Origin of the sequence: Mucilaginibacter lappiensis (genome assembly GCF_050433765.1) — a bacterium.
GTDB lineage: Bacteria > Bacteroidota > Bacteroidia > Sphingobacteriales > Sphingobacteriaceae > Mucilaginibacter > Mucilaginibacter lappiensis_A.
The window spans coordinates 346,029-403,699 of record NZ_JBNPWP010000006.1 but is presented as its reverse complement, the minus strand read 5'-3'; the positions used below and the strand labels follow the sequence as shown (position 1 = coordinate 403,699).

The window sequence follows — 57,671 nt, the reverse complement described above, 5'->3', positions numbered from 1 at the left end:
GAACCAAAAAAAACCATTCTACGGGCAGGGAACACCCTGACGCAACGGACGATGCGAACCAAAGCCAATACGGTAACCATTCAAATGAATATTGACCATATGGTCAACGGTCAATACGCGGGCCTGACACACTTTTCGACCATCAGTTATAGCACATTGGGTATCAGGCAGGCCGAAGGTAGGCGGTACTTGGTATATGAGTGTAACGGGAAAGATACTGTTGGCGTCAGAATCACCGGGAAAACGATCTGGCTTCGTTCAACCTGGGATTTCAACGGCGAAAACACCTACTCGTTCAGCATTAATGGGCGGGTATTCACCCCCTTTGCCGGAACGTCCCAACTGACCTGGGGCAGTTACCGGGGAGACCGGATCGGCATCTATAATTTCAATACGATTAAGGCTAAAGGCTATATTGATATTAATTGGTTCAGATATGAATTCCAGAAAAACGAATAAAAAATGACCAACGATATATGATGAACTGACCTGCACATTCATGTTTGTTACCGTTGGGCACCTTTTGACATTTTTTGATCGCTTGCTGCGTGTAAAAGAACTAATGTCCTGACGAAAACTTAAGCAGGTAGAGCGAGATATACGTCTTTTACTTGTTTGTTCCGGAAATTGCTTTAATATTTAAAGTAGTCCCTGATAAACCAACTGAACTAACTGTCAATTTTATATCACCGGTACTATGAGTGCTTCTGATTACAACCAAAGCACGTCCGTGCCAGGCTTTGTGCGTATTTCCAACATAGGAGTCCGTATCTTTCATATCCGCATTGGCTACTCCGGCAATTATTCCGGGTCCTTCAATTTTTAGTTGCAGACAGTTTACAGCGTTGGGTTGCGGTATGCCGTTCGCATCTGTTAGTTCTATTGTGACATATGACAAATCTTGTCCATTAGCTGCTATCTCTTTTCGATCAGCAGTTAATTGAATTTTAGCAGCATCGCCTGAAGTTTGCAAAATGGTTGATTCAATTTCATTATCCTTATCTACACCGATTGCTTTAAGCTGACCAGGCGCGTAAGGCACATTGAAATCAGCTTTATATTCCTGTTCTTCTGTCGTTAGCTTTTCGCCAATGAGTTTGTTGTTGAGGTAAAGACGAACCTTAGGATACTTTGAATAAACTTCTACTGTAATAGACTTTCCTACATAATCCGGCCAGGTCCAGCTTTCCCAGGTCGGCCACACAGACCACCATGTAGTTTTAATTTCCAGGGGGGAGGGTTCAGGCTCACGAACGGCCATGTACAGCTTTTCGGTATTATTATATAACAGGCTACGGTAATGCGAAACCGGCTTCCTCCATCCAATCAGATCAATATCGCCACAATAGGCACCGTGCCAGGGAAAAAAATCATGTTCCCAGTGCTCACCGGGCATATCACCCGAATAATACCAACGGCCTATCCCTGATTCTCCAAGATAATCCATAGCTGTCCAAACAAAATCCCCAAGAACATAATTGTTGTTTTTCACCAGTTTCCAGTTGGCAAAAGCATCCTTGGGATACGACTCCGTTTGAACGATCATTCGGGAAGGTACCCGCTGATGATCAGCAGCCGCACTCCATAAATGATAATTATACCCGCCGACATCATGGGCCGCCATCAGGGAATCAAAAGCCGCCCAGTCTTTACCACTTTCTACAATAGCGGATGTAACCGGGCGAACAGTATCTATTTTTTTGATAGCATCTACAAGCATTTTAGCTGTTTCTACAGCTCCGGGGCTACCCCGCTCTACTATTTCATTGCCAATGCTCCACATGATAATTGATGGATGATTACGATCTCGCAAAACCATGGCTTCTAAGTCACGTTTCCACCACTGGTCGAAATATTGGGCATAATCATGTTTGTTTTTGCCTGTTCTCCAACAATCAAACGATTCATCAATAACCAAAAGGCCTAACCTGTCGCAAGCATTTAAAAAAGCCTCAGAGGGGGGATTATGAGAAGTTCTTACAGCATTAAAGCCCGCTTCTTTGAGCAACTCGGCCTTGCGTTCCTCTGCACGGTCAAAAGCAGCGGCACCCAGGCAACCATTATCATGATGTACACATCCACCATTGAGCTTTACTGTTTTACCATTAAGCTGAAATCCGTTTTCAGCAGTAAATTTTATGGTACGTATGCCAAAACTCGTTTCCGTTTTGTCAACTACATTTTTATTTCGGATTATACTTATTTGAGCATTGTATAAACGGGGCGTTTCCGGTGTCCATTGCTGGGGAGTTACCACAATGATAGTTTGGGCGACTTCTTTCTCACTATTTGCAGCCAGTTCAACCTTTATTTGGTTATTTCCTGCATTTTTAGAATTTGCGTCCAGTAATCGTGTGCTAATAACAACACTTTGAGCCAAACCTGTTTCGTTTTTTACCAATGTTTTAATTTGAACAGTTGCTTTTTTGGAAGACACATCAGGGGTTGTTATTGCAATTCCCCAATCGGCTATATGCACAGCATCGGCAACATTCATCCAAACATGGCGATAAATGCCAGAACCACTGTACCACCTGCTGTTCACTTGTTGTGAATTGTCTACCCGCACCGCTATGACATTTTCATTATTAAAATCTAAAAAAGGCGAAAGGTCATAACTAAAGGATGAATAGCCATAAGGGTAAATTCCAAGTGATTTTCCATTAATAAACACTTCGGAATTCATATAAACCCCTTCAAAGTAAATGGAAATCTTTTTACCCTTCCATTCAGCCGGGGCTCTGAACGTTTTCCGGTACCAGCCAGAACTTGCCGGAAAGTATCCACCCGCACCTCCTGTCGGGTTTGTAGGTCTTATTTTACCTTCAATGCTCCAATCATGTGGTAAATCAAGGCTCCGCCAACCCATATCGTTAAAATCCTTTGATTTTGCCGATGCTGTATCTCCCTGAAAAAACTTCCAGTTATTATCAAATAATTGTTTTCGCTCAGTTTTATCAGGGTTCTGAGCCCGACAGGCGATGTTACCGGCTAAAAACAGCAGGGCAGTAGCTATTGCTCTAATATGCCATGTAATTTTGTTCGTAATATTTTGTTTCATAGTGATTTACATTTTTTTTGAAGTAACGGGATCCTACCTCTCCACAGAAAATTTTGTTAAAAACATTTTAAAATCCTGTAAATCAAATGATTACAGGATTATTTTTTGATGCAAAATTCCCATTTTTATACACCAATTAGCAACAAAAAAGTGAGTACTTCGGTGCGTCAATTTTCAGTTATACCCTATGCACCGAATTAAACGTACATAATTGATTGTCAGTTAGTAAGTCGATAAAAATAAACTTGATTCCATTCAACTTTTGGACATTTGGACTTGTCCCATGATGATAACCTTATGTTTCCAAGAAAAATTAACTTATTGCTTCGAGGTACAATATCGCCATGCTGATTTGCGTTTGCTGTGGCTTTTTGACGACCGAAAGGCTCTCTTTGGTAAAAACATTCCCTCGGGCACTTTTACCACCCGGGTTATTTCGGGTGGTAAAAGTGAACCTCAACCGAAATTCGGTTAACTGATGCCTTTAAACCTAATGCCGTTTTTTGATAGCTTTGCGCCCTGCAAACAACCGGGGCTGTAAGCATAATACAGTAAGGTATATTTTTCATTTTTTGCGTTCGTTGATTTAACAGGCTTTATTTTTCCGTGGAAATGGAACTTGTTATATGAAAAAAGTCAAAGTCAGCCGCGCCACCTATATTTTTTGTAGCATAATTAAACAAAGCAAAACGATAGCCCATGAAATGTGGGAAGGTATAGGCCATTTTTAATTGTGTGCCCAATGGGATCCATGTTTTCCCGTCCAGGCTATAAAAAAAATCTGCCACGTCTTTTCTGTTCGTAAAATTGCACTCCGCCTTAAAGTATACTACTTTTTGGCTCAAGGGGATTTTTTGTGCTTCTACGGGTTTCCCAGTGCTTGCATTGATCATCAGGATAGCTTTGCTATCCCCGGTTATTTTTACACCAGCCAACCCGTAATTTTTTTGCAAAAGACCCAAACCCGCAAAATCACCATCTTTCATTTTAGAAACGTCGAGCGAAGCTGTCCCGGAGCACACCGGACCGATAGTGCGTTGTGTCAATGAATTTCGTGCCATCACGAAATCGGTGTCAATCCTGCCGGTAGTGAGCCGTAAATACCCTTTCCGCGCTGTAACAGACCACAAACTATTATCCGGGTTATGATTCCATTGCCAAACCAGTGGTAATGCACGTTCACCTTTTTTACGGGCAAACTCGTCTGAAGCAACTATGCCCGAGATCAAACCTTTACCGGCCGGCAGATCGAGTGTATCGGGCACTTTGCCGTTAATGCCCAAAACAGGCCATCCATCCACCCACTTTACAGGGACTAAATAGGGAATACGGCCCACCGAGCCATAATCACGGAACAAATAAGCATACCAGGCCCCATTTGGCGCTTCGACCAGCCCGCCTTGCGCCACGCCCAGATCCTGGAGGCCAATTCGTCCTTCGTACGGGCCGGTGATCTTATCTGCCCGGTGTATGATAACAGTGCGCATCCTGCCCTTTGGCCATGTAATATTGAAAAGGTAATATTTGCCGTTTATCTTAAACAGCTGAGAGCCCTCTGGACCGAGGCCGGTACCGCCCGAAGGCTCGCCTGCCTTTTTAATGATAATTTTGTCCGTTCCGCCGAGTTTTATACCGGAAAGATCGTCCTTTAATTCAACTAACCTTAAATCTCCGCTCCCGCTAATCATATACGCTTTTCCGTCATCATCAAAAAACAAGGAGTGATCACCCAGGTCGGGGGCAAATGACCTGGCTTTCCACGGACCTTTTTCGATATTTTTAGTACTGTAAATGTGCGTTTTATTGGTATTTGCAGAAAATGTGCTTACATAATAGGTGTCATTATGGAAACGAATAGAACTTGCCCACGAACCAGCCCCATATGCGTTTTTGCCATTTGTGAGATTTAATGCATCAACATTTGCTAAAGTATCATACGCATAATTCACCAACTTCCAGTTCACCAGGTCGTTCGACTTCATAATCGGTACACCTGGACTCATGTGCATCGTTGTGCTGCTCATATAATAGCTATTGCCTACACGTACTATTGATATGTCCGGTACATCTGCATAAATAATGGGATTAGTGGCTTTTTGTGCGTATAAACACGGCACCACAAGGATGATAATTAAGGCCGTTATCCATAACCTGTAAATCGCATTTCTCATAGTCACAATTGTTTTTTTGTCCTGGTATTCTTACCTGGTTTTAATTATTTAGTTAATGTATTTATTTGAAGCACGCTTACTGAATATGGATCGAAAGTCCTTGTAAATTTAGCGCCGGCCACTTTTATTTTGGAGGTAACCGGAACTATTTTTACCGGATCGCTGATCGTGTTCGTATCTTCGGGCTTATCACCTTTTATGACCACGATACTACCCTCGGGAGAAAACTTTCCAGCCCCCTTTAAATCAATATCAACCTGCTGCGGCTTTCCTGTTGCATTTACTACTTTAAGAAACAGTTTTCCCGTTTTGGTGTCCCGGGTAGCTACATAAAACATGGCTGGTATAGGTTGGGGCATTTTGTTCGCCGCGCTGTCCTGCTTGGTGGCAGGCCTAGTTTGGGTAGGGATATTGGCGCCTGCTATAGGCACCACTTTATTCCCGATATAGCTGTTATACATCTTCTGTACATAATACGATGGTGAACCAAAGCTTTTTAAAGCATCGTAACCTATCAGGTCCGAGTCCCATTGCCAGGCTTTTGGCGCAGTTGCTGTGGCTTTATTTATATTTACAAATAATGGCGCATAGCACGACAAGATAACCAGGTCTGAATTTCGTTCCATGCCCGTCATCCAGGCAGCATCGCCCAGGGCAGCATTCAAATTGGTGGTTGGTTCGCCTTCACGCGTTGCCCACTCACCTACAAACACTTTATATCCTTTGCGGTCGTAATTATCATAACGTGCCGCATCCTCTTCCATTTCCCAGGCAGTGCGGTAATAATGTTCATCTACAATTTCGGGCTTGCGAATTGTTAATTTGCCCCTGGTCCCAAGCCAGTCCTTACCGCCGATGGTTGCGATACAGTGAAGGCTAGGATATTTGGCTTTAATGCCATCATAAAACTGGGCAAAACGTCCGTCGTAACTGCCAGACGCGTCAAACCCGTCTTCGTTACCAATCTCCACATAGTTGAGTTTAAAGGGTGCCGGGTGCCCATCTGCCGCACGCTTAGCCCCCCAGTAGGTGTGTACGTCGCCCGTAACATATTCAATTTCATCCAGCGCATCATCTACGTATGGCTTTAAAAGCGGGCCTGCGTCCACATGGTCGCCATCGAGTGAATAGCCGGCATGAACGGCAAGCAGTGGTTCCATCTTCAGGTCTTCGCACCATTCTAAAAATTCAAGTAAGCCCATCCCGTCGGTAGGGCGATAGCCCCATGAGCCGGTATGGCCGGGGCGCCCCTCAAGCGGTCCCAAAGTAGTCTTCCACGGAAATGCATCGGTCAATTTCGGGCCTTCAAGGAAATTACCGCCTGGAAAACGTAAAAAGCGGGGTTTCATATCAGCCAATAATTTCATTATGTCTATCCGGTTCCCATTGGGACGGTTATGATAGGTTGGCGGAAATAAAGAGACGAGGTTAAAATAATAAACCCCGGTACGGTTCGTCGAAATAACAAAACGGGCGGCAGATGTTGGTTTAACATCAGCGCCGGTTGTTAATTTAAGTTCATATTTTTTCCAAAAGGCGCTTTTTATTAAATTAATAGTCCCCGAAGCATATACCGTTTTACCGTCATTGCTTTCTATACTTACGGTTATAGGCCCGGCAGTGTTATCAGCAATTACCGGAACTGCAGTTTTAGGCGCGGGAGCCCATTGCTCGGTCAATGGCTTGCTTTCCATACCTTTAATATAAAAAGAGGCGTTATAAGTTGTATTAGGCAAAACGGGTATGCCCCAATAACCTTCATTTGCAATACCGGCCCGGCCACCGCCGGTATCCACCAATAATCTTAAACAAGTGGTTAACGCGCCATTAATTGCATGGCGCCGCTCATCTGCAGGTATATAGTTGGGGTTTGCGGCAACTAATTGCATTGTAGCCTTCGCGCCACCTTCCTTGATTACGCTCCATGCTTCCGGCGTATTTGGGTTGTCCTTAAATATCCTGTTTTTGATCAGCTCGGCATACAAACCCCCATCGTACGAATGGTTGATCTCTTCGGTCATCAATCCATACAGTTGCGGGCTTACATTTGCTCCGGGCTTGGTTAAATCAAGCGTAAGCTTAGGGTTTTGCGCTTTTAAGCTTGTTGCAGTGAACAGGAACAATCCTGAAATGGCTAATAACTTTTTCATCATGAAATTTAATATTATTTATTGTGTTTTTTACACTTATTTTATAAGGCCAACGAGCCATTCCCATTGAAAATTATTTCTGAGTTTATCGGTATTCCGGATAGCGTGTATGTCCGGTTCACAGATTTCCCATAAACCTCACACGGCTTCCGAAATGAGTTTATTTAACCAAGATTTTTACTGTTTTTGAAATATTACGTGATGAATTACCTAATTGAAGAATAAATTCGCCGGCTTCGGTATTCCATCCTTTTTTTGCTTCGTCATAAAATGCGAGGTCGGCAATTTTCACCTGCATTTCTACTGTTTTCGTTTCGCCTGGCTTTAAAAATATCTTTTTAAAACCTTTAAGCTCTTTTTCAGCGCGTAAAACAGAACAAACCGGGTCGCTTACATATAATTGTACTACTTCGGCCCCATAGCGGGTACCGGTATTTTTAATCACCAATTTCGCATGAATGGTATCGTCTTTTTCATAGTCCTTCTTGTCTGTTGAAAAATTACTGAGTTCAAAACCAGTATAAGAAAGGCCGTATCCAAAAGGAAACTGGGGCTGAATTTTTTTGGTATCAAACCAGCGATAACCTACCAGAATGTCCTCCTCATAATTTACTTTCATACCCCTTCCAGGAAAATTACCTAAAGCATGAGCGGGTGACTGATCCAGCGTTACCGGCATGGTAAAAGGCAATTTGCCCGATGGATTTACCTTGCCGCTTAATATATCTGCAACCGCATTACCTGCTTCCATCCCGCCATACCACGACCATAAAATAGCCGGTACCCGGTTAACAATGCCTGCTAATTTTACTGGAGAACCAGCTATCATAACAACAACAGTGTTCGGATTGGCTTTGGCTACTTCCCGGATCAAAACTTCCTGTCCATAAGGCAGATCCATATTTTGTTTGTCAAAAGATTCGGTATCAAAGTCATGGTTCAGACCTCCGAAAATGAGAACCACGTCCGATTCCCTGGCAACTTTAACAGCCTCCTGAATCAGTTCCCAATTGACTTTATCTGAATTTGCCTGGCCTGCGTTGCTGCCTTCTTTAAATACAGATTGTTTTTGATATCCCTGTGCAAAATTTATTTTTACCGTAGCCCCGAACTTTTGCTTAATTGCCTGTAACGGCGTTATTTCGTATAATGCTTTTATTTCGGAGCTAAGCCCCGCCCCGCAATGTTTCCGGGTAGCATTATCACCAATAATAGCAATCGATTTTATTTTGTTGAAATTAACAGGAAGAATGTTGCCTTTGTTTTGAAGCAGTACCGCTGCTTCGGCAGCAGAATTGTAAGCTGCCTTTTGATGCTCCGGCGTATTCATTTTTCCCTTTTCCCGGTTACTTTCATCAAACATCTTTGTTTTGAACATGACGCGCAGCACATTCGCTACTTTTTCATCAACTACCGATAAAGGTACTTTTCCTTCTTCTACAGGTTTTATTAACGGATTGGCAAAATACCATTCGTTGTAATCTTTTATATCGGTGCCCATTTCCAGATCAAGCCCGCTTAACGCAGCCTTTACCGTAGTATGCGCCGCAGACCAATCGGTCATTAATACCCCTTTAAATCCAAATTCTTTCCGAAGAATTTGCCTGTTAAGATATTCGTTTTCCGAACACCAGTCGCCCCTGAATTTATTGTAAGCAGCCATTACCGTATATGCTCCGCCTTCTGTGACAGCGGCTTTAAAGCCTGGTAGATAGATTTCACGAAAAGCCCTTTCGCTCACCTCGACATCGATAGAGTCGCGATGTGTTTCCTGGTTGTTGGCTATCCAGTGTTTTACGCTCACTGCCACATCTTTTGACTGCAGGGCTTTGATATAGGAAACGGCCATCTTTGAAATAAGAAAGGGATCTTCACTCATATATTCGAAGTTTCGGCCGCAAAGCGGGGAACGAATGATATTGATACCAGGCCCCAGCAAAACATCTTTTTTTCGAAACCGAGCTTCTTCACCCAATACCAGTCCCTGTTTAAAGGCTAATTCAGGATTCCAGGTTGCGGCCAGGGTTGTTCCGGGAGGAAAGCAGGTTGCCGAATCGGTGGTCCACCCTGAATATCCCCAGTCGTGCCTGTTAATTTCAGCACGTACCCCATGCGGTCCGTCACTCAGCGCCCATTCGGGGATACCTAACCGCTTTATTCCGGATACATAAAACTTGGAATTCGCATGCAGCAGGCTGACTTTCTCCTGCAAAGACATCTGGCTGACCAGGGAACGGATTTTTTGTTCCTGATCGCTATTATTCAGGCTCTGCTGCGCGTTCGCCATTCCTGCTGCCAGTGCAAAAAAAAGCACACAGCTGCATGTCCTCTTTATTCTTTTCAATTTTGGTATTAATATATTCATGGGTTAAGATTTTTTAATCAGGTTTATCAGGATAACATCATTTTCACGTATATCAAACTCCGGGGAATACACAGCATTCGGCTTGATTTCGATCTCTTGTTTGGCGACAGGAGAGCCGTTTTCTTGTTTTAACTTTTCAACCTGCTGCCTGTTTAATTGGCCGGGCCTGCCCATATCCACATAGCGTGTATAGGCATCGTTTACCCTATAGCCAACTTTATAAATTTCCATGGTGTATTTTCCGGCAGGTACATGCGATAGATTTATTTTCACTTTCACTTTCGATCTGGCAGGCAAATCCTTTATATAATAAGATTGATTATTAACAGAATCCGGTAAAGTATAGGTATAGTTCCATAATAATGCCTGGATGTCCCCTTTATCATTTTTGCAAACCCATGAACGTTTGTCGGTATTAGCTAACTCGGTTCCTCCAAGCTTATTCATAAATTTATAAGCATAAAAAGCCGGCTTGTTTATGCCTTGAATGTTAAGTAAACCAAAACCTCCATGAAAGGGCGTATAGCGGGGCCCTGGCTCTTCAAAAATATCGGTAAACACCCAGTATGACATGGAGTTGGCCGCATGACCAACTTGTTTTATTTTTTCCAGAATATAGGCTGCTTCCTGATAACTGTCATGCACAGGGTCTGCCGGTGTGTACGATGAACTCCATTCCGTATAATGCAGCTCCAGATTAGGTATCGCGGATTGAGAAATTTGTTTACGGGAATTCAACACGTCGCCACTTACCGCCAGTGAATCTTTACTTAATACCGTGCCCGAATTGCCATACTCATCCAGAAAGCCCTGGTTTACACCATAGGAATGGGTGCTGATGAAGTCAATTGGAACCTTATTTTTGCTGCAATGACTGATCATGTCAGGAACCCACGCCGCGCCTGCAGTGCCTGGCCCGCCTACCTTATATTCGGGGTTTACGCTTTTAACCGCCTTTACAGAATAATCGTACAGTTTGAAATAATCGTCCTGCGTTCCCGTCCAGAATCCAGGAGATAAGTTAGGTTCATTCCATACTTCAAAATACCAGGACTTTACTTCTTCGGCACCGTACCGTTCTGTAAAATGCTGAACAAGGTTATGAATGAGCGCCTGCCATTTGTTATAATCTTTTGGCGGGGTAACATTGCCGCGCCACCAAAAAATTGTCTGTTTTCCGCTTGCCAGAGCATTAGGCATAAAACCTAACTCTACAAAAGGCTTCACGCCAATTTTATGCAGAAAATCAAACAGCGCATCTACATACATATAATTATACTGAGGATTTCCTTTTGCATCTTCGGTATATACGGCCATATCATCGGTGAGTAAGCCATGCATCCGGATATACCGAAAACCACATTGTTTTCTTACATATTCCAGCTGTTGCTGCCAGTCGGCACGCAACCCTTCATTTGCCCGGCCTGCACCCACACAGGCATTAAACATGGTATTAAGCTTGCCCGAAGTCTTGTTAAAATCCACATTGATCGCCCTCTGGCCGTTTACATTTGCCAAAAAAAGGAATTGCAAAACCACCAATGCCCCAATTATTTTTTTCATTTGTTTGTTTATTCTTAATAAGTTATTCTTTCCATATGAGTACTCCCGCAGGTTTCAGTACCTTTTCTCCAATCAAGATCTTTGCAGTATCCGGCAGATTTACCGTGTAATTTTCTGATGAGTAATTCAATGCCGTATAAAAACCATCACGCCAATAAACAAAGACACCGGGAGGATAATCCTCCGTTGTAGCACCGGCCTCTTTATAAATCTTCTGCAATAAATCCTTCTCTAACTTAAAATCATCAGTATCAACACCGATATAGGTTACACTACCCCTGCCGATCTTGTGCACTACAGCAGCAGCTGTTCCTTTATAAAACTGGTTATTATAAGTGACCAATACCGCTGTAGTGGTGTCCGGCAGTAGCAAATCTGCCCAACTATGCCATGAATAATGATTCGAATTCATCAAAACATCGCCTTTTCCATAAGAAGAGAGCATATCAGTCTGATGGATATGTGCCCCGATCAGATTTAAAATCGGCATAGCAGCTTCTCCTTCCCAAAAATGGCCCCTACGGTCTTTGGTAGCGGTACGACAGGTGATGATCAGGTGCCCTCCTTTTGTTACGTAATCGTTCCATTTCTTCACCAAAGCAGCATCAACCATTTCATAAGCCGGAACGATAACTACCTTGTACTTTGACAAATCTGTTGTTTCCTGGATTACATCGACGGGCGCTCCCAATGACTTTGCTGTTTTCAGGAATTTAACCGGGTAGTCCCAGGTATTCCATTGTCCTGTTTGTTTTTGCCTGTCAATGCTCCAGTAATTTTCAACGTTCCAGAGAATCGCCGTTGACCGTGCGGCCAGTTTTGCGAGCATTTTGGTTTCCGGCTTAAATTGTTTCCGCAGATCTGCTATTTCTTTCATAAACTGCATGTAGTCCTTCCCTCCCTGAGAAGGTGTTACACCATCTGTTTGGATTACCCCGGCATGATACTGTTCTGCGCCATATAAGATTTGACGAAAACGGTATGAACAGGCGATCTTTCCTCCCGCCGCAAAACCATGGTACAACCATAGCCTTACGGTTCCTGGCAAAAGCAACGGATTGTAACTACCCCAGTTAACCGGCCCGGGCTGAATTTCCATAACACCGGACACGCCGCCTACCGATTTGTAATATTCTGAAGCAAAAAGAACAACATCGCTGTTACCTAAACGGAAGCCTGATTCACCAATATTATCAGTATCTCCGTTTGGATACGCGGTGTATGCTGCAAAATCCAGTTTCCTGGTACGTCTGGGGTCTGAACCCGTACAAACGGCGGTATAGTTGGTCGTAACAAATTGCGCCTTTGAAATATAATCGCGTAAAATGCCGGCCTGAAAATCAAGGAAATCAGCCTGTGAGTCTGCTGAATATCTTTTAAAATCCAGCAAGGCATGAGGGTTGTTCCCCCACCAGCCTACCAGGTTCGTATTCGGGATGATTACCTGATCAAAGCTATTGAACCACTGGCTCCAGAAAGCAGCTCCCCAGGCGGTATTTAATGCATCAATGGTTTTGTATTTATTTTTCAACCAGGTTCTGAACGCTTCCTGCGACGCGGGGCTATAATCGGGAACAGCACCGGGTTCATTATCTATTTGCCAGCCGATGACATCTTTATTTTGTCCGTAACGCCTGGCCATTTCCGCTACGACTTTTTTCACAAAGTCCCGATATTTCGAATTAACAATTGACTCCAATCCCCGCGTACCATTCTCCGCACGGATATAATGACCGTCCATAACAAACGTCTCCGGGTAGTTTACCCGCATCCAGGTTGGAGTGGTTGCAGAGGGTGTACACAGCAACACTTTGAGATGATACCTGGTGCAAAGGTTCACCACCCTGTCAAGCCAGTTAAAATCAAACCGTGCTTCCTGGGGTTCCATTTTAAACCAGGCAAATTCAGCCAGATGAACAAACTCAAAACCCATCTCAGCTATTTTTTTTATATCCCTTTCCCATTGGGCTTCATCCCAATGTTCAGGGTAGTAATAGATGCCGGTAGTCACCAGATCTTTTTCCTTAAAAAAGCGGCTGGTTTCCTGTGCTTTTGAAGCCGACGGGGAAATTAAAAAGGTTATAATGAATATGGTTATAAATTTTCTCATCTGAAGATGCAGGGTTTATGTATATAATTTTCAGATTTTCTGTTTCAGATTTTAGTTAGCGCCCGTTTTAAGTGCCGTGATCGTACGCTGATCTTTTACCGAATAATTCTGCCTGTCCAAAGCACCACCGGTGTCCCAGAAAAATGGCAGCATTCCGTTAGCTTTCGCCTGTTTGGTAATATATGTTATCCAATAATCCACAGCGTCATTGTGCGTTGCCAGATCTAAAGGCACATGCGCGGTGTTGTTTCGCCTGTATGCTCCGTACTCGCCCAATAGCACAGGAACACCTTTGTCTGCAAATTTTGTCTTCATTTTGTTGAAGGCGGTATTAACATCGCTCTCTTCACCCCAGGTGGCGTTGCGTTCGGGTTCTATTGTAGAATGATGGCCTGCTCCCCAGTAATAGAACATTTTACCCCAATCGGCGTCGTCCTCCAACAGGCAAAATTGAAATGGAGAGTAGTAATGCACCTCCACCATCATTCGGGCGGGTACCTGGTCATGTGGAAGAGCAGTCATCAGGTCATTGGTTTTGTCGATATCTGTTGAAGGCCCCTGAACAACCAACACTCTGTAGCTATTCCTGCCGCCGGTGGCTCGCACAGCATTAATAAAAGTCTGATGATAGGTAGTAAGTATGGCCATTTTTTCTGCATTGTCTGCGGGCGGCTCATTAGCGCTGGCAAACATCAGGTGCTCATCAAAATCGCGCATGGTTGTAGCAATTTGTTCCCACAATGCCTTTTGTCTGGCATTGACAGAATCTTGCATAACCGCGTTAATGTTACCATCTAACCAACCGCCATCCCAGTGAATGTTGAGCAGAACGTACATATCATTTTTCACACAATACCCTACTATTTCTTTTACCCTTTTTAGCCAGTTGAGATCAATTTGTTCCATCGTCTGATTGCTCAAATGTCCCCAGTTCCAGGCGCATGGAAGGCGAATAGCATTAAATCCCTGCTGTTTTACAAATTTTATATAATCCTCAGTGATAGCAGGATTTCCCCAACCTGTTTCACCGCCGGGCGCTTCCAAAGTATTGCCGATGTTCCAGCCTAATTTCATTTTAGCGGCAAGCTGAACGGCATTGCTACTCATTCCCGTTGCATCAGGGGCTTTTGGCGAAGTATTATAGTTGGGAAAGATATTAGATGTTTGAGATACTTTTAAGGTTCTTGCCTGACCATTGGAAGAACTTATAGTTAAGGTACTTGAACGTGATGATCCTGTACCGTTTTCCGATAGGGTTGTTAAATGAATAACCGTATTGCCGCTACTGCCGGATGTGGTATTTAATCGTAGCCAGGAAGAACCAGGATTAACGATGTTCCATGTTGCATTAGAGACAATTGAAAAATCCTGGTTACCGCCATCAGGGGTAAAAACTATAGCAGTTTGACTTAATGTTAGTTCCGGTGCCGCATTACTTGTCTTTTTACAGGAAAAAAAAGATATAATTGTTATTGATATGAATATTTTAAAAAAAAACAGTTTCTTCATTTTTATAATCCTTAGTGATTTAAATTTTTATCGATCAATTTCTACGAAATGTTTTTACTCACGCCAGCCGCCCGCATCGTTATGTGATTTTTAAAAAGTTTTGACCGTAGGCCTGCTTAACAGCCTGATACCGGGTGTACAATAGCTGAGCTACTTTGTTTCGTAAAAAATGCCGGGGCCATCTCAAGCCCCCTGGCACTCACTTATAATCAACTAAAACTCTCTTTATTTAATTTTCACTACCCTGATATTATCAACAGCTATCTCAAAAGCATTGATAAAACTTACGCCATCGTTGATAAATGTAATATTGATAGCACCTGCCCCAGTTGAACCAAGCAAATCCGTAAGCGTTGGTGCAGGAAAACCTTTTTCATTTACAAAATTTGAAAATGGAATTGTAACCGTTTGCCAACCCTTTGTAGTAAATGCAACTGTTGAACCGGTAGCGGTTTTCCAGGGATGATAAACTGCCGAATAAGTCCAGGAGTAATCTTTCACAATCTGGATAGACCCAGCTGTCCATGGCTTGGAAACAGCTATTTCAAACTTTAAAACATAGTGGCTTAATGTGTCTTTTAAGCTGGCCAGAGGCACCCATTGCGCCCCATTCGTATTGATCGACCGGCCATCGTTCCACCATGATCCGTCTCCGGCAGGAATATTAGATCCTTTCAACACCCCATAGAAACCGTTGTTACCAGGATAGGCCGTAGAATTATCGGAAGTTCCGGAGCCCCAGGAAAAATTACTTATGTTATCGTAATTATTCAATACACCAGTTACAAAATTATGTACCGAATAAACGCTGGTAGCTTTACCCGATTTTGTTTCAACGCTTACAATGCCACCTGTTTGTGTAACGCCCGCGGGCACCGCAAGACTGATACTTGTACCATCATTTGATGGTTTATAACTGGTAATATTAATCCCGGCATAGGTAACGCTTTTAATAAAGAAAAAGCTAAGCCCGTTAATTTTAACCGAATCGCCGGGATTGGCGTCTTCGTTAGAAACACCCGAAATGGTAGGTGCCGGTGCAACGATAGGGAACGAAAACGTGGTTTGACCATGATTGGTAACGTATTGTATGGTATTCAGCTTATCTGAGGGGACTGAAGGAAATGCGATAACCGCCGGTATCAGGGCGATTGCACTGGTATCGGAAAACCAGGCATCGTTAAAAGAACCTTTAACGCCGTCAAAATTGATTGCGAGTGCTCCTTTTAAATTCTTACCAGAGATCACGATCCACTGGCCCGTGCCAACGCTGCTTAAAAGCGAATCGCCTGGATGAGCTACATAATTACGTATGGCGGTAATTACCGGAGCGCCTTTTGATGGTGAATTATCCTTTTTACAGCCGGATTGTGAAAATACAGCGGCAGTAAGCAAGGCAAGCAACAAACAGCTTTTAATATATTGATTTGATTTTTTCATAATTTTAAGAATTATCTAATGATTCTGAATACTACTAATAATAAGCTACAGGCTCCTGCAGCAACTTAGGATCTGCTGTCTGATCATTTGCCGGTATAGGCAGGGTAAATGTATTGACGCTTGGCGGGGTTATGATCAGGCTATTAGCCGACGGTGTTTTAACTCCTGTGGCCGGATCATAACTAAATTGTGACCGGGGGACATACCTATTATTGGGATCAGGATCATTGGTAAGGGTTGTCTGTATACGAAGTATAGAAATCGCTTTCTGCGGATCATAATAAGAAAGCCGTACCAGGTCAAACCAGTACTGGCCTTCAAATGCCAGCTCAATCCGTCGTTCGTTCCTGATAATATCAGGAGTAAGGCTGGTAACCTTATCAACCCCGGCCCTTTTACGTATTTCATTAAAATACTGCAATGCTTGTCCATTACTGGTAGAGCCGTTGTTACCCAATAAGGCTTCGGCGTATATTAAATACACATCGGCCAAACGTAACACAGCATTATGCTCAATTGACGACCACAGGTCCATGGTAGGCGAATTATTATCAGCGGCAGTACCAACCACGTGTTTTTTAACATTTACACCTGTGGAGGTATATCCGCCGCCCGCTGCATTAAGCTCAGGATATTTATCGCCGGTAAGCATAAATGTGGCTTTTCGGCGTACAGAGTCCTGCGCGGTATACAAGTTGGCAAGATCTATTGTAGGGCCGATGGCTCCTCCCCAGCCACCTCCTCCGGTAACAAGGCTGCCGCTTGGTGCGAATTGTGCTTGTATGGAATTACCTTGTCCGTATCCAACGCCAGGAGCCCATTGAAATGCGAACAATGATTCGGGATTATCATTATACTGAGTTCTGAAAAGGTTGTAGTAACTCGGTAAAAGCGTTAAACCACTCATGTTGCAAACATTACCAGCAAAATATGCGGCACTGTCCAGATCAGATTGCTTACGGGTACCCTTTTGACCTAAACCGGCCCTTGTTAAATATACCTTTGCCAGCAAACCCTGGGCAGACCACGTGGTTACGCGTCCCGGCTGATCTGTTTTTGGGAGATTAGCAACTGCATATCTTAAATCGTTGATAATAAATTTATAAACATCTTCAAGCTTATGACGCGGCACCAGTGGATTGGCTATCAACTTGTCGTTATCTTCAATAATAGGCACTGCTCCCCATAACTGAGCCAGGTAAAAATAGGATGTCGCGCGTATAAACTTGATTTCACCAAGCGCGCCTGTTTTACCTTTTACTCCTACGCTATCAGGCATTTTGGTATTAATAGCTTTAATATTGATATTACAATGCGCTACTATGTTATAAAAACTCTGCCATGACTGAGCTAAATAGCTATTTTGGGGTGTAATGGAAAAGGAAGTAAATTGAACAAGGTCGGCATTATATGGCTGTAGCATATTGCCGCTCATGATATCTCCAATACCCAGCAACGGAAAATTATTCCAACCGGCCCAGGGCTGGGCATAAAGTGTAGCTGTAGCCAACCTTAAATCTGAGCTGCTTTTATAAAAATTATCGGTAGTAATACCGGTTAAAGGAGGTCGGTTAAGGTAATCTTTTTTGCAGCTGCTTATCATAATAATGATAACCAACATGGCTATATTTATTTTAATGCGTTTCATAATCTTGATTTTAATTATTTAGGGATACGTTAAGACCAACTGTGTAAACCCGTGGCTGTGCGTAATATCCGTTATCAACACCTGCAGCTAACGGGTTCCAGGAACCTATTTCCGGGTCATAGCCGGTATATTTGGTAATGGTGAAAACATTGGTGACGTTAACATACACCTTTAATGACCGTAATTTGATCCTGTTTAAAAAGCTGTTTGAAAAACTATATCCTAAAGCAATGCTCTTACACTTTAAAAAAGAACCGTTTTCGATGTATTTGTCAGAAAAACGCTGATTATCATTACCACTGCTCTGGCTTATCCGGGTAATATTGGTTGATGGGTTTGTAATGTATACATTGTTGATATCAGACGTAGACCCGGTCGGATCTATCAACCCGATTTTGGCATAGTTGAATACAGATGGGAAATAGCCAAAATTTTGATTAGGGTTATCGCCGTTTACCTTTAACTGGTTATAAATTTTATTACCATAATTGCCAGTCATAAAAATATTCAGGTCGAAATTTTTATAGTTGAAGCTATTGTTGATCCCATACTGAAATTTAGGTAAAGGTGAACCCAAAAAGGTTTGATCGTTGGCGTCAATTTTACCATCGCCGTTAATGTCTTTAAAAATAACATCACCTACCCAAACACCGCCGGTGCCAGGTGTTATAGGTATCGCGCCGCTTCCGTTTTGAGGTAGCGCGGGGTATTTCGCAAAATCGGCGGCATTTTTGTAAATACCCAATACCTGATACCCGTAAAATTCGCCGATAGAACGGCCCACAACAGTTTTGGTTACAGGGCCGTAAATTGCCGGAGTACCGTCAACTAAATTGAGTACCTTGTTGATATTCCTGGTGAATGTAACGTTGCTGTTCCAGTTAAAATCTTTCGATTTGATGTTTTGGGTAGACAATGTAAATTCGAAACCCTTGTTGGCCACCGCACCTATATTTACATATGGGGCCTGCACAGCACCAGGTGAATACCCGCCGGAAGCAAATGTGCCCGAGTAATAAGGCATGGTAAGGCTTAGCAACAGATTATTTGTTTTGCGGTAATAGACATCGGCCGAAAAACTGATCCTTCCGTTGAAAACAGCTGCATCGAGGCCAACATTGTATGATTTTGTAGTTTCCCACTTGATGTTCGGGTTTCCCGTAGTGGTAGTTATCTGCGAGTTACCCGACAAGCCGGTAGGTATTGTACTTAAAGTAGAACCATAAGCATACTCTGCAATGTTTTGGTTGTTTACAAGCCCGTAACCAAGCCTGAGCTTAAGATCATCTATAGCTTTTACATTTTTAAGGAAGCTTTCGTGCTTTATCTTCCATGCCAGGGCGCCGGAGTAGGTAGTATTCCAGCGATATGCTTCGGCAAATTTTGATGAGCCGTCGTGCCGTACGGTAGCCGTTAACAAATAACGGTCATCATAGGTAAAGTTTGCCCTGCCGAAGTAAGCTTCTAAAGCACCCTGCCCTTTAACACCGGTATTGGTTGCGGTTGTAGCGTCGCCGCTGCTGATCGTTTGTACATTGTTACTCGCAAAATTGGTGCGGGTAGCCGAAACACCGCTACTTTTAAGCAATTGGGCCTCGTGGCCTGCCACTACGTTTACCCAGTATTTTTTGGCAAACGTATGTTGATAGGTTAAATAATTAGTGATTGAATTATAGAAATTTTGCGCGTTTGTAGCCGTGCCGCTATTGTTGTTCTTGGTATAAGCGCCCATAACATAGCTCGGATTAAAATAATCCTCATTGGCAAAGTCAAAATTTCCGGCTACTTCATTGCGCAGGGTTAAATCCCGGGTAAATTGAATTTCGGCATAAGCATTACTAAATAGCTGGTAACGGCTTTTAAAATCTTTCACAATAGTGGCTATTGCGAATGGGTTGGTCCCTGTAGCACCATAAATGTTCGGGTCATTGCCACCCCAGGTACCGTCGGGGTTTACCACAGCTACATCGGGCGTTTGATTAAGTGCCTGCAAGATCACGCCTGTATTGGAAGTGGCAACATTTTCGGCTACATGCGCCATATTCAGGTTTATGCCAACCTTTAACCAGTCAGTAGTTTTATTATCAACATTTGCTTTTACCGAAGTCCTTTTAAAATCTGATCCTAAAGCGATCCCTTGTTGCGAGAAATATGTACCTGATATATAATACTTGGTCCTGGCATCACCACCGCTAATGGCTAAATTATGGTTTTGCATAGGGGCTGTACGGAACAAAGCTTTTTGCCAGTTGGTACCCAGTCCCAGGTATTGCGGATTGGCAAACTGCGGCCGCATATCATAACCGATGATAGTGCCTTTTTCGTTCATGAAAGTAGCGTACTCACGCAAATCCATTACATCATAATATTTGGGCAACTTTTGCCAGCCCCGGTAGCCATCATAGCTGATGAGCGGAGGTCCGGCACTTCCCTTTTTCGTGGTGATGATAATTACACCATTAGATGCCTGGGAGCCATAAATAGCTGTGGCGGAAGCATCTTTCAACACGTCTATCGAAGCTATATCTGATGGATTGATGCTGGATAATGGATTGGTACCATTGCCTGGAATAGCCGACTGTCCGTTTGGAGGTATCTGCACGCCATCAATAACATATAAAGGGGGTGCACCTGTAAAGCCGCCCAAACCACGGATCTGGACATTCACATCACCACCGGGCTGGCCAGATACTTGCTGCACAACTACACCCGCTACCCTTCCCTGCAGGGCCTGGTCAAATGTCGCAGGCTGTGTCTTTAACAGATCTGCACCTGTAACCGATGATATTGCACCGGTAAGATCGGGTCGCTTCCTTGTACCGTAGCCAATTACCACAACCTCACTCAAATCGTTGGTTGAGGGCTTGAGCGCTACGTTAATAACTGTAGATGAGCCTACATATATTTGCTGAGAGTTATAGCTAATAAAACTAAAAATCAGCACATCTCCATTTTTTGCATTGATCGCGTAACTGCCATCTGCACCGGACAGCGTACCTGTTGGTGAGTCCTTTACTTTAACGGTTACACCAGTTATAGCCTGGGCATTATCCGCACTGGTAATTTTACCCGTAATTTTTATGGTTTGGGCATAACCGGGGAAGCTTTGCCACAGCATCGCCAATAACAGCAATGCATAACGCGTTAATTTTCTTCGTAAATTTTTTTTCATGTTAATAGGGGTTCATAATTGGTAATTGATTTCTTAATTGAATTGTGGTTAGAATTTTAGTGTTACTTTTTTTCCTTCATAATTTATCTGCTGGTTACTGTTCGATTCAAAATTCAGCGGGACGGGATTATTCATGTTAACCCATACCACATTAAACTTTCGGCTGCTAATCATGCCTGCAAAACGGCCTTTCCGGTCATCAATGGACAGGGTTTTATTGGCCTCATTGTAGTTTATTTGAATGGTGCTGAAAGCGCCTTTTTCATAGTTGTAATTAGTTCCTTCGTCTTCGTAAAGAGTAAATTCTGCATCCTTACCTGTGTATACATATAAGGTGATCGGATCGGCTGGCTTTTCACCGGTATATTGTATCTCAGGGCCGAAAGGAATAATCGAACCTTCTTTTACATATACCGGGATGCGGTCATAAGGTGCGGCAGCGGTTATGGTTTGACCCCCTGCTGCGTATTTACCGCTATACAGATCATACCAGCCATTACCCTGGGGCAGGTAAACGTTCCGGCTGGTGGCACCATAGTTATAAACCGGGTTAATGAGTAAAGCCGGGCCAAAAAGATATTCATCAGTGATGTTTTTCACCTTTTCATCTTTCCTGTAATCCATTGTTAGGCCACGCATCAGGGTATAGTCATGGTGATAGGCCATACCTGCCAGACTGTAGATATAAGGCATTAAACGATAGCGCAGCTTATCATAATAAAGCATGCTTTGGTAAGCGGGATGGTTTTCCGGAGCCACGTTATAGATCTCACGGTACGGAAACTGCCCGTGTACACGAAATAGTGGCACGAAAGCACCAAACTGGTACCAGCGTGTTATCTGCTCGCGCCATTCGGCAAGATCTTTTTCGTTTGGTTTCTCGTAGCGGTGCTCTACTGCAAAGCCACCAATGTCCATAGTCCAATAGGGTATACCCGACAACGCAAAATTGATTCCCGCCGGGATCTCGTTTTTCATATCATCCCAACGGGCAGCAATGTCGCCACTCCAGGTAGCTGCAGCGTAGCGCTGCAAGCCTGCATAAGCCGATCGGGTTAACAGGAATACACGCGTATTGGGATTGGTGACACGTTGCCCCTCATAAATACCCTTAGCATTTTGCAGCGGGAAAGCATTAAAATATTGTGTGGACGACCCAAGGTAGGTAGGGTTCATCAGGTCTTTACGGCTCTGAACATTCAGGTTTGACGTAATATCAGGCTCGGAAGCATCCATCCACCAGGCATCCACCCCTTTGGTATATAAATTCTTATTCATCAGGCCCCAGAACGCGTTCCTGGCTTGCGGATTATAGGCATCATAAAAAGTAGAGAAATACCCCTTGCCGATCCAGTCGCGCTGACGCTTTGCTATATTGCGTTTGTACAACCAACCGTTTTTATCAAAATATTGATAGTTCTCAATACCTTCGTAGAACTTGGCCCATACCGATATCATGAAATGAGTATGATACTGATCATGCAAAGCGCTGATCATCCCAGCCGGATCCGGGAAGCGGCTTTCATCAAACTCCTGGCTTCCCCATTGGTTTTCTTTCCAGTATGACCAGTCTTCCACAATATTGTCAAGGGGGATTTTCCTGGAACGAAATTCCTTTACCGTATTCAGAATTTCATCCTGTGTTTTATAGCGCTCACGGCTTTGCCAGAAGCCCATGGCCCATTGCGGCATAATTACCGCTTTACCCGTAATATTGCGGTACCCGCTGATAACCTCATCAGCATTTTTGCCATATACAAAATAATAGTCAAGCTGATTACCTGATTCGGAGTCGAAAGCATATTTTTCTTTTTGTTCCTGATTTAAAGGGCTCAACCACTTCAACGCGATGAACGATTCATCGGCATCGGGTAGCCACTCTATTTTAATGGAATATTTTTTGTTTTTGATCAGGTCTATATCCAATACAGCAGTCCCCGGATTCCAGCCCTGTCTCCAGCGGTCGGCAAGCAATTTACCGTTGATCCATATTTTTACATAACCTGCATACTTAAGCCAAAACTGATGACTGCCGGTGTAAGTTGATGCTATGGAGCCTATCCAGCTTACTTTTCCCTCTCCCAACTTGTAACCCTGGGGGAAATTCTTCATGTCCTCCAAAAAAGAATAATCAATATCAGATTCCGGGCGCTGTACAAAAACATCGGTCGAGTCTGATTTTTTTGCATAGGTAGCCGTTAACCAGCCTTCACTACCATCTGCGGCAAATAATTTCAGCCCCGAAACAGGTTGGTAATCGCGAGTATCACCAAATTTAGTAAGGGAGTAATTGTCCCAAAGAATACCGTAATTCTTACTGGACACCAGGAATGGCACCGCTACCTCGGTATTGTTCTGTAGCAACTCCAGGTGCTGATTTTTAAAGTTTACTATCCCATTCTGGTGTTGACCTAAACCATAAATGGCTTCATCAGTGGGGCTATTAAAAGTTTGTATAATATGATAGGAACCTTCTCCATTATTTGATACAGGAATAAACGTACGGCCTGGTTTTTCACTTAAAATAATATTACCTGCTTTATCAGTAAAACTTACAGTACCCTGTGTTAACGATACACGAGCAGTTACAGATGTAGTCGTTAACATCACCTGGTCATCTCTTTGAGCCACGCTCCAGGTAATAGATGGATTTATCTGCGCTGTAGCCATCAGGCTTTTCGCGATGGAGAATGCATTCTCGGGAGTAGCTGTTACCCGGATAATTTTATCAGAGATCACCTGCAGTCGAAGCAGCCGAGCATTCTGGGTTAATGTTTCAGGCAGATTAATAATAAGCCCATCATTTACTTTTTTATAAACGTTTTGCGCATATACATGAGTAAAAATAAAAGCTAAAAAAAAAGTACAGGCACTAAGGAGTACACGTTTTGGCATAGTCTAATTAAATAGGTTATAATATTAAAATTGGTTATCGTATACGAGCTATGGTTTCAATACCAATAGAAGCATTAGAAATTTCACAGTTCGTCTTTCAATGGGATGAAGTTACGGGCATGTTCGCAATCGATTGTTTATAAATAGGGGCACAAATGTTAATCACAGCCAAGTGCCTGTTATACAGAAACTTAAATCCAATACAGGCGCACTTTTACACCGTGGGACTGAAAATAAAGCGAAAAAGTTTAACAAAATGGGCCTGAGAAGAGCTGGAATATCCGATGGATACTGTATTTAAATGTTTATTCAGGTTGTTCGTTTTTTCTGTTGACATAGGCTGATGGGAGACAATTAAATTCAGCCTTAAAGGAACGCACAAAATACTTCTGACTTTTAAATCCGACTTTATATGATATCTGGGATATGGTTAAGTGTCCGCTTTCTAACAATTGCGCAGCACGTTTTAAACGAATGGATCTAATGAGTTCAACAGGTGACTTCCCGGTTAAAGCCAATGCTCTTTTATACAAAGTAACTCGGCTCACGCATAATTCACTGCTTAGCTCTTCAACAGAGAAATCGGCATTATCAATATTTTTTTCAACAAGGAGCAATGCTTTTTTAATAAAAACTTCATCAAATGATTCGGCAACCACATCTGTTGGCTTGACATCAAGCTGCTTTTGATAGGTTTTGCGCATGTCTTCCTGCATAGCCAGTATGTTCTTCAATTTGGATATCAGTATCTCGAAATTGAAAGGCTTGGTTAGGTAGTCGTTGGCACCGGTTTCAAGCCCCTGCAATTGCTGCTCTTCCCCTGTAACAGCGGTAAGTAATACAACCGGTATATGCGATGTCCGTTTATCATTACGTATTTTCCGGCATAGATCGATGCCATTCATCTCGGGCATACTGATATCGCTGACTACCAGGTTAGGATGCAGGGCCAGGGCCTTTTGCCAACCCTCTTTGCCATTAGCGGCCTCAATGACATTAAAAGTATCATTTAAATTGTCCTTTAAATAAAAGCGAAAATCTTCGTTATCTTCAACCAGTAAAACAGTAAGCTTTTTGACTGTATTACCGCATCCCGCCTGTAGCAAGGCCTGACCATCGGTTATCGCCGGCTCGAGCATATTGGGTTTGTTAGCCGGCACTTGTTCCTCAGCTGTTAAATCAACAGGAAGCAATATGGTAAAACAACTGCCCCTTCCCGCTTCGCTCTCTACTGATATTTCACCATTATGCAGCTTTACAAATTCCTTTGTTATTGATAAACCTATACCACTGCCCTGGTTAACCATAGAGCCGGGTACTTCGTTCTGAAAAAAGCGTTCAAAAATTTTGTCCTGCTTATCAAACGGGATTCCAATGCCTGTATCAATAACCTTTATCTCCAGCAACCGTTTTTCAGATGCTTTTTCAGTTATAGCTAATATAACACTGACATGTCCTTCGTCAGGTGTAAACTTAAATGCATTGGAAAGCAGATTGAAGACGATACGTTCTATTTTATCGTGGTCAAAGTTCATAACCAGGCTTTGAATTTCCGAATCGAATACCAGCCGGATGTGCTTTTTCTCGGCAACATCTGAGAAGGAATAAACCATTTCCTTAATAAAACCTATAATATCCCCGTTCCGTGCATGCAGCCTGAGTTCCTGCACTTCCATTTTTCTGAAATCAAGCAACTGGTTTACCATATTTAGTAACCGTTTGGCATTACGGTTGATCAATTGTAACTGGTGCCTTTGTTCCTCTGCTTCGGTGTGCTTTAAGATCTTATCAACCGGAGCCATGATCAATGATAAGGGGGTTCTGAATTCATGGCTTACATTGGTAAAGAACTTGATTTTCATCATGTCAAGTTCATGCATACGCCTGGCCTCGTGGCGTTCATGCTCAATCAGTAATTTTGCCTCCTGCTTCTCTTTTTCAACTTCAAACTGCCTTCTTATTTTTTGGATTCCGCGCCGACGTATAAAAAACAGGATTCCAAATAAAAGTATTATATAAATAAAATAGGCCATTGTCGACTTCCAAAACGGAGGTAACACCTTAATTTTTAATGTCATATAATCGGGCTCCCATCTTCCCTCCTGACTAATCGCGCGTACCTTAAAAATGTAGTCGCCGCCATCAAGATTTGTGTATGTAGCTTTTCGTATGGTATTATCTGCATCAATCCAATCCTTATCAAAACCCTCCATCATGTACTGATGCTTTACTTTATTTGGATTGAAAAAGTTTAGCGCGGCAAATTCAATGGTAAATACATTTTCACTGTGTGTCAGTGTCAGCTCACGGGTTGCCGAAATAGCCTTTGACAAAACAACATGTCCCTTAACTTCCTCATTAGCCTTGATGCTTTTGTTAAACAGCTGAAAATCCGTAAAAATCAATTTCGGCTTATATGTATTGGCATGTATGGTTAACGGATCGAAAATATTAAAACCATGTCCTCCTCCAAATATCAATTCGCCCTTACTGGTTTTGAGGGCAGCGCGTGTGTTAAACTCCCTGCCTTGCAGGCCATCCGTTTCATCAAAGTTTTCAAATCTGAAAGTGTAAGGCGCTTGCTTTTGGATATAGGTTATCCTGCTCAACCCGTTGGCTGTACTTAACCATATTATCCCCCGGTTATCCTCCAGGATATCCATTATGGTGTTGTCCGGCAATCCGTTTTGCGCTGTTAACGATCTGATAAACCCAGTTTCGGGGTTAACAATGCTTACCCCTTCGCGCGTTGATATCCAGATGAGGCCCCGGCTGTCCTGTATGATACAATTTATGCCATTGCTGATCAAACTGTTTGTACCTTTCTTATCAGCACTGTAATGAATAACCCTGTCCTTATTTTTCAAGATTACATCAACGCCAAAGTATCCCCCTACCCAGATATTACCCTTCCTGTCCTCAAAGAGTGTGGCTATGTAAGGCGACCTGATATCCGTTTGCTTAAGAGGAGAAGAAAATATCTTTTTGTCCCTGTCAAATATTTGAAGCCCCCCGGCAAATGTTCCTATCCATAACCTGTTCGAAGAATCTTCAAGAATACTCCATACCCGGTTATCAGCGATACTGCCGGCTACCTTATCATCATGTTTATAATGAATAAAATTTTCCCCATCAAAACAATCGAGCCCGCCGAAATAGGTTCCTATCCATAATTTCTGATCATGGTCGATACATAAACTGACAACAATATCATTACTGAGGCTATTTGGATTCCCTGGCTCATACTTGTATTGTTTAAAACTGCCGGTTTTACGGTTAAAGTAGATCAGCCCTCCTCCGTTTGTACCTATCCACAGGTTGCCGTTTTTATCTTCAACAAACTTGTTAACATCTTCAAAACTTAAACTTCCCGGATCGGAGGCGAAATGCTTGTAGAGTGGAAACCGGATAATATTTTTATGATAATAACTTACCCCCTCTTTAAATGTGCCGGCCCACATAATACCCGAATCATCTTTATAAAGGATCACGCTGTTTTGACTTAGCGACTTCGCATCATCCTCCCGGTTCAATAAATAGGTGACCGTGAAACTTTTTTTGTTTAACACGTTTATACCGCCGTGATCGGTGGCTATCCATATCAGGCCATCATCGGCCTGTACAATATTAGTGATGATGTTTGACTTTAATTTTGCCCCGGCTGATTCGTCAGTAATATGCCGCAATACTCCGGAGGAAGGATTATAATAATATGCGCCTGAATTAAAATTAGAAGAATATAACCATAAATCATTATCCCTGTCTACAGTAATTGAATAATTCCCTTCCTTATTACTGGCAGCTTTACTAAAAACGTCGGTGCGATAAGCAATTCTATTCTGGTTGATGTCTAATCGCTCAACCACACCGTCGCGATATGCCAGCCATATATTACCAGTTGCATCCCTTGCAATATCTGCAATAAGATTTGAATGTAATAACGCACCGGAGCGATGATGATAGTACCGCCTGGTTGTTTTGTTTAATTCATTATACCTGTAAAGACCGGAATCGGGGCAAACAAACCAAAACTCACCTTTGCCACTACGGATTATTTTAGAGACAAAAGGATACCCGGGAAGTTTTAAAGAGCCGGTCATTAGTGATATATCACTATCAAACTGCTCCGTTTCAGGATCATAAAAACAATATCCGCTCCTCGTTGACACCCATAATTTTTTGCCAGGTCCTTCAAAAATACCGGTTATAAAATCATCGTTAAGAGACTTTTTATTATAAGCATCATGTTTGAATATTTTAAAAGTGTAACCATCGTAACGATTAAGACCCGCTGCAGTGCCAAACCACATAAAACCTTCAGAATCTTTAAAGACACAGTTAACCTGATTGTGAGACAAACCATTGCCTCTATTTAGTTGCGAAAATTGGTATTTGCCGCTTTGCGCAAAAGCAACACGAAGCATCAACAATAAGATAAGAGCGCTTAGCGATAATTTATATCTCATAGCTTAAAGGGTCGGGGTATTTATAAAATTCCATCAATAGATTAGGCTATGTTTCCGGGATGGCTTTCGTAAATATCGAATTTTGAATATATAAATCCAAAAACACTGAAATTATGTGGATGGTAAAACATAAAAAACAACAATACTGTAATCGATCATACTCCTTAACAAAATCAATTGTAGTTTAATAATTGGAATGAGCCTGGCAGCTATTCCCTGAAGGTTAAGCGCGTTGAGCATCTACCCCACTTTTTAAACAGGTGCTTATATCTTTTTTCTCATCATCATAGGTTTAACTTGTTGTTTATTTACTCCTTATTGGGTTTCAATTCTGCTTTATACAGTCGCCAGTAATTATTTTCCAAACCGGCAAAAATCGATTTGCTGGCTATCTGGTAACATCTTTGACTTTAAGCATAAACATCTATGCCGCTGATAGCTTTCACCATCGGTAAAGCCCGCTAATGCGCTGATACTAATGTAGCTGTTTTGAGGTATTGTTCCTTTATATTGGTTAATTCAAACCTACAGTAAACCAACATCTCAAAATTTGTTTGAAATGGACTTTTTTTTGTAAAAAACCGACTTTGCTGTATTTAAATCATTCATATACACCCTGGTATGCCAAAGCAATTTGCATATTTGCAATTCAGATGATTAAAAGAAATTTAAAACATACTTTTTCGCTCCTTAACGTTGACTATGTAAGGCTTAACTCTAAATGGAATTACAGGAATGTGATCAGCCCTTATTACCGTATTTATTATATAGATGATGGAGAAGGTGAGATATCAGATGCAGCCAGTTTGTTAAAGCTTGAACCAGGCTATTTGTACATCATTCCGAGCTTCACCCTATGTAATTTAAACTGCAGTAATTATTTGGGCCAGTATTTTGTTCAGTTTTTTGAGGATTCGACAGATGGAAGCTCCCTTTTTGCTAATAACAGGGCTGTATTGAAAACAAAAGCTACCGAAATGGATATTAACCTTTTTAACAGACTTCTTGAAATTAACCCGGGAAGAGGAATTAATCGGTCCGACAACCCCAAGGTGTATGAAAAAGACATTTACTATAAAGAATACCAGGAACTTAACAATCAGCAAAACACTTCAACATACCTGGAAACCCAGGGTATTCTGATGATGCTAACCGCCAAATTCCTAAACCCCCAATTGTTCAAACATCCGGAACATAAACTTATCCCGGTAAAAATTGCAGAAACCTTAAATTATATCCTTGTTAATTTACACCTGGATCTTTCGGTGCACCTGCTCGCTTCACGGGCAAATCAAAATGTCGATTACTTTTCAAGGCAGTTTAAGCAGCATACGGGAACCAGGCCATTAAATTATATAAATGAAAAACGTGTTGAGCGTGCACAGTATCTGATGGCGACAAGTAGAATGTCTTATTCGGAAATTTGTACTCAAACCGGATTTGATAACCTCTCTTATTTTTCCAAAACCTTCAAAAAGCTGACTGGCATGTCACCCAGCGAATATAAAAAACAGATGTACCAGGTTGGTTTTAATCATTAGTCAATGAGGTATTGTAATGGCAGAGGAAATATAACTGGTATTTTAAAATTAAAGATCAGTAGAGTCTGAAATAACCATTGGCAATGTTTTTATAAGTACCAAACCATAAACTATCAACGTGCAATAACTTGGACAATTTATTGGTTTTATTTCAACATTAACCAGCACTAAATAAACCAGTTAAAATCAAAACCAAAATATAAATTTTAATTTAATAACCTGGATTCTTTTCGCCGATTCGCATTTCCCTATACGCAAAAAGTCGGTTTTTTACAAAAAAAAGTCCCATTAGGTCAATTATTTAGCTATTATTTCAAAGAAATTTGGATGATTATCAATTATTGATAGAATAAAGCGAATTGCTGATCAACCAATTATAGATATAATAACCTATAGAAATTTACTTAAAGCTCCGGCTATTCATTTGTATAGCTGATCAGCATAGTTATTTTTTATCACCAAACCCAATTATGAAAAGAAGAACATTAATAAAAGGTTTAGCCACAGGATTATCTTCCTTATACCTATCCAAACTTTACGGTAACAATTTGTTGCAAGCCAGTTCAAATCCAGGCATTGCCGCCGGCCCATTTCAGCCAACATGGGATTCATTGGCTCAATACCAGGTACCTGATTGGTTTCGCGATGCTAAATTTGGCATGTGGGCGCACTGGGGGCCACAATGTCAGCCGGAACGCGGCGACTGGTATGCCCGTGGTATGTACCAGGAAGGCAGTGACCAGTATAAATACCACGTTCAAAAATATGGACACCCTTCAAAATTTGGTTTTAAAGATGTGATTAACGAATGGAAAGCCGAGAACTGGGATCCAGGTGAATTGGTGGCTTTATACAAAAAAGCAGGAGCCAAATACTTTATGGCTCTGGCTAACCATCATGATAACTTTGATTTGTATGATAGTAAATACCAGAGCTGGAACTCTACCAAGCTTGGCCCCAAAAAAGATCTGATTGGCGGCTGGGCCAAGGCTGCTAAAGAACAGGACCTGCCTTTTGGTGTAACGGTACATGCCTCCCATCCATGGACCTGGTACGAGGTTGCACAGCGCGCTGATAAAACCGGACCATACGCGGGCATACCTTATGATGGTAAGCTTACCAAAGCGGATGGCGCAGGTAAATGGTGGAATGGCTATGATCCGCAGGAATTATATGCACAAAACCATCCCTTGAGCAAGTATAGCTGGGATAACGATCCGGGCAAATTCTGGGATTGGGGTAATGGGGCCAGCGTACCTAATAAAGCCTATTGCGATAAATTTTTGAACCGAACTATAGAATTGATTGACAAGTACGGCCCCGAACTGATTTATTTTGATGATACCGCCTTACCCCTTTGGCCGGTAAGCGATGTGGGCTTAAAAATAGCGGCGCACATGTACAATACCAGTGTTAAAAAGCATGGTAAACTACAAGCGGCACTGTTTGGTAAAGTATTGAATGAACAGCAACGTAAATGCATGATATGGGATATTGAGCGCGGACAAAGCAACTTAATTGAGCCCTTGCCATGGCAAACGGATACCTGTATTGGCGCCTGGCACTATGATCGCCGCATATTTGATAATAAAGGCTACAAGAGCACCAAAACGGTGGTGCATACTTTGGTTGATATTGTAAGTAAAAACGGCAATCTCCTGTTAAATATTCCGGTACGTGGCGATGGCACGATTGACAGTGAAGAACGTGCGGTAGTTGAAGGCATAGGAACCTGGATGCAGGTTAACAGCGAGGCAATTTATGGAACCCGCCCCTGGAAGCTATTTGGCGAAGGCCCGGCAACAGATTCGGCGGCACCTATCAATGCGCAGGGCTTTAACGAAGGCAAAGGAAAGCCATTCGGGGCCCAGGATATCCGGTTTACTGTAAAAGGTAAAACCCTTTACGCTACTATGATGGGTTGGCCCACAGGGAACGAAGCCCTTGTTAAGAAGTTAGCGAAAGGTAATGAGATAGGTAACGTGAGCAGTGTAAGCCTGCTTGGAAACGATAAATTGAGCTTTGAACAAACTGAAGCAGGCCTCAAAGTAAAATTGCCGGAACAGGCTCCGGGTAAGGATGCGTTCGTTTTAAAAATAGAAGGAGCTGTTTAATCCGTTATGAATCTGAAACTTTATTACATTTTAGGTGCTGTCAGTTTACTGGCAGTACCCTCTTTCGCGGAAACTTTTAAGCTGGTCTCGCCGGATAAAAAAACTGTTGTGGAGGTGAGCAACAATAACCGGTTGCAATACACTGTTACAAGTAACGGCTTAACAATAGTCCATCCTTCATCACTTGGTTTCGAGTTTAAAGATGAACCTGCTATGGGCACGGATATGAGCATAACCGGACATGTGGAGCACTCCATAAACCAAACCTGGGTACCGGTAGTGAAATCAAAGCACCGGATGGTAGCTGATTGTTATAATGAATTGGTGCTGTCGCTGGTAGAGAAATCCGGGCAGATGCGCCGAATGAATATATTTTTCAGGGCTTATGATGATGGCGTCGCTTTCCGCTACCAATTATTCGGAGCGGATAAAATTGGCGACCGGCAGATTGTCAGGGAGCTTACCAGCTTTAATTTACCGGCAACCGCAAAGGCCTGGGTAGCAGATTATGGCAGCTATACCTCTTCGCAGGAAACCGAGTTCCGGCCGCGAACCCTTAACCACATCACGGCAAAAACAATTGCCGGCTTACCCCTACTAATCGAATTAGATCAGCGTCATTACGCGGCTATTACCGAAGCAAATATTGATAACTATCCCGGATTCTATATAGGATCCCTAAAAACAGATACTAATGCCACTGGTAAAATCGATCTGATCACCAAGCTATCGCCTTTGCCAAGCGAAAATGAGAGTGGTGTTAAGGCGCGCTTCACCAATAATCTGCTTACCCCCTGGCGCGTAGTAATGTTGGCCGGTTCGCCTGGTAAATTAATTGAATCGGAACTGATACAGAACCTGAACCCTCCCTGCGCGCTAAAAGATGCAAGCTGGATAAAACCAGGTATGAGCGCCTGGGATAACTGGTGGAGTGGCGAAGTAAAGATGGATATGCCAACCATCAAAAAGCATATAGACCTGGCATCGGCACAACACTGGCCCTATATGCTTATTGACTGGCAATGGTACGGGCCGTTTAACAAACCGGAAGCTGATATTACCAAACCTGCTCCGCAATTGAACATGCCCGAAATTTTAGCATATGCTAAAGCCAAAAAGGTTAATTGCTGGCTTTGGTTATATAGCTCTGATGTTAACCGGAATGATAATTTTGAAAAAGCATTTCCTATTTATGAGCAATGGGGTATTGCGGGGATTAAAATTGATTTTATGGAGCGCGACGACCAGCAAATGGTGAACTGGTATCGCCGTATTGTTAAAACAGCCGCAAAATATCATTTGATGGTTGATTTTCATGGCGCTTTTAAACCTGACGGCATTATACGTACCTATCCTAATATGATTACCCGGGAAGGGGTTTTAGGCGAAGAATATTCCAAGTTTTCAACCAGGATAACAGCCGGGCACAATACCACCCTGCCATTCACCCGTATGCTGGCCGGACAAATGGATTATACTCCTGGTGGATTTTTAAATGTAAAAAAGGAGGAGTTTAGAAAAGGCAATCCAACCCAGGTCATGAACAGCCGCTGTGCAGAACTGGCTAAATTTGTGGTTTACGAAAGTCCGTTTATGGTTTACTGCGATGCTCCGGAACATATTTTAGGTAAGCCGGGAGCTGATTTTTTGAACAACATGCCTACTGTTTGGGATAATACCAGGGTACTGGGCGGCTACCCGGGTGAATACATCATAATTGCCAAAAGAAGTGGGAAGGACTGGTATGTTGGCGCAATGACCAACGACGCTGAAAGGACGGTGCAATTGAAAATGGATTTTTTACCGTCGGGTAAATATACCTTATCGTCCTGGGCAGATGTGTTATCCTCGCCGCAAAGTTTAACCCGGGCTGAAAGAGCGGTTTCTGCAAGTTCCGTTATCAATATCCGTTTGGACACCGCGGGTGGATGGGTTGCGAAGATTACTGCCACTAATTAAGCATGGCATTTTCATCAGCAAAAGAAAATATAAAATACAATATCCAGTCATGACAAAAAATAAAGGTCTTTTTCCATTTATATTGATTACCAGTTTGTTCTTTTTGTGGGGGTTTGCTCACAATCTTGATCCCATATTGATACCTCACCTAAAAAAATCATTTACACTTACCACTGTTGAGGCTACCCTGGTGGATTCTGCTGTATTTATAGCCTATTTTCTGATGGCTTTACCTGCAGGTTTTATCATGAAAAAATATGGTTATAAAACAGGTATTATAACCGGCCTGCTTGTTTTTGCGTTCGGTTCTTATCTGTTTATACCGGCAGCCAATACGCAGCAGTACGTGTTTTTCCTGGTGGCCTTGTTTATTATTGCCTGTGGATTAACCATTTTAGAAACAGCCGCCAATCCGTATGCTTCCTCGTTAGGCGATCCGGCAACCTCTACTCAAAGGCTTAATTTTGCGCAATCATTCAATGGGCTGGCTACAACCCTTGCTCCTGTAATAGGTGCACGTATTATACTGACCAAAGGTTATACGCCGGCACAATTAAGCGTAATGACCGAGGAAGGCCGCAAACTGGCCCTTGCCGCCGAAGCCTCTTCCGTGAAAATGCCTTATTTTATACTTGGTAGCGTACTGGTATTCATAGCTGTCCTGTTTGCATTTACCCGCCTGCCCAAAATTCAGCAGCACGAAGGTCATGCAGCCAGTAAAAACATTTTTCATGCCTTAAAGCACAGTCATTTAGCCTGGGGTGTTGCTGCACAGTTTTTTTATGTGGGCGCACAGGTTTGTGTATTCAGTTTGTTTATCCTGTATGCCACAAAATCTGCCGGTGTTACCGAAGTAAAAGCAGCCGACTATTTAGGTATCTGCGGGTTTGCATTTTTGATCGGCAGGTTTATCGGCACTTTCCTGATGAGGTATTATCGTTCAACGGGCTTACTGGCAATCTATGCGGGCATCAATATCTTACTTTGCGTTGTCGCCATTTTAGGTCATGGTATGCTAACCGTTTACACTGTCATTGGTATCTGCTTTTTTATGTCTATCATGTTCCCAACTATTTTTGCGCTGGGTATAAAAGATTTAAAAGCTGATACAGAATTCGGCAGCAGCCTGATCATTATGTCCATCGTCGGCGGAGCTGTTTTACCAAGGGTGTTTGGTTATATCAGCGATGCCACCGGCCATATTCAATATGGCTATGTGGTACCATTGCTCTGTTTTGTGGTGGTGGCATTTTTTGGTTTTAAAGGCCATCGCGTAACGGTAAAACCGGAAAGTTTGCCGGTTTCAGCTATTCTTTAAAATAATTCTTACTATGAAAGAAATCAATTTACCCAAAGTGATTTTTGGGACCAGTGGTTTGGGGAATTTATATGTAGCCCTTCCTGATGAGGCCAAACGCGCTATTGTTGCTGAAAGCGTCAGGTGTTCTCCCAAGCCAGCTGTATTTGATTCTGCTGGAAAATATGGAGCTGGTCTCGCACTGGAATCATTGGGAAAGTCTCTAAAACAATTGAATGTCAATCCTTCAGATGTATTGATCAGTAATAAGCTGGGTTGGCTGCGCACCGAATTAAAAACAGCTGAACCAACTTTCGAACCCGGGGTATGGCGCAACCTGAAATATGACGCCGTTCAGCGGATAAGTTATGAAGGTATCCTGGAATGCTATGAACAGGGGGATGAACTGCTGGGTGATTACCGGGCGGAACTGGTATCTGTACATGACCCTGACGAATATCTTGCTGCAGCAAAAGATGAGCTGGAACGAGCTCAACGTTACCTGGATATATTAGAGGCCTACCGCGCATTGAAGGAATTAAAGCAGGATGGTAAGGTAAAGGGCATCGGTGTGGGTTCAAAGGATTGGCAGATCGTCAAAAAAATAGCTCATGATGTAAAGCTGGATTGGGTAATGATAGCCAACAGCATGACGATTCACAACCATCCCCGCGAATTAGTGGAATTTATGCAGGAGCTTGAAAAACAGGGAACCCAGATCATCAATTCTGCTGTTTTTAACGGCGGCTTTTTAACCGGATCGGATTATTACAATTATCGACTGACTGACCCCATAAAAGACAAGGGTTTATATCATTGGCGGGAGCAGTTTTATCAGCTGTGTTCAGATCATCAAATAAAGCCTGCGGATGCATGTGTGGCATTTGGACTAAATGCGCCAGGCGTTAACAGCATTGCCCTGAATACCACCAATCCTGATAGGGTCTCACAAAATGTTGCGTTGGCCTCTTTAAAGATCCCAACACAATTTTGGATAGAAATGAAACAATGCGGTTTAGTTGACGAATCGTACGCTTCCGCCTATCTGTAAAAAATTAAATATCACTATGAAAAGATACTGTTTGGCCCTTGATTTAAAGGATGATCCGCAATTGATAGCAGAATATGAACATTGGCATAAGACTGAAAATAGCTGGCCGGAAATACGCAAAAGCATACTGGATGCAGCAATTTTAGATATGCAGATCTATCGTACAGGCAACCGCTTGTTTATGATCATGGAAACAAGCGATCATTATGAGCCCCAAAAAAAAGAAGCGATGGATGCGCTTAATCCAAGAGTACAAGAATGGGAACAATTAATGTGGAAATTCCAACAACCCATGCCCTGGGCAAAAGAAGGAGAGAAATGGGTGGTTATGGAACAGATTTTTCAGCTTTAACCATAAATCATATGCAATCAATAGTTTGTGAAGAACCGGGCAAATTGGTTTTTAAAGAAAAGGAAAGACCTGAAATAAAAGAGGGACATGCCCAAATCAGGATCAGGAGAATAGGTGTTTGCGGTACGGACTTGCATGCCTTTGAAGGCACACAGCCCTATTTCAATTATCCCCGCATCCTGGGACATGAACTTTCAGGGGAGTTGGTGGAGCCGAACGGGGCACCTGGTTTTAAAAAAGGCGAGATCGTTACCTTCATCCCCTACTTTAATTGTGGTATTTGCATTGCCTGCAGATCGGGAAAGCCCAACTGCTGTGCTAAAATTAACGTTTGTGGCGTTCATGTAGATGGCGGAATGACCGAATACCTGAACGTACCAACCTATTCACTTGTACATGGTGATGGTTTAAGCTATGACGAGCTGGCTTTAGTTGAGCCCCTGGCTATAGGCGCGCATAGTATCAGGCGGGCGGATGTAAAACCTGGTGAATTTGTATTGGTTATTGGCGCGGGGCCGATAGGCCTTGGTATAATGGAATTTGCCCGTATCGCAGGCGGAAAGGTCATTGCAATGGATTTAAATGCTACGCGACTTGATTTTTGCAGTGACAGGTTAAAGGTTGATCATCTTATCAATGTATCGACCGAAGATGTATTAGAGCGGTTGATCACAATAACCCATGGCGACATGCCCGGCGTGGTGATAGATGCCACCGGTAGCTTGAAAGCCATTAATAGCGCATTTCAGTACATGGCACATGGAGCCAGATATGTACTGGTGGGTTTACAGAAAGGAGATATCAGTTTGAGTCATCCGGAGTTTCATAAGCGTGAGGCAACACTAATGAGCAGCCGCAATGCTACCCGCGAAGATTTTGAACATGTTATTGAATCCATGAAAAAAGGCTTGGTGCAACCGGCTAATTATATCACTCACCGCGTACAATTTGATAAGGTAACGGATGAGTTTGAAAGCTGGCTCGATCCCGCAAATGGCGTAATCAAAGCTATGATAGAGGTGTAGCGGGGTACTCTGTAATTGTTAGGAGCTTTTGATAAACCGCTTTTTCGGTAAGGCTAAGGCTTGTTACGGTAATGTGCGTTATAGATAAATACGCTTTTGCACTTAAATTAAAGATGCGATGAATTAAAACATGATCATGATGAAAAATTCAGAATCCGGTGGGTATGGCAGACAAGAGCTGACACCGATCAATTCCCATACCTGGCATCTCTTTATTGTCCTTTTATGAAGTGGCTACTATCCTTCTTTTTTCTGATTCTAACCTACAATCAAGTTTCTGCTCAAAAAAGAATCGAGGTTTATCTGATTGGTGGGCAATCAAACGCCACCGGCCAGGGCTATATGGCTAATCTGTCTGATACGGTGATTGCTGATAAGCAGGCACTTCTCTTCAATTCAGGGCTGCCGCATCTCAATTCCGGCCTCCCACCTTATACCTGGCAACCGCTCCACCAGGCATCGGAATCACCCGACCGCTTCGGACCTGAGCTGAGTTTCGGAACAGCCTTAAAGCGATTAAGACCTACAACCAGCATTGCAATTATCAAGCACGCCCATTCCGGTACCAATTTATTCAGCGATTGGAACCCAGCGAAAAACAACAAAGATACTTTGGCCCAGGGCATTCAATACAGAGCGTTCATACATACAGTAAACGCGGGACTGGACAGTTTGCGTAAAAGGGGCTACAAACCTGTCATTAAAGGGATGCTTTGGCAGCAGGGCGAGTCAGATGCGGATAAAGGGGAAACGGCCAGTAAAAATTACGGACAAAACCTAAAACATTTCATCGGCAGGGTCAGAAAACAGCTGCGTGCCCGCAATATGGTTTTCGTTTATGGTTATGTTTATCCTCCGCCCAACCACGGCAAAGGCATCGAGGAAGTTAGACAGGCAGAGCATGATCTCGATGAGGATGCCGAAACTGGCCTATCTACGAAAAAGGCATATGTGGTCGATACAGATGACCTGAGTTTGCGCGCGAACGATCCCAATACCCCATATCCAAATGATATCATTCATTTTGGGACCTCCGGTACATGGGAACTTGGATTAAGAATGGCTTATAAAATGAATCAGCATTTATAAATGCTGTCATCAGCTTAACCAGTACTTTAACAATATAGCTTCTCAATTAAATTGGTTTCGCTCAAAAATCCTTACAGACCCCATGTTTTTTCTGATAATTTAACATTTAGCGCCCTATTTTCTAACTTTTGAGCCCCCCTTCATTCAATTATTTCTTCTGTAATTTACTACTCAATTAATAAACCTGGTACCAAATAAAATATTGCTAACTAAAATATACTGCTATTCCAACTGTGGTGTTTTTGTTGACTTTTAGAGTGTATTTGTTTTTATTAATTGGCCTTTTACTTCGGAAAAACAAGATTTAACCAATTAAATAAATAAACCGGTCCAGGCCTGTTTTATCTTATCGAAAAATGAAACTAATGTTAGACTCTGCCTTACCCGGCATGGCAACTGCCTTATTATTAATCTTTTTAATACCCCGTTGGCTGCAGGCAGTTATAAACAAAAATACCCATAACCTTATCTATGTAAACCTTAAAAGTAATGTGACCTTCATCTTACCTGTTTATCTAACACTTCACATGCAATTAACCAATTATTAACGACGACCATATCGTCAATTTAACCAATTCTTATGAAAAGAAACTTAAATCATTTTTTATGCATTTTTACAATCATCGCATTGACAAGCTGCAAAAAGGCAGGGATTGTTGATCAAGGCGTTAAGCCGCTTGCCAAAACAAGTACTAAAACGTTGGCCGCTACCAGTTATCCGAGTTACAACACATCGCCACTTGCACCTGACCAAACGGGAGTAAGCAGTACGGCGACTCAGCTCGCTGCGAAATTCCAGTTAGGATGGAATATCGGTAACACATTGGAGGCAACAGGCGGCGAAACAGCATGGGGTAATCCTACGGTGACCCAGGCACTTATCGATCAGGTTAAAAAAAGCGGTTTCACCGCAGTTCGTATTCCTTGTTCATGGGACCAGTATGCGGACAGCAACACAGCGCAAATTCAGCAGGCATGGCTCGACAGGGTGAAGCAGGTTGTTCAATACTGCGTTAGCGACGGTTTGTATGTGATATTAAATATACACTGGGATGGCGGATGGCTGGAGAACAATTGTACCACCAGCGCACAGGCTGCCGTTAATGCCAAACAAAAGGCCTTTTGGGAGCAAATAGCTACTCAAATGCGTGGTTTTGATGAACATTTGATCTTTGCCAGCGCGAATGAACCTGCTGTATCAGATGCTACAGGGATGGGGGTACTTCTTTCTTATCATCAAACGTTCGTTAACGCGGTAAGATCAACCGGTGGACATAATAGTTACCGGGTGCTGCTTATCCAGGGGCCCTCTACCAGTATAGATTACTCAAACACCTTGATGAACACCCTTCCCACAGATCCGGCATCCAACCGCCTGATGGTTGAAGTACACTATTACACGCCCTTTAATTTTGCCGGTTTGGCAGCGGATGCAAGCTGGGGCAATATGTTTTATTATTGGGGCAGTGGATATCATTCAACCGATGGTTCACGGAATGCCACCTGGGGTGAAGAGTCGGACGCCCCTGCAGAGTTTCCGCTGATGAAGACAAAGTTCATTGATAAGGGTATTCCGGTTATATTGGGAGAATATGGAGCGATCCGTAGGCTACAAACGCTTTCGGGGGATGCATTAACATTGCATGAAGCAAGCAGGGCATACTATATTAATTATATCACACACCAGGCATTGCAATACGGCTTGCGCCCATTTTATTTTGATGATGGCTCACAGGGAAATAATGCATTCAGAATTATTAACAGGCAAACTAACGGAGTTGCCGACCAGCAAGGTTTAGCCGCGGTGGTACAAGGCGCGCAAAACGGTACATCCTCAACCATCCAGATTGGACAAGTTTACCAGATTTATAACAGATACAGCTTTAAAGCTTTGGAGTTCGCTGGCTGGGGTACTGCCAATCAGACATTGGCTGATCAATGGGATTATCTGGCTGGAGCCAATCAACAGTTTAAAGTGGAAGACGCCGGAGGAGGTTATTATAGATTAACTCCTATGCACGCTACCGGGAAGTGTTTGGAAATGTATGGCTGGAACACCGGCAATGGCGGGCAGGTAGATTTATGGGATTACAACGGCGGTACAAATCAAAAATGGTCAATTCAGGTAACCGACAACGGATATTATAAAATTACCAACGCAAATAGCGGAAAGGTATTAGATGTTGCAGCATCTTCGCTCAATAACGGCGGTGCACTTGATCAATGGACTTACTCCGGAAGCCGTAATCAGCAATGGGGATTTGTGAAAATATAAGATAAATACAAAGAAATCAATTAAGTTATTTCACCAATTGCCAAAAATCTCTAATGCCTCTGTTTTAAATGAGGTGTTAGAGATTTTCTTAATGTTAGATGCTGATGGCTGAAGCCAGTTGAACCAAAATAGTCCGAAATAAGGGATTAAACAGGCGGTGCATTTGTATTTGCTGAAGGCCTTTTTCGTTTTCCACTGTATGGCCCGGGAACAAGCTGTCCAGGCTGACCCGCGCGTGTGAACTAACGGACTTAAAGTTGGATGCCTGGTCTCTTCGCTTTAGCGCATCAGGCGTACGTCGTAAATAGCGGCGGTCTTATTACCTGGGGTAGCTACGAACTTCACCACTATGGTACTTGCACCGGTGTTGACACGTTCAGGTATCGTATATTCCTTGGTTATAAAGGCATCCGGCCCTGTGCCATCAAACGAAACCTGTGTAAGCTTAACATCGTTTAGATAGATATCAAACTCCCGGCTGCTTTCCTTGCCATAATAAGTTATACCCAGGCTTTTAACAGCAGGATTTGTACGCAGGCGGTAGCTGAAGAAGCCGGCCGAGCTGCGCCAGTGCATATTTCTGAATATGCCGGTTTCGGATTTTTGGGCAATCATGCCATGGTCGTTCTCTGGCTGCTGCTCACCAGGCGTTACCGCATCGACCGATCGGGCGGCCATTTTTATATAACGCTCGTCAAGCAAGGCCAGTTCCTGCTCTTTTTGTTGTATGCTATCGGGTTTCGCTACCGGCCAATACAACATGTAGCGGCTGTCATGCACTTTATAGAATGGAATCAGTTTAAGGCTTTTAAAATTTGGTTGGACAACCAGATCACTTATCTGATAAGTTAAAGGCGCGTCGCCGGTAACCGCTTTAATTGCCGTACTAAGATCCCTGCTGTTGCTGACCAGCAATGGCGAGGTTGGCAGCGAATAGAGCGGACCTCCTGCAATGTGGCCCCAGCGGCTATCGCCTGCAATTAAGCCGATAAGTTTAGTGGTATCTGTTGGCGCGGCCAGTACGATAGGCCCATGCAGAAATGATACCCAGGCCGAGTTATCCGGAAGGTACTCCACATAATTCTTCATCGGCAATGAGACTCCTATGCGGTCGCCTGTCTTCCAGACACGCACGAGCTTCACATAACCTTCAGCACTCTCGCTGAAGGTAACAGACCGGTTGTTTATAGTAACGCTAAAGCCTCGGGACTTTAGCCATTCGGGCTTGCGGATATAGATGGCAAATTTACCCGGACGGTTTAATTTAAGCAACAGGGCGGTATTCTCGGCTTCCGGGAACCTGGTGTGCTGCGTCACCTCGATACCTTTCTCTTTCCAGTGGAGTACAGACGGAATGAAAAGATTAACATACAGATCGGCGCCTTTATGCGAATAAATCATCTCTCCATACTTTCCATGGTTCTCCATACCCGTACCTACGCAGCACCAGAAGCTTTGGTCCGCTGTTGAATAAACGCGGTAATGCTGCGGGTGTATGGGCGTAAAATAAACAAAGCCGCCGGTTACCGGGTGCTGCGACGACAGGATATGGTTATACAGCAAACGCTCATAAAAATCTATGTAAGTAAGTTGGGTATCATCAACAAACAGCATTTTACTCAGTTTAAGCATATTATTGCTGTTGCAGGTTTCGGGTCCCTGCTCCGACTCTAACATGGTAGCAAAATTATGAACCGGGTTAAAGTGCTCGCGCACGCTGTTGCCACCAATAGATATGGTACGCTTGTTTACCACGGTATTCCAAAAGAATTTGGCCGCGGAGCTGTAGCTGGTATCATTACCCAGTTCGGCTATGCGCTCAAAGCCAATAACCTTGGGTATCTGCGTATTGGCATGCAACCCGCTCAGTTTGTCCTCGTGTTGCTCCAACGGCGTTAGTATAGCTTTGTGAGAAAATTTCTCAGCCAGTATCAGGTATTTTTTATCACCGGTTATGGCATAGGCATCTGCGAAAACTTCATTCATACCGCCATGCTCGGTTTCGAGCATACGCTGCATCTGATCAGTGCTCAGTCCGGCTACTTCGTCATCGGCCCAATCGCATAGTTTAATAAAAACAGCTTTCGCCTTGGCATTGCCTCCCAGCAAATAGGCATCCCGTAAACCGGCGTATAGCTTGTGCAAATTGTACCAGGGCACCCATTTTTTATTAAAGTCGCTGAAGTCGCCGGTTTTTACCTGCGCCCACATTTTGTTACCTCCCGGAACGCCGCCCACATAACCGTCCCTGTCGTTTTCCTGGCAGCGGGCCAGTTCATCTATCATATAATCCAGTCGGCGCTTACATTCCATGTTGCCGGCCGATGCATACATTTGGGCAAGGGCGGTTAAATAGTGCCCGCCGGTATGGCCATCCAGACCTGAATTTTCCCAATTGGGATAGCTTGTGGCTTTAGGGTCAAGCCCGGCTTCGCGCAGATATGGAGCCAGCAGCCTGTCGGGCGCCATTTTCAAAATATAATTTAAGTCCACCTGTTCCGCCTGCTTAAACGGGCTTTCCAGTAAGCGCACATCGCTTAACTTAAATAACTGCATTTTGCTTTGTTGGGCATACAGTGCTGACCCCGATAACATTAAAACGGCAAGTATTTTAATGGTTCCTATAGTATTACTTTTCATGTATAGTTTTATATTTCAAACCTCCAAAACTTTCAGGGCTATAAAACTGCAGCTCAATGGCAATTTTATTAACGTGGCCTTGTTCCCCAATTAGTACTCCACCCAACAAAGCAGCAGTACATAACATCTATATATATATACGATTAATTACAAAACATACGCTTATGGTTTATAAAAGGCAAATATAAAATAATAGGATAGGCCTATAAACCACCAATGTTGATACTTCTATAACAAATGTTCACTCAAGCTTAAATCGGAACACGGGTTGTTACAATCATCAGAATCGCCTTTATAGAGATTAACGTATAATACCCCGGCATTAATCAGTACCGGGGTATTAAGGCATATTAACAGGGAGTATTTATTTATCCCAAAAAACAGGAGTATCTAAGTCGTCTGCGCCTATACTGGCTACGGCCGCCCTATAGTTATCGGCATTAATAGCCGACTCTGTTTGCGGGTAAGTATACCTGCGTACAAAGTTCCCTTTTATTTGCTTGCCGGGATATGTATTGGGCGATAATGCCGGAAAGCCGCTTCTTCTGAAATTGGCCCATGCTTCTGCACCGTTTCCAAACGAGGTAATCCAATACTGAGTATTAATTAGTTTCAAAGCGTTGGCATCAGCATATGCATTTACCGGGTTATTCAAATAGGCATTTTGTGCATCACTGCTGATGACAGCAGCAGCATCATAACTGGCAAATTGATCCATAGCCGCTTTTACACCATTATTATAATAAGTACTTGCTGTACCGCTGATATATCCCCTGAAAACAGCCTCGGCCAGTAACAGTTGCGTTTGGGCATATGTTACAAAATATTGTGGCGCGGTTACTTTACCAAATACGCTGTAATTGACCTGCGAATATTTGAACCCTGAACCACTCACGCCGCGAAATCCCGGCGCCGTTGGCAGCGTACCGCTATCATAACCTATAGGCAAACCAAACTGGTTGGCAGATGCTGTATCCGGAGGAAGGGATAATGCTTTTCCAGGGTCGGCATACATTGCTGAGATATACTTCAGCCTCGGATCGCCGGTAGATTTTAATTGTGTTATAAATGGCTCGGCGAGATAATAAGTGTTGGTTAACTGTTGAATTTGCTGTGTAACAGGGTTAGGGTACGTATTGTTATATTTAAGGTAACAATTATCGGCGTTAGATTGCATTACGCCTCCGGCAACGGCTGCCTGCACAATTGTTTTTGCCTTGCCTGCATCTAATTTAGAATAGCGCATCCCGATACGCAACAACAGCGAATAACCCAGCCGTTTCCATTGCGAAATATCTCCTGCAAAAAAAACATCTCCCTTTACAACATCCCTGGCGGCGTCTAAAGCCGCCGTTGCTGCAGTAAGTTCCTTCACCAAATCATTATAAATTTCCTGTTGCTTATCATATTTGGGCAAAAAAACCGAGTTCAGATAAGCTTGTCCGGCCTGGGTATAAGGTACATCTCCATAAGTATCTACCAACATCATATAATTGTACGCCCTCCATATTCTGGCTTCATTGTACAGGTTGGCGCGGGCCGCATCACTCCTGGTTTCCGATAAGATATGCTCCAGGAATTTTATGCTGTTTGGATATGCATTATTCCACCGCATTACGGTATATGTTTGATTTAACACGTTGAAGTTAAACGCAGAGGTAACACCACCGAAAGGGTCGATAAACTGCTGAACAACGGTTGCTTCGGTTTCCATTAACGATGAATATGTTAAAAGCTCCGCGTTAGAAAACAAGAACATTGGGTCAAGACTGGTCGTGTTGTTTGGGTTAACATTTAACTCTTTGAACCCTTTATCACAACCTGCGGCAGAACACAGGCAGGCAGCACATAATATGATCTTTATATAATTTTTCATGATCGTACTCTTTTAAAATTTGACATTAAGGTTAAATCCATAAGTGCGCGTTGTGGGCAGTGAACTTTGCTCGTACCCGGTTAAAATATCACCACTTGAAGAGATTGCTTCCGGATCGATATTAGGTGTATACTTTTTGATGATCAGCACGTTGTGGCATACGGCAGAAAGCACAAGCCCTTTGATAAACTTAGCTTTCACCATCTTTGAAAAATCGTAGCTAACAGAAACGTTTCTTAACTTGATGAAGTCCGATTTATAAATAAAGGGGTCCAGGATACCCTGTGAACGATAATTGGCATAAAAATCCTCAGCGTTCACGGCCGTGGTGTTAGGTGTGCCATCGGCATTTACCCCATCAAACTTAACACCGCCTTCCCTGCCAACCAGCGATTCTTTAGATAAACCCTCTCTCAGAAAGTTAAGGTTTGAGCTTGATAATATCTTACCGCCAACCTTGTAATCGATGTGTGTCATCAGGGTAAACCTTTTATAAGTAAATGTATTTACCCAACCACCTGTAGCTTTAGGCAATGCGCTTCCAAAAAGCGCGGGCGATGTACTTGCCACCGGCTTACCGCCTGATACAATGATCTTCCCGTTGGCGTCTCTGCGGTAAGTCGAACCCTGTATCTGGTTTAACGGAAGGCCTACCTGGTCAACAATGGAACCAAAGAACTCTCCTGCACCCAGGGTTAGTTGATTTTGACCATTAGCCAGGGCTAATACTTTAGAAGAATTTATGGCAGTATTAAACGCTGAACGCCAGGTAAAATTCGCTTTTCTGACGGGTATTAACTCCAGCAAGAATTCCATACCGCGGTTTTGCAACTCGCCGAGGTTTACAATTGTACCGGTATAGCCTGATGCATTGGAAATAGCCACACTTAGGATCTGGTTTGTGGTGTGCTTATCATATGCGGCTACATCCAGATTCACCCGGCTGTTGAACATTCGCAATTCCAGGCCAATCTCTTTCTCTTTTACGCTGTAAGGTTTGATTGCCTGATTTGGCGTAGTGACATTGCTGATACTCCCAAGCGGAACGCCGTTGAACGCGTTTTGTGAAATCGTGAAAGTAAGCGAATTGCTATAAGGGTTAATACCGTTTGCACTACCCACATTAGCATAAGTCGCCCTGATTTTTCCAAAAGAGAGCCATGAAGGCGGATTCTTTAAAAATTCCGAAAAAACAAAACTGCCGCTTACAGAGGGATAAAAATAATGATTATGTTCGGGGCTTAACACAGAGAACCAGTCGTTACGGCCGGTTACATTTAAAAACAAATAGGATTTATATCCAAACTCGGCAGTTCCATAAAGCGAGTTGACCGTTGATTTGGACAATGCATAGGCCGAGGTGTTGGTTACCCCATTTCCAAGGGTATAAAAATCTCTGACATAAAAGTTGGTTGCGGTAACGGTATATCCCTGCGATGACGAAGGGAAAGTATTTCCTCCCACAGTAGCATCAAAAGAAAATGCTCCCCATTTATGGCCACCTCCTAATAAAAAGTCAGCATTTAGAGCGCGGTAAGTATTGTCATTTGAGTTATAACTACCGTTATAAAGGCCAACGGGCGCAGCAGCATTTGTCAGGGTGCCTGTTGGCGCGTTTTGTTCGTAAAACGAAGTGCTATATTCCATATTCACACGGCCCTGCAGGTAAAGCCAATCAAAAAACTGGTAACGCAGGGTTGCAGTACCTAAAAGGTGGTCTCTGGTTTGCCTTGTGAATTGCTTGTTCATGATCCAATAGGGGTTGGTAAGGGTAGTGAAACGAGATGTAGGGGTTTCGTTGCCGTTAGCATCAACCGCAGCTGCTTTTAATACATCCAAACTAACCGAGTTAGAATAACGGTAGATATAATTGGTAACCGATGATCCCTGAATACCAATTACCGGCGGATTGTTGTTATTCTCGTGGTCATAATTTACATAGATCTGTGCGGACAACTTAGGGGTAAAGTTATAATTCAAGCCCAGGTTGAATATTTTTTTATGATAATCGTTGTTAGGTATTATACCCTGTGCATCCTGGTTCGAATAAGAGAATCTGAAGCTACCTTTTTCATTACCTCCGGAGAACGCGATGGTATTCGTCCACGCATTGGCAAGTCTGAAGAATTTGCTGATCCGGTTTCTTTCCGGCGCATACGGACGTTGTACGCCATCAAACTGATAGGTAGGTGCATTATCAAATTTTTCCCCAAAACTCCAGGCACCTGAACTTTGTGCCTCGCCCTGCGTTTTGGGGCGTACGTTATTTTCGCCCTGTCCATATTCATATTGAAAGTCGGTAAAGTCAAGTGCCTGGTTTTGGGTAAAGTTGGAGGTAAACTCAATACCTTTACCAGTATTTTTATTGCCGCTTTTAGTAGTGATAATTAACGCACCGTTGCTTGCCCTTGAACCGTAAAGTGCCGCAGCCGTGGCTCCTTTTAATACGGTCATCGACTCAATGTCGTCGGGATTTATCTGCTGCATATTATCGCCCAGATCCACTGACTGGGTGTAACCGTTGGTGCTCGACGGGCTTTGCGATAAAGGAAGGCCGTTTAATACAATCAACGGCGCATTATCGCCCTGGAACGCAGACTGCCCGCGCAACCTGATCTTGGTGCTACCGCCGGGGCCGCTTGCAGGCGGGGAAATATCCAAACCTGCAACCTTTCCCTCAAGTGAGTTAACAAAGTTTGTAGAACGGTTGGTGGTTATCTCGCCCACGCGTACATTTTCTGCCGCGTAACCTAATTTTTTTGATTCGCGCTTTATACCTAAGGCCGTTACGATTATCTCACTTAGGGCGTTTGATTTTGGCTCCAGCACAACATTCAGGGTAACGCGACCGTTGAGGGCCTCGGTTTTGGATTGGTATCCCACGTAGCTGAATAATAACACCGCGTTATCCGAGGATACCTGTATCCTGTAATTACCGCTTGCGTCAGTCATAACACCGTTTTTAGTCCCTTTTTCGCTTACGCTAACGCCAGTAAGCGGGCTGCCTTTTTCGTCGAGCACTTTACCGGTAACTGTTTGTACGCTCACGTCGATGCGGGTTCTGGCGCTGACGGCTTTTCCCGCCCGTACATCCGCCACAAATATAAGTGTAAAAAGAACACTTATTGTAATGGACAACATCATCCCAGATGCTTTGATTTCTTTTTCCATGATTTTAGGTTTAATTCAATTGATAAATCTTCATTTAACCTCTTTCTCAAAATTGGTAATTGCGAAAGAGTTTTTCGAGGCGGCACTTTGTGTGCCGTTTTCCAGTTTTAGTGTAGCTTTTTTTTCATTTACGCAGGGGTTTTGGTTTAAAATTGATTATATACATTGATGGGTATAGGTCTATTTTATTTATAGTAAACAATCTAACAATAAGACGCCTGCAAGCCCTATTACAGATACCAGGCTTTCCATTACCGTCCATGAGCGGAGTGTTTCCTTAACCGATAACCTGAAATATTCTTTGCATAACCAAAAAGCCGTATCGTTTACATGCGAGCCAAACAGGCTACCCGCCCCGATAGCCAACACCAGCAAATTGGTGTTAACGCCTGCATGATGCGCGATTGGAAACAACACTCCTGCGGCAGTTACGCCAGCCACGGTGGCTGAGCCGAGGCAAAGCCGCAAACAAGCTGTCGCCAGCCATGCAAACAACAGGGGATGCATGGTGCTACTAATCAGCATACCGGCCAGCACATCGCTTAGGCGGCTATCTACAAATATTTGCTTCAGTGCGCCCGCGCTGCCAATAATGATCAACACCATTGCTATATCTTTTACTGCACACACATAACCATCCATTATTTTTGCTAATGGCCTGCTTTTTTGCAGGCCAAGCGTATAGGTGCTTATAATTAAGGTGAGCAGCATGGCAATAATAGGTTCGGCGAGCCATGATGCTAAGGTTTTTATAAAGGGAGTCTGCCCAAAAAACGCAGACAGCAAATGGGCAAGGCAAATCAGTACAACCGGTAAAAGAGATGACAGTATGCTGTTAACAATACCCGGTAACTCATGAGCCGGCAAGGCGGCAGAACTCTTGGCAAATTGCAAACCGTTCGGTCCTGTTTTTTTGAGGGTAGTCGAAAACACTGGTCCTGCTATAATTATAGCAGGAATAGCGATTATCAGCCCATAGCTAAATGTTTTAACAATATCTGCATGAAAGACGCTGATGAGCGTCATTGGCGAAGGATGGGGAGGTAAAAAGCCGTGCATCACCGATAAGGCGGTAAGCATGGGCATACCCACATACAACAGCGGTAAACGGTAGCTGGAGGCAACCGAAAAAATGATGGGCACCAACAGTATGAATCCTACATTATAATACAATGGGATACCCACAATAAAGCCGGTTATAGCCATGGCATAGGTTACATATTTAGCACCAAACAAATCGTGCATGAAATGAGCTATGCGCTGAGCGGCACCGCTTTCTGCAACAAGTTTGCCCAGCATAGCCCCCAATACAATAATGATGGCTACTGATCCTAATGTATCGCCTAACCCTTTATTTATCGATGTAATAACTGTGGCAAATGGCATACCTAGGAAGAGGCCTGCCAGCAATGATACGATAAGAAAGGCAAGAAAGGCATTCACCTTTGCCCATGTGATCAGCGCCACAAGCAGTAAAATACAAAAGATCAGTACAAGTATTGTCATGCTATCCCCAGTTTAAATTAATGCGAATCGCGAGTTACAACAGATCCGGAATTCCCCACAAGAAAATCGAGGTCTGCCCCTTTATCGGCCTGCTGCACATGGCGCTGGTACATAGATACGTAGCCCCTGTCTGTATGATAAGCTGGCTTTTCCCATAACAGCCGTCGTCTTTCCAGTTCCACCTCATCTACAAGCAGGTCTATTCTTCTCGCCGGTACATCGAGGCATATCAGGTCTCCGTTTTCCACAAGTGCCAAGTTACCGCCGATGGCAGATTCCGGTGATACATGGAGCACAACGGTACCGTACGCGGTGCCGCTCATCCGTCCGTCTGATATCCTTACCATATCCGTAATACCTTTATCCAGCAATTTTTTCGGCAGCACCATGTTGCCAACTTCGGGCATGCCGGGATACCCTACCGGGCCAACATTTTTCAGCACCATCACACAGGTCTCATCAATATCAAGCTGAGGCTCATCAACCCTGGCGTGATAATCTTCAATGGTTTCAAAAACCACCGCACGGCCCGTATGCTGCATCAGTGATGGCGTTGCTGCCGAAGGCTTGATAACCGCGCCATTAACAGCCAGGTTACCTTTCAAAACGGCTATGCCCCCCTCTCGGATGATGGGGTTACCATAGTCTGCAATAACCTCATTATTGTAGCATATACCATCATCTTTTATGTTTTCTGCGTGCGATTTACCGGTTACGGTTATCGCGTCCATAGCCAGTTCATTACTCAGTTCTTTCAATATAACAGGCAACCCGCCCGCATAGTAAAAGTCTTCCATCAGGTATTTCCCGGAAGGCATCAGATTGAGTAACAAGGGTATTTTACTGCCCAGCCTGTCGAAATCGTCCAGGCACAGGTCTACGCCAACACGCCCGGCAATTGCCGTTAGATGTATAATGAAATTGGTAGAACCGCCAATTGCCGCATTTACTTTAATAGCGTTTTCGAATGCGGCACGGGTGAGTATGGTGGATATCGTTAATCCTTCTTTCACCATTTCTACAATACGCCTGCCCGATAGCTGCGCCAGCACTTTTTTCCTTGAATCAACCGCCGGGGTGGCCGCGGCCTGTGAAAGGCACATACCAAGCGACTCGACCATACAAGCCATAGTAGAGGCGGTACCCATCGTCATACAATGGCCTGCGCTTCTCGACATACAGCTTTCGGCCGCAAGGTATTCGTCATTGGTTATTTTACCGGTTTTGAGGTCATCAGTCAACTTCCATACTGCCGTGCCCGATCCGATATCAACGCCCCGGTATTTACCGTTCAACATCGGCCCACCAGGAACTACAATAGTCGGCAGCCCTACGCTGGCAGCTCCCATCATGGTAGAGGGCGTAGTTTTGTCGCAGCCGGTCAGCAATACAACCCCGTCTATCGGATTGCCACGCATCGATTCCTCAGCATCCATACTGGCCAGGTTCCTGAAAAGCATAGCGGTAGGTTTAAGCAAAGTTTCGCCCAACGACATGATAGGGAACTCCACCGGGAAACCGCCAGCTTCATAAACCCCGCGTTTAACGGATTCGGCCAGGTCGCGCAAATGGGCATTACAAGGCGTTAGTTCCGACCATGTGTTACAAATACCGATAACCGGTCTTCCGTCAAAAAGATCGGCAGGCATACCCTGGTTTTTCATCCAGCTCCTGTATAAAAACCCCATTTTACCTGTTTTCCCAAACCAATCAGAACTTCTGAACTTTGACATTTTATTTTCTTTTATTATTTAATTTAGATTGATGCTATCGGAAATTCCCCATTCGTTAACACCAGAAGCGGTTCACATCCGAAATCCATACTCATTATTTCCCTACCTGATTTGTAAGTGTGCCTATGTTACTTATAGTAATATGTATCACGTCGCCATAGTTAAGTGTAAACGAATCAGGCGGTACGATACCGGTGCCGGTCATGAGGTATACACCTGCAGGGAATGACATCTCCATAAAAAGATAATGGGCAAGTTCCTTGTGGGTGCGCTTCATCCTGCTGATCAATATGGCATCAACAAACACTTTAACATCACCTCTCCATATTTCAATTTGAATTTCGGTATCCGGAGAAATGGGTGTGGCCGGCACGTAAAGACATGGACCAACCGCTGCTGCACCGTCGTATGATTTCGCCTGGGGAAGATATAAAGGGTTTTCTCCTTCGATATCTCTTGATGACATATCATTGCCTATCATATACCCCTCAATGGTACCTGCGCTGCAAATGAATAATACCAATTCCGGTTCCGGAACGTTCCATTCCGAATCTTTCCGGATACGAACAGTACCGCCAGACCCAACTGCACGATATGCTGAAGATTTAAAAAAAAGCTCAGGGCGTTTTGCGCTGTAAACCCTCGCATAGAAATCGCCTCCACCGGCATCTTTAGACTCTTCCATGCGGGCATCTTTGCTGCGCATATAGGTGACACCTGATGCCCATATTTCCTGATTGGCAATAGGGGTGCATAACTGTTCCAAATCATGAGCCAGCAAAGAGTCGGCTGTGATACTTTGGATGTCATTTAAAACCTCTCGGTGCAATACTTCGCGGTTTATAAAACTGTCCCAGCTCCAATCCGGTGAACTGTAAAGCAAGCCGGCGTATTTCACAATAACTTTATGGTTGGTCTTAAATATATGCATAGCTATTTATTACTATTCCGCGTTTGTGCGGTAGTTATTCATTATCAAAAAATGTGTTAGATCGGTTAGTTGGTTATGTACAAAGAATGCTAAATCAAATTGCTTTATCTTCTAAAAAAACGCAGCGTTGATTTTTGCACAAAAAACTTTGGGCAAAACCCCGCGCCGCTTCACTGCCCGGCTGAACCTTGCAAAGTAGCCTCAGGGGCAACGGCAGGTGTTTTTTTATGCCAGTAAGAGGCCAATAATGAGCCAGTAATATTCATAAAAGTTGAAAAGATGACCGGCGCCAGGCCAAGCGTTGCTATTTTGCCCATCCCTTTGGCAAGCCCCGCGGCCATACCGCCGTTTTGCATCCCCACTTCTATAGCAATAGTGCGGCAGTCCCGTTCTTCCATCCCAAACGCTTTTGCTGACCAAAAACCAAGTAAATAGCCGCCAATATTATGCAACAGTACCAATACGGCCAACAGCAGACCAACTTTAAGTAAGCTTTCCCTGCCGGCGGCTGTAATAATAATGATGATACAGATAATGCCGGCCATTGATAGTAAGGGCATTATTCTTTTTAGCCCGCTGGCACGCCCCTTAGCCACCGAGGATAATAGCAGACCCAAAGCAATGGGTATCATGACCATTTTAAAAATATCTGCCACCATCAGCCAGGGGTCTATCTTAATGAGCGGCCCGGCAAGTAAATTCATTAAAAAGGGTGTTAATACCGGTGAAAGCATAGTGGAAATACTGGTGATGGTAACAGATAATGCGAGGTTTGCCTTCGCCAGATAGGATACTACGTTAGATGCCATACCATTTGGGCAACAGCCTATCAGTACAATGCCGGCTGCTATTTCGGCAGGCATTCCGGTTAACTTCACGCTAAGCGTCGCTATACTATAACCAAGTAAGGGCATAATCATAAAATGACTCACCACCCCTATGATTATTCCCCTGGGCGATTTTAACACGCCGAGGAAATCGTGATAATGCATGGAAGTACCCATACCAAACATAATAAGCTGTATAAGCGGGATAATAAGCGTGGCGTATTTGAAATTACCATAACTGATAAAAAACGCCGGATAATAGAGCGCCATGGCGGCCGCTCCGAAAATTAGTGCCGTATAGGCAAAACTTTTGGTTTTCGAGGAAGCACACAGGCTTATAGCAAACAGTACAAAAAATGCAAGCACATAAGGCCCTGTATGCGACAAACCTTTAGAAAACATGATGAGTACAGCGGCAAATGCAGCGATAGTTAGTGTGGTTGTGGCTTTGAAAAAAATGTTCATACCTGGCAGTTGATCAAGCAAAAAAAGGCACTCCTGGCATTGCGTACTTCTTCAGTCCTTCCTCGTTGATCTCAACACCCACTCCGGGTTTATCAGACAATACCAGAAAGCCTTTCTCGATAAATGGCTTATCGTATTCCACTATTTCCTTCCACTTGGGTTCGGTGTCGCTCAGTGTTTGCCACTCCATGATATGGAAATTGGGTACTGAGGCACAAACATGCGCAGTTGCCATAGCGCCCAGGAAAGATCCTACCATATGCGGCGAAAACGGCACGTAATATAAGTTGGCAAGGTTAGCTATCCGTTGCCCTTCGCCCAACCCTCCACATTTTTGAAGATCGGGCATCACAATATCGATCCCGGCTTCTGAAAGCAGCCTGGTATAACCATAGGCCAGGTAAAAATTCTCCCCGGCGCAAATTGGTGTACTTGTTTCCTGTGTTATTGTTTTATATACATCAATATTATCTGCAGGTATAGGTTCTTCCAGCCACATTAAATTCAGAGGCTCCATCATTTTTGCAACCCGGCGGCCGGTTGTGGCATCGTACCTGCCGTGCATATCCACGCATACATCAATGTTTGGCCCTGCTTCTTTTCTGACGGCGGCAATAGCATTATACATCCTGTCCAGTTCGGCGTTACTGGCGGTCCAGTTATAACGGTCAAACTTATTCGGGTCGCGGGCATCGTCTATATCAAATTTCACAGCCGTGTATCCGCGGTCAATCGCGCCTCTGGCAGCCTTTGCATAATCTTCGGGTTTAGGGTTTGTGACTGTGTATAATTCTGTATCGCAGTAAACACGGCATTTATCGCGGTATTTACCACCTAATAACTGGTATACAGGCACACCCAATGCCTTGCCTGTAAGGTCCCAAAGGGCAGCCTCCACCGCGGTAAGCACCGCAACAAACATACCGGATTGCGCGCCGGCAAAAAAATTCGCTTTTCTGATCTCCTCGGCTATTCTGTTTGGATTTAACGGGCTTCGGCCTTTCAGCATCCTCTCCAGCCGTTTCACCAGGTAATAAGTGCCAGCTATGGCGTCAACACCTTCGCCTGAACCCCAGATACCCTGATTGGTGTATATTTTCACAAAAAGCCCGCCGCCGGCATAAGCGCACTTGACTTCCGTAATTTTAAGGTCAGATGGAGATGATGCCCGCGATGTACGGTCTTTCGCATCGATCAACCCCTGCCCAAATGTTTTATTTAATGGTGCTGCCAGCATAGCTGCACCAGCTACCGCAGCTTTCGAAAGAAAACTGCGCCTGTTTTGATGGTTTGACATATTTTATATTTAGTGATAGATTAATTTACCAGGTCCGGTTTTTAAGGATGTTCTGTATTTGCGCTTTGGGTACCGGCAATTCATTGATGTGCTCATTCAGCCACGCTGAAAAATCTTTTTCGATATCGGCGCTCCAGCGGGCGTCTATTTGCCCGGCAGTGTATTTGCCTTCTTTTAAACGCAGGTGACCAAACATATCCCTTAACCTCACCACTTCAGAGGTAATTACCACTTTCTCGGCCAGGTGCGGCGGAATGAACATAACTACTCCATTCTCTCCCAGTACCACATCCCCCGGCATAACAGTGACCTGCTTTATCCTTGTAGGCTGATTAATGCCGACAATCATGGTATTCAGATCGCCCGGGGGATTATGGTACGATGGGTCGTAGCTTTCTACAAAGGATGTAAAGCCGCCAATCTCTTTTAATCCGCGCAGATCCCTTACTGCACCATTATAAACTATACCGTTACCGGTTTTTGCGTAGATAGCATTACCCACGTTATCACCAATGGTAGGTCCGTTTTTGTGGGCGCCAAACTGATCTGCCACGTACACATCGCCTTTTACCAGCAGGTCTACGGGCCAGGTATTTTGTCCTTTTCTGCCCTCTTTTTTTCCTCTGTCGTCGATCGCTTTCCATACATCGGGGCGTGCAGGCATAAAAATTGCGGTTACAGCGCGGCCTACCAAAACGCTATCCGGGTTTATTACCAACCAGTTCTCGGTTAGCTGATAGCCATAACCGACATTTTTCAAAACCGCCCAGGCTTCTTCAATACTTACCTGCTTCATCCGGGCCAAAATTGCATCCGATACCCTGGGACGGCCATCGGCAAAGCGTTCGCCTTTCCACTCCGGAGTCAGGAATATCAACTCATCCCTGGAAATTTGCTGGGCAAAAGCATTACAAAAAAATAAGCAGCATTGCAGCAATGCAATACCTGCAGTACGGGAAAGAAGACACCATTTTATCATCATACATTTTACTACACACACTGCTACAGGGTGGGGGCCCGACTAATTAGTGGCTTTGGTTTTTATTGGAACTGTTTATAATATATACAAAGTATGATAATATTAAACCGGGAAAATACCATTAAAAAACAGTGATGGTTTTTATACAAATCTTCATTTTATATTATGTAAACTTGCTTTTTATGGGTATCATTTGGGTTCCCGGATACCCGTGGCAGTACAGAGATGGCAGCAACGTATACCAATTATTATCCTGGATGAATCAATTGATACTTCAGCAGGGGGCATCGAAAGAACTTGTGCATTTTCCGCATATTCTGGAGTTTGCCCACAAAAAAAACAGCACTATCCAACTTAACTCCTTTAACAGTAACGTTACGGACTGCATTTGCCTGTACTATATTTTAGAAGGGAAATTTACCTGGATAATTGATTCACAAGACCATACTTTATACCCTGGTGATTTTGCAATAGTATTGCCCGGGCAACGCATTGGCGGGGAAAGCGGAATATTAAATATAGGTACTTTATTTTGGATAAAAATTTCTACCGAAGATTGCGGAAAGCTTTTGCCTGGCAAATGGAGCGGGCTCACCAAAAAGGAAAAATTATCTATTAACCAAATTTTGATGGTAAATAAGCAACAGCTTGTTTTAAAACTGAAAGAAGCGCACACATTAATGCAAAACCTACAGTTGGAATTACAAAACGAGGAAGTAGGCTTTTACACGCGTGTAAACCAGTTGCTTGATGAACTTTTTGTGTTGATCAGCCGACAACTGATCAGGCAAAACAATTCCAGGAGAGACTTCCCTCAAACATTCTTAAAGCTGGAGCAAACATTGCGGCAAAACCTTGCCCATCAATGGACGGTAGAAGAAATGGCTGCACTGATTGGCATGGGTACTACCGCCTTTACCGAAAAGGTAAAAAACTATTCCGGCTTTTCACCTTTGAATTATTTAATCAACATCAGGATAAGCGAAGCAACCA

The 57,671-nt window shown here is 43.5% G+C and carries 32 protein-coding genes (2 of these 32 cut by a window edge); 11 read left to right on the top strand and 21 right to left on the bottom strand.

Translation table 11 applies throughout. The features are described 5' to 3' along the window. Positions 1–459: the 3' portion of a family 43 glycosylhydrolase gene (locus M2273_RS19965; RefSeq protein ID WP_429399571.1), read on the top strand. It extends 891 nt beyond the left edge of the window; 459 of the gene's 1,350 nt are visible here — the last part of the coding sequence; the start codon falls outside the window, past its left edge; the stop codon is at positions 457–459. A gap of 148 nt (positions 460–607) precedes the next feature. Here the strand turns inward: M2273_RS19965 and M2273_RS19960 are convergent, their stop codons facing one another. The 12 genes from M2273_RS19960 to M2273_RS19905 form a co-directional block, all read right to left on the bottom strand. Then, the gene (locus M2273_RS19960; RefSeq protein WP_429399528.1) at positions 608–3,061 is read right to left on the bottom strand and encodes a glycoside hydrolase family 2 TIM barrel-domain containing protein; all 2,454 of its coding nucleotides are present in this window, start codon (positions 3,059–3,061) and stop codon (positions 608–610) included. 596 nt (positions 3,062–3,657) lie between these two features. After that, positions 3,658–5,232 carry a glycoside hydrolase family 43 protein gene (locus M2273_RS19955; RefSeq protein ID WP_429399527.1) on the bottom strand — a complete coding sequence of 525 codons (1,575 nt, stop codon included), beginning with the start codon at positions 5,230–5,232 and terminating at the stop codon, positions 3,658–3,660. Positions 5,233–5,276: 44 nt separating this feature from the next. Further along, on the bottom strand, positions 5,277–7,385 hold the full coding sequence (locus M2273_RS19950) for an alpha-L-arabinofuranosidase C-terminal domain-containing protein (RefSeq protein WP_429399526.1): 2,109 nt from the start codon (positions 7,383–7,385) through the stop codon (positions 5,277–5,279). Between the two features lie 157 nt (positions 7,386–7,542). After that, entirely contained in the window at positions 7,543–9,747 is a 2,205-nt protein-coding gene (locus M2273_RS19945) for a glycoside hydrolase family 3 C-terminal domain-containing protein (protein ID WP_429399525.1), read from the bottom strand. A gap of 3 nt (positions 9,748–9,750) precedes the next feature. After that, a complete protein-coding gene (locus tag M2273_RS19940; RefSeq protein ID WP_429399524.1) occupies positions 9,751–11,310 on the bottom strand; it encodes a GH39 family glycosyl hydrolase in 1,560 nt (519 codons plus the stop codon). 22 nt (positions 11,311–11,332) lie between these two features. Next, complete coding sequence (locus tag M2273_RS19935) at positions 11,333–13,420, bottom strand: beta-galactosidase (RefSeq protein ID WP_429399523.1); 2,088 nt, start codon at positions 13,418–13,420, stop codon at positions 11,333–11,335. 51 nt (positions 13,421–13,471) lie between these two features. Then, complete coding sequence (locus M2273_RS19930; RefSeq protein ID WP_429399522.1) at positions 13,472–14,929, bottom strand: cellulase family glycosylhydrolase; 1,458 nt, start codon at positions 14,927–14,929, stop codon at positions 13,472–13,474. Between the two features lie 225 nt (positions 14,930–15,154). Continuing rightward, positions 15,155–16,369: a glycan-binding surface protein gene (locus tag M2273_RS19925; RefSeq protein WP_429399521.1), complete on the bottom strand. Its 1,215-nt coding sequence runs from the start codon at positions 16,367–16,369 to the stop codon at positions 15,155–15,157. A gap of 34 nt (positions 16,370–16,403) precedes the next feature. Next, positions 16,404–18,017 carry a RagB/SusD family nutrient uptake outer membrane protein gene (locus tag M2273_RS19920; RefSeq protein ID WP_429399520.1) on the bottom strand — a complete coding sequence of 538 codons (1,614 nt, stop codon included), beginning with the start codon at positions 18,015–18,017 and terminating at the stop codon, positions 16,404–16,406. Positions 18,018–18,027: 10 nt separating this feature from the next. Then, positions 18,028–21,189, bottom strand: a complete 3,162-nt coding sequence (locus tag M2273_RS19915; RefSeq protein ID WP_429399519.1) for a SusC/RagA family TonB-linked outer membrane protein — start codon at positions 21,187–21,189, stop codon at positions 18,028–18,030. 48 nt (positions 21,190–21,237) lie between these two features. Continuing rightward, positions 21,238–24,084, bottom strand: a complete 2,847-nt coding sequence (locus M2273_RS19910; protein WP_429399518.1) for a TIM-barrel domain-containing protein — start codon at positions 24,082–24,084, stop codon at positions 21,238–21,240. Between the two features lie 305 nt (positions 24,085–24,389). After that, complete coding sequence (locus M2273_RS19905; protein ID WP_429399517.1) at positions 24,390–28,550, bottom strand: hybrid sensor histidine kinase/response regulator transcription factor; 4,161 nt, start codon at positions 28,548–28,550, stop codon at positions 24,390–24,392. 653 nt (positions 28,551–29,203) lie between these two features. Here M2273_RS19905 and M2273_RS19900 point away from each other — a divergent pair. The 9 genes from M2273_RS19900 (at position 29,204) to M2273_RS19860 (ending at position 41,253) form a co-directional block, all read left to right on the top strand. Next, on the top strand, positions 29,204–30,091 hold the full coding sequence (locus M2273_RS19900) for a helix-turn-helix domain-containing protein (protein WP_429399516.1): 888 nt from the start codon (positions 29,204–29,206) through the stop codon (positions 30,089–30,091). 470 nt (positions 30,092–30,561) lie between these two features. Then, positions 30,562–32,205 (top strand): alpha-L-fucosidase, encoded by a 1,644-nt coding sequence (locus tag M2273_RS19895; RefSeq protein WP_429399515.1) that lies wholly within the window; start codon positions 30,562–30,564, stop codon positions 32,203–32,205. Positions 32,206–32,211: 6 nt separating this feature from the next. Further along, positions 32,212–34,164 (top strand): glycoside hydrolase family 97 protein, encoded by a 1,953-nt coding sequence (locus tag M2273_RS19890; RefSeq protein WP_429399514.1) that lies wholly within the window; start codon positions 32,212–32,214, stop codon positions 34,162–34,164. Positions 34,165–34,213: 49 nt separating this feature from the next. Beyond that, on the top strand, positions 34,214–35,482 hold the full coding sequence (gene fucP / locus M2273_RS19885) for an L-fucose:H+ symporter permease (RefSeq protein WP_429399513.1): 1,269 nt from the start codon (positions 34,214–34,216) through the stop codon (positions 35,480–35,482). Positions 35,483–35,495: 13 nt separating this feature from the next. Continuing rightward, entirely contained in the window at positions 35,496–36,512 is a 1,017-nt protein-coding gene (locus tag M2273_RS19880) for an aldo/keto reductase (protein ID WP_429399512.1), read from the top strand. Between the two features lie 16 nt (positions 36,513–36,528). Then, positions 36,529–36,864, top strand: coding sequence for an L-rhamnose mutarotase (locus M2273_RS19875; protein ID WP_429399511.1), 336 nt, complete (start codon positions 36,529–36,531; stop codon positions 36,862–36,864). Beyond that, on the top strand, positions 36,771–37,889 hold the full coding sequence (locus tag M2273_RS19870) for a zinc-binding alcohol dehydrogenase family protein (protein WP_429399510.1): 1,119 nt from the start codon (positions 36,771–36,773) through the stop codon (positions 37,887–37,889). The genes M2273_RS19875 and M2273_RS19870 overlap by 94 nt, the downstream gene beginning before the upstream one ends. Before the next feature lie 225 nt (positions 37,890–38,114). After that, positions 38,115–38,978, top strand: a complete 864-nt coding sequence (locus M2273_RS19865) for a sialate O-acetylesterase (protein ID WP_429399509.1) — start codon at positions 38,115–38,117, stop codon at positions 38,976–38,978. Between the two features lie 580 nt (positions 38,979–39,558). Beyond that, on the top strand, positions 39,559–41,253 hold the full coding sequence (locus M2273_RS19860) for a cellulase family glycosylhydrolase (RefSeq protein WP_429399508.1): 1,695 nt from the start codon (positions 39,559–39,561) through the stop codon (positions 41,251–41,253). Positions 41,254–41,532: 279 nt separating this feature from the next. Here M2273_RS19860 and M2273_RS19855 read toward each other — a convergent pair whose 3' ends face one another. The 9 genes from M2273_RS19855 to M2273_RS19815 all read right to left on the bottom strand — a co-directional run bounded on the left by M2273_RS19855 (position 41,533) and on the right by M2273_RS19815 (position 56,681). After that, entirely contained in the window at positions 41,533–43,893 is a 2,361-nt protein-coding gene (locus M2273_RS19855) for a beta-L-arabinofuranosidase domain-containing protein (protein WP_429399507.1), read from the bottom strand. Positions 43,894–44,257: 364 nt separating this feature from the next. After that, entirely contained in the window at positions 44,258–45,769 is a 1,512-nt protein-coding gene (locus M2273_RS19850) for a SusD/RagB family nutrient-binding outer membrane lipoprotein (protein ID WP_429399506.1), read from the bottom strand. A gap of 12 nt (positions 45,770–45,781) precedes the next feature. Then, positions 45,782–48,940 (bottom strand): SusC/RagA family TonB-linked outer membrane protein, encoded by a 3,159-nt coding sequence (locus M2273_RS19845; protein ID WP_429399505.1) that lies wholly within the window; start codon positions 48,938–48,940, stop codon positions 45,782–45,784. 189 nt (positions 48,941–49,129) lie between these two features. Next, positions 49,130–50,446, bottom strand: coding sequence for a gluconate:H+ symporter (locus M2273_RS19840; RefSeq protein ID WP_429399504.1), 1,317 nt, complete (start codon positions 50,444–50,446; stop codon positions 49,130–49,132). A gap of 17 nt (positions 50,447–50,463) precedes the next feature. Next, a complete protein-coding gene (locus M2273_RS19835) occupies positions 50,464–52,179 on the bottom strand; it encodes an IlvD/Edd family dehydratase (protein WP_429399503.1) in 1,716 nt (571 codons plus the stop codon). 94 nt (positions 52,180–52,273) lie between these two features. Continuing rightward, positions 52,274–53,110: a fumarylacetoacetate hydrolase family protein gene (locus tag M2273_RS19830; protein ID WP_429399502.1), complete on the bottom strand. Its 837-nt coding sequence runs from the start codon at positions 53,108–53,110 to the stop codon at positions 52,274–52,276. A 170-nt stretch (positions 53,111–53,280) separates the two neighbouring features. Further along, the gene (locus tag M2273_RS19825; protein ID WP_429399501.1) at positions 53,281–54,402 is read right to left on the bottom strand and encodes a bile acid:sodium symporter family protein; all 1,122 of its coding nucleotides are present in this window, start codon (positions 54,400–54,402) and stop codon (positions 53,281–53,283) included. A gap of 13 nt (positions 54,403–54,415) precedes the next feature. After that, positions 54,416–55,699, bottom strand: a complete 1,284-nt coding sequence (locus tag M2273_RS19820; RefSeq protein ID WP_429399500.1) for a mandelate racemase/muconate lactonizing enzyme family protein — start codon at positions 55,697–55,699, stop codon at positions 54,416–54,418. Between the two features lie 25 nt (positions 55,700–55,724). Next, on the bottom strand, positions 55,725–56,681 hold the full coding sequence (locus M2273_RS19815; RefSeq protein WP_429399499.1) for an RraA family protein: 957 nt from the start codon (positions 56,679–56,681) through the stop codon (positions 55,725–55,727). Positions 56,682–56,860: 179 nt separating this feature from the next. On the opposite strand from M2273_RS19815, the gene M2273_RS19810 reads away from it, so the two are divergent. After that, positions 56,861–57,671: the 5' portion of a helix-turn-helix domain-containing protein gene (locus M2273_RS19810; RefSeq protein ID WP_429399498.1), read on the top strand. 158 nt of this gene lie beyond the right edge of the window; only the first 811 of its 969 coding nucleotides appear in the window; its start codon is at positions 56,861–56,863; its stop codon lies off the right edge, out of view.

Excerpts from the sequence above, each read along its gene's own strand:
- M2273_RS19960 (WP_429399528.1), bottom strand. The coding sequence starts at position 3,061 with ATGAAACAAAATATTACGAACAAAATTACATGGCATATTAGAGCAATA.
- M2273_RS19955 (WP_429399527.1), bottom strand. The coding sequence starts at position 5,232 with ATGAGAAATGCGATTTACAGGTTATGGATAACGGCCTTAATTATCATC.
- M2273_RS19950 (WP_429399526.1), bottom strand. The coding sequence starts at position 7,385 with ATGATGAAAAAGTTATTAGCCATTTCAGGATTGTTCCTGTTCACTGCA.
- M2273_RS19945 (WP_429399525.1), bottom strand. The coding sequence starts at position 9,747 with ATGAATATATTAATACCAAAATTGAAAAGAATAAAGAGGACATGCAGC.
- M2273_RS19940 (WP_429399524.1), bottom strand. The coding sequence starts at position 11,310 with ATGAAAAAAATAATTGGGGCATTGGTGGTTTTGCAATTCCTTTTTTTG.
- M2273_RS19935 (WP_429399523.1), bottom strand. The coding sequence starts at position 13,420 with ATGAGAAAATTTATAACCATATTCATTATAACCTTTTTAATTTCCCCG.
- M2273_RS19930 (WP_429399522.1), bottom strand. The coding sequence starts at position 14,929 with ATGAAGAAACTGTTTTTTTTTAAAATATTCATATCAATAACAATTATA.
- M2273_RS19925 (WP_429399521.1), bottom strand. The coding sequence starts at position 16,369 with ATGAAAAAATCAAATCAATATATTAAAAGCTGTTTGTTGCTTGCCTTG.
- M2273_RS19920 (WP_429399520.1), bottom strand. The coding sequence starts at position 18,017 with ATGAAACGCATTAAAATAAATATAGCCATGTTGGTTATCATTATTATG.
- M2273_RS19915 (WP_429399519.1), bottom strand. The coding sequence starts at position 21,189 with ATGAAAAAAAATTTACGAAGAAAATTAACGCGTTATGCATTGCTGTTA.
- M2273_RS19910 (WP_429399518.1), bottom strand. The coding sequence starts at position 24,084 with ATGCCAAAACGTGTACTCCTTAGTGCCTGTACTTTTTTTTTAGCTTTT.
- M2273_RS19905 (WP_429399517.1), bottom strand. The coding sequence starts at position 28,550 with ATGAGATATAAATTATCGCTAAGCGCTCTTATCTTATTGTTGATGCTT.
- M2273_RS19900 (WP_429399516.1), top strand. The coding sequence starts at position 29,204 with ATGATTAAAAGAAATTTAAAACATACTTTTTCGCTCCTTAACGTTGAC.
- M2273_RS19895 (WP_429399515.1), top strand. The coding sequence starts at position 30,562 with ATGAAAAGAAGAACATTAATAAAAGGTTTAGCCACAGGATTATCTTCC.
- M2273_RS19890 (WP_429399514.1), top strand. The coding sequence starts at position 32,212 with ATGAATCTGAAACTTTATTACATTTTAGGTGCTGTCAGTTTACTGGCA.
- fucP (WP_429399513.1), top strand. The coding sequence starts at position 34,214 with ATGACAAAAAATAAAGGTCTTTTTCCATTTATATTGATTACCAGTTTG.
- M2273_RS19880 (WP_429399512.1), top strand. The coding sequence starts at position 35,496 with ATGAAAGAAATCAATTTACCCAAAGTGATTTTTGGGACCAGTGGTTTG.
- M2273_RS19875 (WP_429399511.1), top strand. The coding sequence starts at position 36,529 with ATGAAAAGATACTGTTTGGCCCTTGATTTAAAGGATGATCCGCAATTG.
- M2273_RS19870 (WP_429399510.1), top strand. The coding sequence starts at position 36,771 with ATGGGAACAATTAATGTGGAAATTCCAACAACCCATGCCCTGGGCAAA.
- M2273_RS19865 (WP_429399509.1), top strand. The coding sequence starts at position 38,115 with ATGAAGTGGCTACTATCCTTCTTTTTTCTGATTCTAACCTACAATCAA.
- M2273_RS19860 (WP_429399508.1), top strand. The coding sequence starts at position 39,559 with ATGAAAAGAAACTTAAATCATTTTTTATGCATTTTTACAATCATCGCA.
- M2273_RS19855 (WP_429399507.1), bottom strand. The coding sequence starts at position 43,893 with ATGAAAAGTAATACTATAGGAACCATTAAAATACTTGCCGTTTTAATG.
- M2273_RS19850 (WP_429399506.1), bottom strand. The coding sequence starts at position 45,769 with ATGAAAAATTATATAAAGATCATATTATGTGCTGCCTGCCTGTGTTCT.
- M2273_RS19845 (WP_429399505.1), bottom strand. The coding sequence starts at position 48,940 with ATGGAAAAAGAAATCAAAGCATCTGGGATGATGTTGTCCATTACAATA.
- M2273_RS19840 (WP_429399504.1), bottom strand. The coding sequence starts at position 50,446 with ATGACAATACTTGTACTGATCTTTTGTATTTTACTGCTTGTGGCGCTG.
- M2273_RS19835 (WP_429399503.1), bottom strand. The coding sequence starts at position 52,179 with ATGTCAAAGTTCAGAAGTTCTGATTGGTTTGGGAAAACAGGTAAAATG.
- M2273_RS19830 (WP_429399502.1), bottom strand. The coding sequence starts at position 53,110 with ATGCATATATTTAAGACCAACCATAAAGTTATTGTGAAATACGCCGGC.
- M2273_RS19825 (WP_429399501.1), bottom strand. The coding sequence starts at position 54,402 with ATGAACATTTTTTTCAAAGCCACAACCACACTAACTATCGCTGCATTT.
- M2273_RS19820 (WP_429399500.1), bottom strand. The coding sequence starts at position 55,699 with ATGTCAAACCATCAAAACAGGCGCAGTTTTCTTTCGAAAGCTGCGGTA.
- M2273_RS19815 (WP_429399499.1), bottom strand. The coding sequence starts at position 56,681 with ATGATGATAAAATGGTGTCTTCTTTCCCGTACTGCAGGTATTGCATTG.